General features: G+C 44.1%; 53 protein-coding genes, 1 tRNA gene and 2 pseudogenes (2 of these 56 running past the window's edge). 31 read left to right on the top strand and 25 right to left on the bottom strand.

The window, feature by feature from the left end:
• The 3 genes and pseudogenes from A2048_02515 to A2048_02505 all read left to right on the top strand — a co-directional run.
• Positions 1-977: pseudogene (locus A2048_02515) on the top strand (pyruvate, phosphate dikinase); it begins 1720 nt to the left of the window's first position.
• A gap of 92 nt (positions 978-1069) precedes the next feature.
• On the top strand, positions 1070-2218 hold the full coding sequence (locus A2048_02510) for a hypothetical protein (GenBank protein OGP08927.1): 1149 nt from the start codon (positions 1070-1072) through the stop codon (positions 2216-2218).
• A gap of 111 nt (positions 2219-2329) precedes the next feature.
• Positions 2330-3487 (top strand): hypothetical protein, encoded by a 1158-nt coding sequence (locus A2048_02505; GenBank protein OGP08926.1) that lies wholly within the window; start codon positions 2330-2332, stop codon positions 3485-3487.
• Between the two features lie 105 nt (positions 3488-3592).
• On the opposite strand, the gene A2048_02500 is transcribed toward A2048_02505, so the two are convergent.
• Complete coding sequence (locus tag A2048_02500) at positions 3593-4843, bottom strand: hypothetical protein (GenBank protein OGP08925.1); 1251 nt, start codon at positions 4841-4843, stop codon at positions 3593-3595.
• A gap of 143 nt (positions 4844-4986) precedes the next feature.
• Between A2048_02500 and A2048_02495 the strand changes: the two genes are divergently transcribed.
• Positions 4987-5775 carry a hypothetical protein gene (locus A2048_02495; GenBank protein OGP08924.1) on the top strand — a complete coding sequence of 263 codons (789 nt, stop codon included), beginning with the start codon at positions 4987-4989 and terminating at the stop codon, positions 5773-5775.
• Here A2048_02495 and A2048_02490 read toward each other — a convergent pair.
• Positions 5762-6475, bottom strand: a complete 714-nt coding sequence (locus A2048_02490) for a hypothetical protein (protein OGP08923.1) — start codon at positions 6473-6475, stop codon at positions 5762-5764. The genes A2048_02495 and A2048_02490 overlap by 14 nt on opposite strands.
• A gap of 146 nt (positions 6476-6621) precedes the next feature.
• Here A2048_02490 and A2048_02485 point away from each other — a divergent pair, with 146 nt between their 5' ends.
• Together A2048_02485 and A2048_02480 are read left to right on the top strand one after the other, a co-directional pair.
• The gene (locus A2048_02485; protein ID OGP08922.1) at positions 6622-7728 is read left to right on the top strand and encodes a hypothetical protein; all 1107 of its coding nucleotides are present in this window, start codon (positions 6622-6624) and stop codon (positions 7726-7728) included.
• A gap of 125 nt (positions 7729-7853) precedes the next feature.
• Positions 7854-8540, top strand: coding sequence for a hypothetical protein (locus A2048_02480; GenBank protein OGP08921.1), 687 nt, complete (start codon positions 7854-7856; stop codon positions 8538-8540).
• 42 nt (positions 8541-8582) lie between these two features.
• Here the strand turns inward: A2048_02480 and aspA are convergent, their stop codons facing one another.
• Positions 8583-9971, bottom strand: coding sequence for an aspartate ammonia-lyase (gene aspA / locus A2048_02475; GenBank protein OGP08920.1), 1389 nt, complete (start codon positions 9969-9971; stop codon positions 8583-8585).
• A 56-nt stretch (positions 9972-10027) separates the two neighbouring features.
• On the opposite strand from aspA, the gene A2048_02470 reads away from it, so the two are divergent.
• The 13 genes from A2048_02470 to A2048_02410 all read left to right on the top strand — a co-directional run bounded on the left by A2048_02470 (position 10028) and on the right by A2048_02410 (position 21947).
• On the top strand, positions 10028-10687 hold the full coding sequence (locus tag A2048_02470; protein OGP08919.1) for an endonuclease III: 660 nt from the start codon (positions 10028-10030) through the stop codon (positions 10685-10687).
• Between the two features lie 295 nt (positions 10688-10982).
• Positions 10983-13328 carry a hypothetical protein gene (locus A2048_02465; GenBank protein OGP08918.1) on the top strand — a complete coding sequence of 782 codons (2346 nt, stop codon included), beginning with the start codon at positions 10983-10985 and terminating at the stop codon, positions 13326-13328.
• Positions 13329-13421: 93 nt separating this feature from the next.
• On the top strand, positions 13422-13613 hold the full coding sequence (locus A2048_02460) for a hypothetical protein (protein ID OGP08917.1): 192 nt from the start codon (positions 13422-13424) through the stop codon (positions 13611-13613).
• Positions 13614-13711: 98 nt separating this feature from the next.
• Positions 13712-14005 (top strand): hypothetical protein, encoded by a 294-nt coding sequence (locus A2048_02455; protein OGP08916.1) that lies wholly within the window; start codon positions 13712-13714, stop codon positions 14003-14005.
• A complete protein-coding gene (locus A2048_02450; protein ID OGP08915.1) occupies positions 13989-14249 on the top strand; it encodes a hypothetical protein in 261 nt (86 codons plus the stop codon). Before A2048_02455 ends, A2048_02450 begins: the two co-directional genes overlap by 17 nt.
• Before the next feature lie 65 nt (positions 14250-14314).
• Positions 14315-15472, top strand: a complete 1158-nt coding sequence (locus A2048_02445) for a hypothetical protein (protein OGP08914.1) — start codon at positions 14315-14317, stop codon at positions 15470-15472.
• A 146-nt stretch (positions 15473-15618) separates the two neighbouring features.
• A complete protein-coding gene (locus A2048_02440; protein OGP08913.1) occupies positions 15619-16134 on the top strand; it encodes a hypothetical protein in 516 nt (171 codons plus the stop codon).
• Positions 16135-16212: 78 nt separating this feature from the next.
• On the top strand, positions 16213-18039 hold the full coding sequence (locus tag A2048_02435; GenBank protein OGP08954.1) for an ATP-dependent DNA helicase RecQ: 1827 nt from the start codon (positions 16213-16215) through the stop codon (positions 18037-18039).
• A 281-nt stretch (positions 18040-18320) separates the two neighbouring features.
• Positions 18321-18785 (top strand): hypothetical protein, encoded by a 465-nt coding sequence (locus tag A2048_02430; protein ID OGP08912.1) that lies wholly within the window; start codon positions 18321-18323, stop codon positions 18783-18785.
• Positions 18786-19040: 255 nt separating this feature from the next.
• Positions 19041-19226: a hypothetical protein gene (locus A2048_02425; GenBank protein OGP08911.1), complete on the top strand. Its 186-nt coding sequence runs from the start codon at positions 19041-19043 to the stop codon at positions 19224-19226.
• Between the two features lie 7 nt (positions 19227-19233).
• Complete coding sequence (locus A2048_02420; GenBank protein ID OGP08910.1) at positions 19234-19929, top strand: dethiobiotin synthase; 696 nt, start codon at positions 19234-19236, stop codon at positions 19927-19929.
• Positions 19930-20012: 83 nt separating this feature from the next.
• Entirely contained in the window at positions 20013-21668 is a 1656-nt protein-coding gene (locus A2048_02415; protein ID OGP08909.1) for a hypothetical protein, read from the top strand.
• A gap of 66 nt (positions 21669-21734) precedes the next feature.
• Positions 21735-21947 carry a cold-shock protein gene (locus A2048_02410; protein ID OGP08908.1) on the top strand — a complete coding sequence of 71 codons (213 nt, stop codon included), beginning with the start codon at positions 21735-21737 and terminating at the stop codon, positions 21945-21947.
• A gap of 41 nt (positions 21948-21988) precedes the next feature.
• Here A2048_02410 and A2048_02405 read toward each other — a convergent pair whose 3' ends face one another.
• The 3 genes from A2048_02405 to A2048_02395 all read right to left on the bottom strand — a co-directional run bounded on the left by A2048_02405 (position 21989) and on the right by A2048_02395 (position 26540).
• Complete coding sequence (locus A2048_02405; GenBank protein OGP08953.1) at positions 21989-23314, bottom strand: hypothetical protein; 1326 nt, start codon at positions 23312-23314, stop codon at positions 21989-21991.
• Positions 23315-23613: 299 nt separating this feature from the next.
• Positions 23614-24078 (bottom strand): hypothetical protein, encoded by a 465-nt coding sequence (locus A2048_02400; GenBank protein OGP08907.1) that lies wholly within the window; start codon positions 24076-24078, stop codon positions 23614-23616.
• Positions 24075-26540, bottom strand: a complete 2466-nt coding sequence (locus A2048_02395) for a DNA gyrase subunit A (protein OGP08906.1) — start codon at positions 26538-26540, stop codon at positions 24075-24077. The genes A2048_02400 and A2048_02395 overlap by 4 nt, the downstream gene beginning before the upstream one ends.
• A gap of 371 nt (positions 26541-26911) precedes the next feature.
• Here A2048_02395 and A2048_02390 point away from each other — a divergent pair, with 371 nt between their 5' ends.
• From A2048_02390 to A2048_02375, 4 genes are all read left to right on the top strand, one after another.
• Positions 26912-27184, top strand: coding sequence for a DNA-binding protein HU (locus A2048_02390; protein ID OGP08905.1), 273 nt, complete (start codon positions 26912-26914; stop codon positions 27182-27184).
• 80 nt (positions 27185-27264) lie between these two features.
• Positions 27265-27591, top strand: coding sequence for a hypothetical protein (locus A2048_02385; protein ID OGP08904.1), 327 nt, complete (start codon positions 27265-27267; stop codon positions 27589-27591).
• Positions 27592-27603: 12 nt separating this feature from the next.
• Positions 27604-28458: a hypothetical protein gene (locus A2048_02380; GenBank protein OGP08903.1), complete on the top strand. Its 855-nt coding sequence runs from the start codon at positions 27604-27606 to the stop codon at positions 28456-28458.
• A complete protein-coding gene (locus tag A2048_02375; protein OGP08902.1) occupies positions 28455-29315 on the top strand; it encodes a hypothetical protein in 861 nt (286 codons plus the stop codon). The genes A2048_02380 and A2048_02375 overlap by 4 nt, the downstream gene beginning before the upstream one ends.
• A gap of 40 nt (positions 29316-29355) precedes the next feature.
• On the opposite strand, the gene A2048_02370 is transcribed toward A2048_02375, so the two are convergent.
• Positions 29356-30417, bottom strand: a complete 1062-nt coding sequence (locus A2048_02370; protein OGP08901.1) for a hypothetical protein — start codon at positions 30415-30417, stop codon at positions 29356-29358.
• A gap of 447 nt (positions 30418-30864) precedes the next feature.
• On the opposite strand from A2048_02370, the gene A2048_02365 reads away from it, so the two are divergent.
• Positions 30865-31701 carry an ABC transporter substrate-binding protein gene (locus A2048_02365; protein ID OGP08900.1) on the top strand — a complete coding sequence of 279 codons (837 nt, stop codon included), beginning with the start codon at positions 30865-30867 and terminating at the stop codon, positions 31699-31701.
• Between the two features lie 76 nt (positions 31702-31777).
• Complete coding sequence (locus tag A2048_02360; GenBank protein ID OGP08899.1) at positions 31778-33220, top strand: hypothetical protein; 1443 nt, start codon at positions 31778-31780, stop codon at positions 33218-33220.
• A 109-nt stretch (positions 33221-33329) separates the two neighbouring features.
• Here the strand turns inward: A2048_02360 and A2048_02355 are convergent, their stop codons facing one another.
• On the bottom strand, positions 33330-33587 hold the full coding sequence (locus tag A2048_02355) for a hypothetical protein (GenBank protein ID OGP08898.1): 258 nt from the start codon (positions 33585-33587) through the stop codon (positions 33330-33332).
• Between the two features lie 329 nt (positions 33588-33916).
• On the opposite strand from A2048_02355, the gene A2048_02350 reads away from it, so the two are divergent.
• Positions 33917-34543, top strand: a complete 627-nt coding sequence (locus A2048_02350) for a hypothetical protein (protein OGP08897.1) — start codon at positions 33917-33919, stop codon at positions 34541-34543.
• A gap of 7 nt (positions 34544-34550) precedes the next feature.
• On the opposite strand, the gene A2048_02345 is transcribed toward A2048_02350, so the two are convergent.
• Entirely contained in the window at positions 34551-35147 is a 597-nt protein-coding gene (locus A2048_02345) for a hypothetical protein (GenBank protein OGP08896.1), read from the bottom strand.
• A 185-nt stretch (positions 35148-35332) separates the two neighbouring features.
• Here A2048_02345 and A2048_02340 point away from each other — a divergent pair, with 185 nt between their 5' ends.
• Both A2048_02340 and A2048_02335 read left to right on the top strand, forming a co-directional pair.
• Positions 35333-35596, top strand: coding sequence for a hypothetical protein (locus A2048_02340; GenBank protein OGP08895.1), 264 nt, complete (start codon positions 35333-35335; stop codon positions 35594-35596).
• Positions 35597-35661: 65 nt separating this feature from the next.
• Positions 35662-35988: a hypothetical protein gene (locus A2048_02335; protein OGP08894.1), complete on the top strand. Its 327-nt coding sequence runs from the start codon at positions 35662-35664 to the stop codon at positions 35986-35988.
• Here the strand turns inward: A2048_02335 and A2048_02330 are convergent.
• A complete protein-coding gene (locus tag A2048_02330; protein ID OGP08893.1) occupies positions 35985-36737 on the bottom strand; it encodes a hypothetical protein in 753 nt (250 codons plus the stop codon). The two genes, A2048_02335 and A2048_02330, sit on opposite strands and share 4 nt — an antisense overlap.
• A gap of 232 nt (positions 36738-36969) precedes the next feature.
• Here A2048_02330 and A2048_02325 point away from each other — a divergent pair, with 232 nt between their 5' ends.
• Both A2048_02325 and A2048_02320 read left to right on the top strand, forming a co-directional pair.
• Positions 36970-37293: a hypothetical protein gene (locus A2048_02325; GenBank protein ID OGP08892.1), complete on the top strand. Its 324-nt coding sequence runs from the start codon at positions 36970-36972 to the stop codon at positions 37291-37293.
• Positions 37294-37549: 256 nt separating this feature from the next.
• Positions 37550-37635, top strand: a tRNA-Leu gene (locus tag A2048_02320).
• Between the two features lie 31 nt (positions 37636-37666).
• On the opposite strand, the gene A2048_02315 is transcribed toward A2048_02320, so the two are convergent.
• From A2048_02315 to A2048_02255, 13 genes are all read right to left on the bottom strand, one after another.
• The gene (locus A2048_02315) at positions 37667-38812 is read right to left on the bottom strand and encodes a hypothetical protein (GenBank protein OGP08891.1); all 1146 of its coding nucleotides are present in this window, start codon (positions 38810-38812) and stop codon (positions 37667-37669) included.
• The gene (locus tag A2048_02310) at positions 38809-40023 is read right to left on the bottom strand and encodes a hypothetical protein (protein OGP08890.1); all 1215 of its coding nucleotides are present in this window, start codon (positions 40021-40023) and stop codon (positions 38809-38811) included. The genes A2048_02315 and A2048_02310 overlap by 4 nt, the downstream gene beginning before the upstream one ends.
• An 8-nt stretch (positions 40024-40031) precedes the next feature.
• Positions 40032-41711: a hypothetical protein gene (locus tag A2048_02305; GenBank protein ID OGP08889.1), complete on the bottom strand. Its 1680-nt coding sequence runs from the start codon at positions 41709-41711 to the stop codon at positions 40032-40034.
• Complete coding sequence (locus A2048_02300; protein ID OGP08888.1) at positions 41708-42052, bottom strand: hypothetical protein; 345 nt, start codon at positions 42050-42052, stop codon at positions 41708-41710. The genes A2048_02305 and A2048_02300 overlap by 4 nt, the downstream gene beginning before the upstream one ends.
• 3 nt (positions 42053-42055) lie before the next feature.
• Positions 42056-43459, bottom strand: coding sequence for a hypothetical protein (locus A2048_02295; GenBank protein ID OGP08887.1), 1404 nt, complete (start codon positions 43457-43459; stop codon positions 42056-42058).
• Between the two features lie 84 nt (positions 43460-43543).
• Positions 43544-44938 carry a hypothetical protein gene (locus tag A2048_02290; protein OGP08886.1) on the bottom strand — a complete coding sequence of 465 codons (1395 nt, stop codon included), beginning with the start codon at positions 44936-44938 and terminating at the stop codon, positions 43544-43546.
• A 17-nt stretch (positions 44939-44955) separates the two neighbouring features.
• Complete coding sequence (locus A2048_02285) at positions 44956-46347, bottom strand: Fis family transcriptional regulator (GenBank protein OGP08885.1); 1392 nt, start codon at positions 46345-46347, stop codon at positions 44956-44958.
• Between the two features lie 21 nt (positions 46348-46368).
• A complete protein-coding gene (locus A2048_02280) occupies positions 46369-47547 on the bottom strand; it encodes a hypothetical protein (GenBank protein OGP08884.1) in 1179 nt (392 codons plus the stop codon).
• A 322-nt stretch (positions 47548-47869) separates the two neighbouring features.
• Positions 47870-48337 (bottom strand): CarD family transcriptional regulator, encoded by a 468-nt coding sequence (locus A2048_02275; protein OGP08952.1) that lies wholly within the window; start codon positions 48335-48337, stop codon positions 47870-47872.
• An 810-nt stretch (positions 48338-49147) separates the two neighbouring features.
• A complete protein-coding gene (locus A2048_02270; GenBank protein ID OGP08883.1) occupies positions 49148-49414 on the bottom strand; it encodes a permease in 267 nt (88 codons plus the stop codon).
• Between the two features lie 50 nt (positions 49415-49464).
• On the bottom strand, positions 49465-53034 hold the full coding sequence (locus A2048_02265) for a ribonucleoside-diphosphate reductase, adenosylcobalamin-dependent (GenBank protein ID OGP08882.1): 3570 nt from the start codon (positions 53032-53034) through the stop codon (positions 49465-49467).
• 389 nt (positions 53035-53423) lie between these two features.
• Positions 53424-53657 (bottom strand): ferredoxin, encoded by a 234-nt coding sequence (locus tag A2048_02260; protein ID OGP08881.1) that lies wholly within the window; start codon positions 53655-53657, stop codon positions 53424-53426.
• Between the two features lie 123 nt (positions 53658-53780).
• Positions 53781-54560, bottom strand: coding sequence for a hypothetical protein (locus A2048_02255; protein ID OGP08880.1), 780 nt, complete (start codon positions 54558-54560; stop codon positions 53781-53783).
• A gap of 277 nt (positions 54561-54837) precedes the next feature.
• Here A2048_02255 and A2048_02250 point away from each other — a divergent pair, with 277 nt between their 5' ends.
• Positions 54838-55608 (top strand): hypothetical protein, encoded by a 771-nt coding sequence (locus A2048_02250; protein OGP08879.1) that lies wholly within the window; start codon positions 54838-54840, stop codon positions 55606-55608.
• Positions 55609-55610: 2 nt separating this feature from the next.
• Here the strand turns inward: A2048_02250 and A2048_02245 are convergent, their stop codons facing one another.
• Both A2048_02245 and A2048_02240 read right to left on the bottom strand, forming a co-directional pair.
• A complete protein-coding gene (locus A2048_02245) occupies positions 55611-56951 on the bottom strand; it encodes a hypothetical protein (GenBank protein OGP08878.1) in 1341 nt (446 codons plus the stop codon).
• Between the two features lie 13 nt (positions 56952-56964).
• A pseudogene (locus A2048_02240) lies at positions 56965-57570 on the bottom strand (hypothetical protein); it runs 1350 nt beyond the window's last position.

The raw sequence follows: 57570 nt of genomic DNA, 5'->3' as shown, positions 1-57570 counted from the left end.
CCCGTGATTTTGGAGCCGAAGGCATTGGGCTTTGCCGCACCGAGCACATGTTTTTTGAAGCCGAACGTATTGAAGCCGTGCGTGAAATGATCTTGGCGGAAACGCGGGAGGCACGCGAAAAACCGCTGGCCAGAATTCTCCCCATGCAAAAGGGTGATTTTAAGGGCATCTTCCGTGAAATGAAGGGCTTGCCGGTTACCATCCGCCTTTTAGACCCCCCTCTTCATGAATTCCTGCCCCATACCGACGAAGAAATTTCGGCCCTGGCCCAAAGAATGGGACTTTCTGCCGAAATCTTGAAACGTAAAAATGATTCACTCAAAGAATTCAACCCCATGCTGGGCCACCGTGGTTGTCGTTTGGGAATCACCTTCCCTGAAATTTATGACATGCAGGTACGCGCCATCATGGAAGCCGCCTGCGAGCTGGTGAAGGAAGAAAAATTCAAAATCATCCCCGAAATCATGATTCCTTTGGTCGGGCACGTCAATGAATTGAAGTTGATGAGAAAAAATGCCGAAACCGTCTGCCAACAGGTCATGAAGGAAAAAGGCGTAAAGATAAAATACCTCATCGGCACCATGATCGAGCTCCCTCGTGCGGCCATCACAGCCCATGAAATTGCTGAATATGCCGACTTCTTCAGCTATGGCACAAATGACCTGACTCAAACAACGTATGGTTTATCCCGTGATGATGCCAGCAAGTTCTTGCCTTTTTATGTAGACCACCACATTCTCGACATCGATCCATTTGTTTCGCTTGATCAAAATGGAGTCGGGGAACTTGTCCGCATGGGGCTTGAAAAAGGCCGCAAGGTTAAAAAAGATTTGAAACTGGGCCTTTGTGGCGAGCATGGTGGCGACCCCGAATCGGTCAAATTTTGCCATCGCATCGGGCTTGATTATGTCAGCTGTTCCCCTTACCGTGTTCCCATTGCACGCCTGGCAGCAGCCCACGCGGCGTTGGAAAAATAATTATATGGTTCGACGTAGCTTACCATATCCATGTAAGGGCAATTCATGAATTGCCCTTACATATACAAGCTTGTCGAAGGGTGATTGATTCAATGACTCTTAAAAAAACAATTTTTCTTTTTTTATTGTGCACCTCCTGCGCTTCCAATCAGAATATTTTCCCCGATTTGCCCACAGCGCTTGACAGTGCCCACATTGCCCTTCCAAATCCTATTAGTGTTGTTGCCGATACCGCCAATGAACAGATTATTCTTGTCAACTCCAACGTTGATTTCTTTTACGAAAACGGTTCCATCATCACCATTTCGGTGGATGCCACCGACCCGAATGCCCCTGTTCTTACGGCAACCGATCTTGTCACAACGCCCCGCTATGCAGGCACTGCCGCCTTTGACGGTGCAGCTTCCTTGTATGTCCCTTTTCGTGAAAACGATCAATTAATCAAATACACCGTCGGGACCGGGACCATTGACCAGACAGCCACGGGAACCGTTGGGAAAAACCCTTTTGGAACCGCTGTTCATAACGGGGAAGTTCTTGTGGTCAGCGACAAAGAGCTTAACATTTTGGACACCGACCTAAACAGCCTGACCGATATCGATTTAACAAGCGCTTCTGATTCTGGTGTTCGCAAAGCCAGCACAAAATATGTCGAAAACATTGCGGTCGATACCACCAATGACAGAGCTTTCATTTCAAACCGTAAAGGAAAAATTATTATCGTCGATTTGGACACCAACACGCTCACCCATGTTGTCAGTGATTCAACCCCCAATCCCGGTGGCACTCAGGAACCTTTAAACACCCGCGGGATTCTTTTTGACGACCATTTCATTTATTCAACCGATGGCAGTCCCCCTTCTGTTTTTGTTTTTGATGCCGATTTGGTCGATGACGCCGACCCCCTGGAAATTGATGATGCCGATATTCTGGTAAAATTGATCGACGTTGAATTAAACCCCAATGGGATTGTCATTAACACGAATACGAACCGGGCCTTTGTGGCTAATTCGTCCGACAAATCCATTTCGGTCATTGACTTGACTTTGCTTGAAGAAATCCAGCGCATTTCTTTAAAAGAAGCGGATACGGGTTTTGAAACAGGCTCCCAGCCGTTTGCCCTGGCCACGGGTGCTTTTAATGGGGGAGCGACCGAGCTCGTTTTAGTAGCCAATATTGATTCCAATAACATTACTGTAATCAATGCCGGCACATTGCAGGTCGTGGCGTCGTTCCCATGATTTCAAATCTCCCCTCCCTTGAGGGGAGGGGACTAAGGGGAGGGTGCCAATTGAAACCACCCTCTCCCTAACCCTCTCCCCTCAAGGGAGAGGGAATAGGATAAAAATTTTATGTTTCGAATTCTCATTATTTTTTCAATTTTATTTTCTTCCCTTTCCTGCAGCTCGTCCCAAGTGAGCAACAGATACAACCAGCCCGTATTGGTGGCCGTTGATTCAACCAATAACCGCCTTTTCATTCTGGAAAAAGAAGGCCGCCTGTTTGCCCTAAGCGCCTCTTCACGTTCAACCCTTGTCAATTCTCCTTTAGTCAACAAGCACCGCAATGAAACCATTTATGACTTGTTGCCATCGGTTCCCACCCATGTGGCCGTTGTCACCGTGGGAGGCACCTCCCGGCTCTTTATTTCCGGATTGTTGGCCAATGATGATGGGGACCTTGTTTCCAACCGCATTCTTGTTCTTGATTTTGATGGCACCACCATCACGGAAGCCTCGTTTTCGCCCATTATAGTGGGCGCCGGAGAGACCAATGTTTTAGGCGGGCTGGAAGCTGACAACACCAATTTGCGCGTGTATGTCACCGACACCACGGGGGAGGATCTTTATTTCTTTAATGCCGAAGATGGCACAGAGGACAATACTTCCATTGCCATTTTAGGGGCCCCTAATGAAATGAGCCTGAATGGAAACCGTTTATATGTGGCCAATAGTTCTACAGATGCCGCCGAACAACTCATCACCGTTGTCAATGTGGTCAGCTTTGCCACATCAACGATTGATTTGGATGTGCCCACGGACGATATCAGCGTTATTACCAACAGTAATCTTGATGAGGACAATAATAAAGTAATGCTGGTTAAACAATCAAACCTTCAAAGAGTTTTGGTACATAAGGTAGCCGCCACCTTCGATTCATCGACTGCAATTCCTGTACCTGAAAGCAATAACACAGCCGATGACGGTGAAATCAACAGCACCAACAGCATTTCTTCAGCCATTGGGTCCGTGCTTGTCACAAAAACCTCGGACGGAACCCTTTATGGTTATGTCCCGCAATCGGATGGTTATGTTTCTCTTTTGACCATTCAAGCAGACCTCACCACCTTTGTTGCCGACGAGCTTTTTACTTCGGCTGAGGCTTTTCAAAATATCGATGTCTATACCGATGGTAGTGGCAATGGAGATACCATCTATACTCCTGCATCAGCCACCGGTGATTTGGGTTATTCGAAGGTGGGAAACGACAGCATCAGTATTCAATTTTAGTATTGGTCGATCCCTGAGCGGAGTGGTCCCCGAGCGGAGTCGAGGGGTCGAAGGGAGCGGCATTTCGACTCCGCTCAATGACCGCTTAAAGATCGGTGACCAGCTTTAAAACACCGCCCACTCTGGCCCAAGGTCGGCTGCATGAGTGGAAATGACATACACAAGGGCTTTCACGTCATCGACAAAGGTGAGTTCTTCGGTCCCATCTTCAAAGAAAACCTGATGCACATCGTCTTTGACTGCTTCCCAATCAATGCCCGAATCGCTGGAATAGGTGTAGGAGAGAAGATCGATGATGAAATCCACCTCGTCTTCGGTGTAGGTGGCACTGTCGGTGAGTTCCCCTTCTTCGTATTCACGGCAATAATCCAAAACCGAGGGGACATAATCCTGGGTTTCTTCACGCATTTCATTTAGAAAATCATTGCCAGCATCACCAATGGCCTGGCGCGCCCGCGTAATACCTCCATTATAGGCCGCCGCCTGCCAAGAACTTTTTCCATCTTTGGTCTGGAAAAGATCCCTTAATTCATCGCGTAAACTTGAATAATTTTCATAAACAAAATACGGCTGCCAATGGAAATAAAGGCCCGCGGCAATAATGCCAAAATTAAAATTGGCCACACTTGAAATGGAAACACCCTCGATTTCATGCGCGGAAGGGTCCAATGTCAACCGGTACTGCTCGCTTGCGGGTTCGCTTCCAAAATAAGTGAGCTCATCAATGAACACATCATCGGGGTAATAGGTGCCTGACCGGTCGGTCCAAAACCAGCTTGCCACACGGTCGGAATAACTTTCATCTAACTGAGCCTGGCCAAAGGTATTGGTAATCTGAAAACAACCTTCCCCATGGCTTGCAGACACAGCGGAACAATTGCCCGCCGACTCTTGCGACAAAATACCCATCAAAAAATAAGGATTGATCTGGTGGCGCACCGATTCCCACGCCAGAAAAAACAAATCCTCTTTTGAAAACAGAAGACGCAGTCCATTGATCGAACCATCCACGCGGTTTAAAACAAAAGTCGAGGTAAGATTGGGGTCATAATCGTAATTACAGCCTGTAGCATCCAAAAGATCCTGCCCCGAGGTATATAAATAATTTCCCGAAAGCGGAGCATAGGAAGGCTCGCAGATATCGTTATCCACGCAAAGGGCTTTTAGATCGGCAGAGGCATACACATTCCGAGAGCCCGCGGAAGGATTACCTCCGATATTACGCACAGTTTCATGACCGTTATCATCATCCCCATTTCCACCAAAACCAGGCACTTTAAATAAAGATGACAAAGAAGGTGTCGATTGACAGGAAACTAAAAAAATGGAAACGAGAAGAAATAATATTCGAAACATTTGATAACGTGTAGGGGCAAACCCATACCTCTTGTTCCCACGCTCCAGCGTGGGGACACAAGTTTTCGACGCTAGAGCGTCGCCTTTTACGTTCCCACGCTGGAGCGTGGGAACAAGATTTATGCATTCTAGGTTATTTCTTCATGAATGATCAACCTCTCAAAATTTATTTTCAAACAGATCTTGTGCCCCTTGTTTTTAAAGGTGAAAAAGCCTGTTCGCTTTTAAATGGACAACTCACCAACGACATCAAAAATTTGAAAACGGGTGAGACAAATTACAATCTCCTCCTCACCATCAAAGGAAAAGTCGTGGCAGATATGCATGTCCTTCGGAACGAAGATGACTTTGAAGTATGGGTACCCCGAATTTTCGTGGAAAAAGTCCTGGATCACTTTAAGAGATTAGCTCCCCTGTCGAAAGTTGAAATTATCCGTCCTCCAGGGGACGGGAAAAATCCCCCTCGGTCCCCCTTTTCTAAAGGGGGATGCCTCGAATCCGAACGCATCGAAAACGGCATTCCCAAAGTGGGCGTGGATGTCACCGAGGAAAATCTCCCCCAAGAAGGAAAATTAGACCATGCTTTAAGCTTCACTAAAGGCTGCTATCTAGGCCAAGAAATCATCGCGAGGCTTCATTACAAGGGGCATGTGAATAAGATTTTGGAATTGTTAGTCATCGAAGGGAAAGAAGTGCCGGAACCCGGAACTCTCATCATGAAGGATGAACAAATTGTGGGCAAAGTGACCTCGTCGACTTTTTCAACAAAATATCAAAAACCAATTTGTCTGGGGTATGTGCCGTATAAGATGAAGGAAGCGGGAACGGTGTTTGAAATTGGTGGAAAGATGGCGAGAATTCTTGAACGTCACCCCGGCCCTTCGACTACGCTCAGGGACCTCTCTTTAAATAATCCCGTTACCGGTTCCTGAGCGGAGTCGAAGGACCGGTCCCAGCATCATTCGCCATTTTTTTCCACCTCAAAATCGGCCATTTTTTCTCTAACGCTATTTTTTCCAATTTTCGCTTCGGATTCACCACGCGTGGGTGCCCAATCTGGTATAAAAGCGCAACATCCCGCCAATGGTCGGTATAAAAATAACAATCTTTAAGGTCCACTTGGTGTTTTTTAGCGGCTTTGATTGCATAATGGACCTTGTTGGTCCCATAACATAAGGGTAAACACAGGCGATTGGATAAAATCCCGTTTTCTATTTCCGGCCCCATGCAATAGACATCGTCCACTTTTAATTCATCCATCAGAATTTTCATTGTCATGTAGGGCGCACTGGTGAGTAAAATAATTTTATGCCCTTCATTCCGATGATGTTCAATTTGATTGATGGCCTCGGAATAGATAAGGTGTTTGAGATCGCGATCATAGGTTTCACGCCCCACTTTAAAAAGTTCTTCAAGGGACAACCCCACCAAATCAGCAATGGCATTTTTGTAAACTTTTTGGACATCGGGGTCGTGAAAAATTGAGATAAGCGAATAACCAACGGCCTGAATCAGGCGGCGCTTTTTCATATACCCACGGCGCACCAAACGCAAAGTGGTGTAATACCCCGAATTGCACGGCATCAGGGTGTGATCGACGTCAAAAAAAGCAATGGAGTGTGATGAAACCATATTCCGTAGGGACAATCCTAGGATTGTCCCTATTTTTCTCATATCATGGGGAATAAGTGAGTCAAAGATCCGTATTAAAAATATTTTTTATTTTGATGAAATTTTAAGCAACTTTCTGGCAAGGAAATCGATATGTACGTAAAAATATGCCAATACCATTTTTAGCCCCTAGAGCCCTGCCTCACAGAGCAACCCCCACCCAAATTGTTGGGCAATACAGAAGTGTGCTTCGTCGCGCCATGCCCCGGGTGGATGTGGATCAATTCCATATCCATTCCAACCCTCTCCCCATCGAACGCCAAGCGCATGGGGCTTTGAAGAGTTTGCGGCCTGATTCCCCTTGGACGGGCTCAACCAATGTCATTACCATCAGCCCGCCCACCCCACGCCGAGTCATTGCCATTGAGGACGGAAACAACGGAAGCTTTGCAACAGCCGCGGTGGGTCTTTTGCCTCCCATTCTCTTGAATACGGCAGGGGACCAAATCGGCGATACGGCCGTCATCTATCACGAAAATCTAGGCCACGCCCCCCATGTGGACCCCATTACCTCTGTGGAAGACATGTTTGATGCCTTCGTTACCTTTTATTACCGAGGATTTCGGGAAGCTTTTGAAGCCCTCCCCTTCCTCAGCGGCCTTCCCATCCACGAACTTGGGTTTAGTCGAGGAGCGGGATTTATGGTTTATGCCCACGACCTTATGATGACAGAATCCGGTCCCCATGCGATCTGGACATCCGAAGAAAATCACACCGAGATTGCCACCTCCACCCTCATCAGCCCTGCCATTCGGATGAATCGTTTTATGGAATGGGCCTCCCTCTTCAGCTTTTTCTTTTATTTGATCCCCCCCAAATGGATCTTCCCTCCCGGCATTGACAAAGAAAGCACCGAGGGCCGGTTGATTCAAGAATTCACGCGAGAAGGGATACGTTCCACCCATATGGGACGGATATTTGCCAGGGACTTTTGCGGTTTTGTGAAGGGAATGGCACAAAAAATCCGAGGCTTGAACATGACGGACGCCGATGAACATGCGCTGCCTTATCCACCCACTCTCTTGGCCGTGTCCCCCGAAGGAGATGGATGGATCGACATGGATGAAGCCATGAGGCACTGGAATGAATCTCTCAACGAAAACCCACAGCATGTGCTTTACAGATTTCAGGGACACCATAATCCCTTTGGAAACGATGAGGGAAGGATACTCATGAGGCGTGTAAGGCAATTTTGGGAACGTCACGAAGGTTGATCGAGAAATGTTCTCGTGGACTCATCGCTCGTAATACGGGGTTCACGAGTAAATGGCGTAATTAAAAAAATGGACATGGTGAGCTCCGTTCCGCAAACGGAATCCCGCTACGCGGTGATCGAACCATGATTTGGCATCACGCCATTGATGGTTCGACTGCAGTTCACCAAAATTATCGAAAGGACTTTTTTATGGGAACTATGACCAATCTTTTACAAAGACTTGATAAATTGGATGGAGCAATCGACGGAAAATATTCAAATATTCCTCTTGGAGGGACGCGTGGGCATGTTTGTCAGGCTGAGGAAGATGTAAAAAAAGTATTGGCCGATAATAAAGCGGATCTCACTCAAGCCAAAACCGTTTCAGCAATGTATGGAAATCAACAACTCACTCCTTTTACTTGTGATGATTTCTCCAAAAAACTCAAATTTCTCGTGGATTTTTCAGAAAAAAACCCCGTAACAAAAATGTTTCAGAAAAAAATGGGGGGGCCAAAAACAAAAGTGACTGAAGCGGATGTTTATGCTTATTTTGCCGTGGATTACCTGATAGCCCTTTATTTAACCGATAATAGTAATGGTTTTACAGGCAATGAACCTTTAGCTCAGGCTTTAGCTACGTTGGGAGATGTTAACTTTTCCACTTATCATCAATTTATTGAAGAATTTAAATCAAACGGAATGGTCGAAGCAGCAAAAACCCCCGTTGTATTCAACAATAGTGCAAATGCCATTGCTGTTTTAAAAATGTTGAGCCAGCAATATAGTGTGGATGCAAGTGTGTTGGACGAAAAACCGGCAAAAAAATAACCCTATCCCGTAGGGACAATCCTAGGATTGTCCCTACTTACCCTACCTCGGCGACAACATTGTCTTTGGATCCAGATATTTTTCAATATCGGCATCTGAAAGAGTCTTTTCGGCCTTTAATAATTCCCGAATGGTTTTGTTTTCTTTAAAGGCTTTTTTGGAAAGGGCCGCTGCTTTGTCATAACCAATGACAGGATTCAGATTGGTGACAAGCGCCAGGCTTTTTTCCATGAGCTCGGTGCACCGTTCTTTGTTGGCAGCAATGCCCCTGATGCATTTATCAGCCAACATCACGCTGCCATTGGTCAAAAGCTCGATCGACTCAAATAAATTCCCTGCAATCACGGGCATCATGACGTTTAACTCGAAATTGCCGTGCTGCGCGCCAATTTGCACTGCCAAATCATTTCCCTGCACCTGTGCTGAAATTTGCATGACCGATTCAGGAATGACCGGGTTTACCTTGCCGGGCATAATGGAAGAACCGGGTTGAAGTTCGGGCAGATAAATTTCGGTAATGGCACAGCGAGGGCCGGAAGAAAGCCAACGGATATCATTGGCAATCTTCATCAATGAAACAGCAATGGTCTTTAAAGCCCCACTGGCAAAGACACAGGCGTCTTTGGCAGCTTGGGCTTCAAAATGATTTTCGGCCTCGGTGAATTTTAAGCCTGTTTGTTTGGTCAGATTTTCACACACTTTTTTGGAAAACTCAGGGTGCGTATTAATTCCCGTACCCACAGCGGTTCCCCCAATGGGAAGCTCCAAAAGCCCTTCAAGGGCATGGGCCAGGCGTTTAAAGCTGTGCTCAATTTGTGAAGCATAACCTGAAAATTCCTGCCCCAAAGTCACAGGGGTTGCATCCTGTAAATGGGTCCGCCCGATTTTGACCACATCCTTAAATTCTTTAGCTTTATCACCAAGCGCTTTATGCAGTTCTTTGAGCGCGGGAATAAGCCCCTTTGCCATGCCCAGAGCCGCTCCCACATGGATGGTCGTGGGAATAACATCATTGGATGACTGCCCCATGTTGACATGGTCATTGGGATGCACCGGTTTTTTGGAGCCCACCATCCCGCCCAAAGAGGGATTTGCCAGGTTCGAAATAACCTCATTGGCATTCATGTTGGTGGAAGTGCCGGAACCGGTTTGATAAATGTCCAATATGAAGTGGGTATCGTGTTTTCCTTCGGCGACTTCGAGGGATTTTTCGGCAATGGCTTTGGAAAGCTTGGCGTCTAAGCGCCCCAAGGAACAATTGGCCTCGGCCGCCGCCCATTTGACAAGGCCCAGCGCTTTGATAAACCCCCGGTCAAACCGGCGTTTTGAAACATGGAAATTATCCACCGCGCGCTGTGTTGAGGCGCCATATAAAAATTGTTCAGGAATTTGAACTTCCCCCATGGAATCGGATTCGGTGCGTGTTTTCATAATATCCTTTCCTTTTAAAATGGTTCAAATAAAGACGGCCCTACGGATACAAAACAATGGATATTTCCACAATAGAAAAAACCCTGATTATTCTCAGGAAAAAAATCAAGCAATGGAAGGTCCCCGTCGTGGGCGTGATTGCCGAGAATGCCGTTGATCGGCCGTTTGAAACTTTGATCAGCACCATCTTGTCGCTGCGCACAAAGGATGCCGTGACCATGGCCGCTTCCCTCCGGTTATTTGAAAAAGCCAAAACGCCGCAAGAAATTCTGAAATTAAAACCGCAAGAAATTGAGAAACTCATCTACCCCGCCGGCTTCTACAAAACCAAGGCAAAGAGCATTTTGAAAACCTGTGCGATCTTGATGGAAAAATATGATGGAAAGGTCCCGCGTTCGATGGAGGAGCTGCTAGCCCTTCCCGGTGTCGGGCGGAAAACAGCCAATCTCGTTTTGACGGTGGGATTTAATGATTACGGCATCTGTGTGGATACTCACGTTCACCGCATTTCAAACCGCTGGGAATTCATCAAAACAAAAACACCGGACGAATCCGAAATGGCCCTTCGCCAAAAACTCCCCAAAAAACACTGGAAAACCTATAACGACATTCTGGTCACCTTCGGCCAAAACCTGTGTGTCCCTATTTCACCGTGGTGTTCTAAATGCCCGGTGAGAAAACATTGCCAAAGGATGGAAGTAAATAAATCGCGGTAGGGACAATCCTAGGATTGTCCCTACACCCAATCCCTTAAAATTTCCCGCAACTCTTCTTCCCATTTGCCGATGATAGTCAAACTACTATAGCAGTTTAACTTTTGATTCAGACCTTATCTTTCCCCCTTTAAAAAAGGGGGATTAAGGGGGATTTGTTTTCGTGCCCGCTTTGTTTATATCTCCCCCGATGCAGAAAAGAATACGGGTAAAATCTCCCTGTGTCCCCCTTTTTTAAAGGGGGATGCAGTGTAAATGTACACTACTAAAAAGTTAAAACCCCACTAGAAAAAAATTTATGGCAGGACCTACGTTTAACTTATTACGCCCGGGAGGGCTTGGGTTGACTCATGCGGGATACCATCCTGCCGGCAGTTTGCTCGCTTTTCCCCGAAGAAGCACACCCCAAAGACAAACCCACACTTCCACTTTTTTAACTGTAAACCCTGGCCACACTTTGGCTGGCTTGGCTGCACGCAACTCAACACCCGGCATAGCCACTTTAGAAGTCGAAAATCCCGCTCTTCCCGAAATCCCTGCCATAGACCCCTTCCATCATGGTGCCGCTCACATGGCCCGGCAAGCGGTGTATGATGGGAACGGAAATTTGGCGGGGTATGACGATGCCTCGGGTTATCGGATGGCGGGAAATGATGAGCTGGTTACGGGTGCCGGGGAAACAGTCACCTCCGGAACATCAACAAGAAAAAAAGTCACCATCGCCAAGGCTCTAGCTTGGACAGGGTTGGATGTGGCTTTTGAATCAGAATTAAAAGCTGAAAAAGCCAATCGTGTCCTTGCTATCAAGCAAAAGGAATTCATCGACAAAAGTCATGAGAATATTCTTGCCGGATTGCAATTCGTAACCCCGCGCCATGGTCAATTAAAAGATCCAGATCCCAATCAAAGGCCAAAAATACTTGTTTTAGGTGCAGGTCGCTGCAAAGAAATTCCGTTAAAAAAACTGATTGAGGCCGGTTACACTGTGATCTTATCCGATATAAACGATACTGCTCTCAAACAAGCCGTCAACGATCTTGACTTTAACTTAAGAAAATATGCCATTCGGGACGAAAGAGATTTTACTGGCGATCTGCTTTTAGAAATTATCCCTGAAATTGACGACATCATGGCTACAAGTTCTACCATCGAAGAAGCTGTGCAAAACTTGAGAACCCTTTTGGACAACTTTAGCCAAGAACGATTTGATGCCATGGATTTGATGGGCCCATGGAAAGATGCCGAATACGTTGTTTCGTCGATGGTCCTTACCCAATTCACCGAATCACTTGTTCACGCCATTGCCAACCGTTTAGCCAACCATTACGAAGTAACCGGAGGGCATCAGCAAGTTTCAACAACATACATGCAAGCAATCCTGCCCTCTATGTTTAATTTGAAAGTGCAGGGAATTAAAGCACATGTAAGAGCTCTGGCTAAATTTAATGGGCCGACATACTTGTCCTCAGATGTTTTTGTATCTTTTCCCCCTAGCATAAAGCTGTATGCCATCCTTTTAAAAACTTCAAATACGGCAGCACAAGCTTTAGCTGAAATTATTCCCGATGATCTCACCCTTCAACCCGTTCTTACCTTTGCCCCATGGACTTGGAGCCATCCAGAACGGATATCCAATATTCAAGGCATGGTCCTAGCCCCAAAGTCATCAACATCGCTTCAAGCCACAGCCCGCAAACGCGCCAGCTTTGATGAGATTAGAGATTGGATATACTTGGGAAAGTCTATTGATTACAAAAGAGCGGCGCAATTTTCACCCCAAGAAGGCCCCTTCATTCAAAAAAGTAAGGAAAATATTCTAGAAGCACTCGGCCAAGTAACCGCCTATCATGGGTTTCCAAGCCATGCTGACCCGGAGCGCCGCCCCAAAGTTCTGGTACTCGGTGCTGGTCATTGTCGCGAAATACCCATTGAGGAAATGGTTGCCGCTGGCTACACCGTCATTCTTAACGATGTTCAGTTAGAACCCATGCAATTAGCTCATCACAGACTTCCTGCTGAAATAAAACCATTTGTTCAATTAGATCATCGCGATTTCACGGGGGGACTTTTTCAGGAAGTTGTAGCTGAACTCATGAATATTTTTGATACAAGCACAACGGCAGAACAAACTGTACAAAGAATTTTGCAATATATATCTGAATTTAACTTATCCCGTTTGGCATCGCTGGGGCCTGTTTATGCAAAAGATAAAGTAGCTTTCGTTGTCTCATCGATGGTTCTCACCCAATTTGCTGCCATGTGTTTTCAACCAGTCATTGGACATCTTCAACGACGTTATCCCGAAACTCGTAATCCTTGGTTTGAGGTGGAATACTCAGTGGCATCGATCCCTCTCTTGAATGTTTTCAGATATCATGTCCAATTAGCCCATCTTCAACAAGTGGCACAAACCGGAGCTCTGAGTTATCTTTCATCTGAAGTGGTAACGGTAACTCCATCAACTACAGATCCTCAAGTTTTTAACCCACGAGGTGGGCCTGTTGAATATCTTTATGAAATAGTACCGGAAGATTCATCCAATCATTCTTCTTTAAAAATTATAAAAGCTTTTGATTCTATTGAATGGGAAAATTTAGGATATCACCGAGAAATTGATGGTCTTATTTTAGAACCACATCGTTAATTCAGAAATCTCTGGTTGGCTAGAATTATAAAGAAGGGGATGATGCCAAACCCTATCAGGAAAAAACACTTAAACTGGCATTAAAAGAAATTTATGGCGAAAAAGAAGAAAAAAAATAACCAATATCTCAAAATCGTCGAGTGGTCCGATGAAGACGGTTGTTATGTGGGCCGGGCACCGGGACTAATCTTGGGCGGGATCCAAACCCCTAACAACCGTCCACAAATCGGACTCCACCGTCTTTTTTTTGGACGCTTTTTACACTTCCACTGCGCCTCCTGCTGATATTTCAGCCACTTAATCCTGGCATCCAAATTGCTTTAGTCATTTTCGATGGGCAGGAACCACAGATTTTTAAATAGTTCTTGTCTATACATACTTATATGCATAAAATCATACATCACGATAGGGGCTATACTTTTGAGTGGCATATAAAAAAGGAGCTGGAAAGTATTAAAAAGCATGGCATCCCCTTTGGAAAAGCCATAGAGGTTTTTTCAGATCCGAAAATAATCCATGTCGAAGATGACAAACATTCTTCTGAAGAAAACAGACTTTATGCCATCGGTAAAACTCTAGAGGGGAAAATAATCACCGTGCGATACACTTTACGCGGCAGTACGATCAGGGTTTTCGGTGCAGCCTATTGGAGAAAATATTATGAAAAAAATACCTGACCCCAGTAAGATGAAAAGGATCAAGGGCCCTGTCCTCTCCAAAGAAGAACTGGCCCGGGCAAAAATCAGGATTACTACTAACCTGGACAAAGATGTCTTGGAAGCACTACGCGACATGGCGCTTCAAAGCGGAAATAAGTACCAAACAATCCTCAACCAGGCTTTAAGGGCATATCTTCTTCAAGAAAAAAACGGAATCTTGGAACGCATTACCCGTTTGGAGAAAGCCGTGTTTAAGTCTTAACTCCCATCAATTTAATGGAAACCTTTTCCCATAAGATACCGATAATAGTCGGGAGGATTTAAAATATGGGTGCCCCCGTTTTACACCATGATTTTGTGACAAGAAGCTTCAGCGTCTTTGGCTATACTTTTAAAGTTCGGGGAGAGGCGAAGTTCATGACCAATGATAATTTTCGCCTGCTCGAAGAATCCTTCGCCGAAGCTAGTGAATATTTGAAACTTTTGAGCCAAGGTATCTCCAAGGAACAACCTCTCTCCATTGTCTTGAGCGAACCATCCAGAATCGAACAGGAATGCCCTTTTTCCCAGGCCTATTATGAACCAGATGATAATACCGTGCATCTTTCGGGCGAGGACTTAACTCGTGAAATCGTCCTACACGAACTAAATCATGCCATCGATGATTTTACATATGTCGATCCTAACAACCCCAAGGATTTCGATGAGTATTACGCGTCGGAACGGCAACCGAATCACCCCATTTTATTGGATAAGAACCAGAACCTATGTCGGATCCCAGAGCTTCAGGAATTTCGTGATAAATTTGGGGCTGCATGCCGTATTTTGCGGGACGAAAAGCGCCTTCGTTATTTGAGGTCTCGTTTTCGTGATCATGGCCTACGGGACAGCTCTTATTGTATTAATCCGCAGGAATCCGTCGCTGTCGCAAATTACTATACCCATAACCAAACGATTACGAGAATCCGTGAAAAATTCTTAGCCGGCAATTGGGAAAAATTTGGAGACGCTTATATTGATGCAACTGATCTTTATGACCCAAAAATTTTCAATGAGGTTTTTGAAACGAGCGAGGAGTTCGCAGGGGCATTTGAAAAATTTAAAAATCTCCTTGAGTCCGAAATCCCTTCCGTCCGTGCTTTGGCAGCCAAAATGTTAGGGAATCTGGGGGTTCCTTCGGTCATTCCAAATTTAATCCGTCATTTGGATGATCCCGATGAATCAACTATGAAAGCTGCTATCGAGGCTCTAAGCTGTTTTACTGACCAAGCTTTTCAAATTGTGCCCTTATTCGTTCAAATAATAAAAAAAGGATATGATCCCTCTCACCCTTCTCGCCGGTCTTATATCACGCATGCCATTCGACATATGGCTTGGGTTGGCCTTCCTGATCCTATACTTTCTGAAATTTTAAACGATCCTGATCCTAAAATACATAGCCTGGCCCTCTTAATCATGAAGGATGGACGCATCAAAAAGTTTTAGATGGGTGTCGCGTCCCACCATCCACAAATCGAACTCCCACCGTCTCTTTTTTAGACGCTTTTACCTTCTATTTTCAATAAACCCTTGGAATTTCAGCTCCTGATAGATGGCATAACAATTGCTATTTACCGTTTAAGAGGGGTTTCATGGTAGCTATTGAAATAATTCCAGTGGGGCAGATTGAACAGACGATTCTTTGGATTCGTGGGCAAAAAGTAATGATTGATGCGGATTTGGCTCGAGTTTATGGCGTTTCCGCAAAAAGGCTTAGGGAGCAGTTAAGGCGTAATTTAGCCAGATTTCCGGAAGATTTCATGTTCCAATTGACTAAAGAGGAAACCAGTGAAGTCTCCGCAAATTGCGGACACCTCTCCTATTTTAAGTTTTCTCCCACCCAACCTTATGCGTTTACGGAACACGGGGCTATTATGTTAGCCGCTATTTTGAATAGTGACATTGCCGTCCAAGCAAGTGTACAAGTTGTTCGTGCTTTTGTGAGTCTGCGAGAGATCTTGGCAACCCACAAAGCTCTCGCTCGAAAGCTCATGGAACTTGAGAAAAAATACGACACCCAATTTAAAAGTGTTTTTGATACGATCCGAAAATTGATTGAAACACCTACTCCAAAAAGCAGGAAAATCGGATTTTTAAATCATCCGTGATGTCCAAAGAAAAAACTTAGATAGCTAAAAATGAATAAATCCCTTGTCTCCCATTTTGGTTCTGTTACATCCCCGTTCATGGTTGAGTCTTCTTTCCTTCTCTCCGCTTTAAAAAAACATTTTGGATTCTCCCATTTCAGGCCGTTGCAGGAAGAAATCATCAATGAAGTTTTAGATAATCGCGATGTCTTTGCGCTTCTTCCCACGGGCGGAGGCAAATCACTTTGCTTTCAACTTCCCGCGTTGATCAAACCGGGGCTTACTTTGGTCATTTCTCCCCTCATTGCCTTGATGAAGGACCAAGTGGATGCCCTTGTTGCCAGTGGCATTGCAGCCACCTTTCTGAACTCGTCGCTGGATGCGGAAGAATTCAGCAGACGATTGCGTGATGTGGAATCGGGGCACTACCGTCTTCTCTACATCGCACCAGAGCGGCTCATGCTCCCGCATTTTTTAGAAAGGGTAAAGAACTGGGACATTTCTTTGATCGCCATTGACGAAGCCCATTGCATCAGTGAATGGGGACACGATTTTAGGCCGGAATACCGGAAACTCTCAGAGCTTAAGAAATATTTCCCCAATATTCCCATCCTGGCCTTGACCGCCACCGCCACGGGGCGCGTGCATCAGGATATTTTAAGCCACCTTAAGCTTCAGAATCCTCGTACCTTCATCGCCAGCTTTAACCGGCCCAATTTAAATTATCGCGTCACTCCCAAAGACAAAGCGGCGGGCCAGGTGATTCAATTTGTGCGGGCCCGGCCCGGGCAAAGTGGCATTATTTACTGCCACAGCCGAAAAGGGACCGAAACCCTCTCGGAAAAATTAAGTGCCGTCGGCATTCGCGCCAAACCTTACCATGCAGGCCTCTCCCCCGAACTCCGAAGCCGGCATCAGGAACTTTTTTCACGGGATGAAATCCAGGTTGTTTGCGCCACGATTGCTTTTGGCATGGGCATCAACAAATCCAATGTCCGTTTTGTCATTCATGCCGATCTGCCAAAAAATGTGGAAGGTTACTACCAGGAAACAGGACGCGCCGGGCGCGATGGGCTTCCCTCGGAATGCCTCCTTCTTTTCAGTGCAGGGGATGTGGTCAAACAAAAGCGTTTCATTGATGAAAAAGAAGACCCCCAAGAACGGAAAATCGCCTGGGCTCAACTTCAGCAGATGGTCGACTATGCCGAAGGAGCAATCTGCCGCAGAAAAATCCTTCTCAATTATTTCGGAGAAAAGTTCGAAAAAGAAAATTGCGGTGGATGCGACAACTGCCTCTCCCCCAAGGCACAGGTAGATGGTACAATGGCTGCGCAAAAATTCCTCTCGTGCATCTACCGTATCCGCGAGAAAAACACCTTTGGGATGGGCTTGAACCACACAGTTGATATTTTAGTCGGCGCACAAAACGAAAAGATCTTCAAATTCACCCACCAAAACCTCTCCACCTACGGCATCGGGAAAGACATAAGCCGGAACTTATGGCTCTCCATCGGCCGTGAACTCATCCGCTTGGGGCTTGTCATTTGCAGGGACGATCAATTTGGAGCTTTGGAATTAAGCGAAAAAGGTCGGCTCATTTTAAGAGAACGCAAAACCGTGATGCTCTCGCAAACCCCAAAAACAAAAGTAGACCCCATCAAGCGAAACGAAGATAGCAGTTATGACGAAGAACTCTTCGAACGCTTGCGTGTTTTGAGAAAAGAATTAGCCGATGCGCAAGACGTCCCCGCCTATATCATTTTTTCAGACGCCACTCTACGCCAAATGGCCAGGGACCGCCCTACAGACCACGAGGCTTTCCTTCAGATTACCGGCGTCGGCACAAAAAAACTCGAAAGCTTCGGAAAAATTTTCCAAACGGCTATTCAAGAGCATCTGCAATCAGGATCACAATCGCTTAAATAATTTCCCGTATCATCCCCCTTTTCCGCCGAAGGACGGATCAGTCCTTTGGCTGAAAAAAAGGGGGGCAGGGGGATTTGATTCCGCACCCTCCCCGCATACTGAGGAACAAATGCGAAAGCGGATCCAAAAACAGGAACGGAAACAAATCCCCCTTAATCCCCCTTTTTTAAAGGGGGACATCATACACGGGAAAAAAACAGATAAAATCTTTTTGACAAGACGCAACAAATTCTGTTTAGGTTCGATAATATAAACAGAGGTGAGGGTTAGAGGATAAATTTATGAAAAAACTAAATAATTTCATTATATTAGGAATTTCCGCTTTTCTGATTTCCTGCAGCGGTTCGGCTGATAAAGTGGATACAAAACCGGGTGCTGGCGAAGAAAGGGATTTTAGTACCATTGCCGTCAATGGATCCATAAGCGAGGATGAATCTGGCAGATATGCACCCGATGAAGGCGTCGAAGGCTGTTTTGGAGATGAACCTGTTGATATCACCATGATTGTCACAGGAGACAAAATCACTAGGTTTAATATTACGGAAGAATTTGATGAATTACTGCTTAAGTTCAAAAAACGGAAACTCACATTCACTTTCCGTGAACACGAAAAAATTGTCTGCACACTCACTTTTGGGGGAGGCAAAGCCCAGGGTGAATGCACCGCCCCCGAAGATAAGACATGCCCTTTGGCCTACACAAAAACCCAGGGCGTATTGGGTAACATTCTTCCGGATGGCGTTTAAAAAATTTATTTCTACCTTCCAAAATTAAATACAAGTCAAAAAAATAACCATTTTTATTGATGTCATAAAATCCACTCTTGAATTTTTTTCAAAATTATTAGAAATCCACGCAACTTTTTTCTGTGTGTTACCGATAACGCAGACAGTCATATTATTTCATGCATCGGCGTGATGTGAGATTTCATCCATTGTTTGTGGATGAAAGGGGATGGAGGCTTTTATCATCAGGGAGAGTAGTTTTACGGGGTATAAGGTATGGTCAACAACGAAATTCTCGTTTTGCTAAAAAATATTTCTTCTCAATTGGAGCAAATCACCAAGAACCAGGGTGTCATTCTTTCCGAAATTGCCTTGCTTCGCAAGGCTCTCAAGGAATTTGACCTGCCCACATTGGTTGAATTGGAAAACAACATCTCCAAATGGGAACCTTTGCTCAATTAATTTTAGTTTGAAGCAAAACACTTTTTTCATCTGTGGTACGGACACAGGCGTTGGCAAAACACTTGTCACAGGCGCCCTGTGCCTTTATTTTTGCCACAAAAAAAAACCCATCGGGGCTTTCAAACCTTTGGAATCAGGATGCGCTAGCCGTTTGACTCCAAATCATATTCACCGAAACGATTCTTCTTTTCTGCAAAAATGTGCCGGCATGAAGGAACCCTTAGATGAAATCAATCTTTATTGGTTTAAAGAAGCTCTTACTCCCGCTTTGGCCGCAAAAAGAGCGGGAATTCAGATTTCATTTCCAAAAATAAAACAGGGCTTAAAAAATCTTCAAAAAAAGTACAAAACTGTTTTTGTTGAAGGGGCGGGCGGTTTGCTAGCGCCAATCAAGGGGCTTCAAACAAACCTTGATTTAATCAAATCCCTAAAACTCCCCGTGATTGTCGTCGCACGTCTTGGACTTGGCACCTTAAACCACACCTTGTTGACACTGGACGTCCTTAAAAGAAATAAAATCAAGGTGGCTGGAGTCATTTTAAACCAGACAAAATCTTCCTTAAGTTTAGCCGACAAAACAAACCCGGGCATTTTGAAACAATACAACGTTCCCCTCCTCGGCGTTTTCCCCTACATTCAAAAGAAAAATCCAAAATCCCTTTTAAAGGGAACAAAAAAATTAAAACTAGAAATTTTTAGATAGCGACAATCAAAGAATATCGCGCTTTGCATAATAAAACTTGCACTTGAATTGCCCTTCTTTAAGATATATGCATCCCATCCTTTATGAACCCAGCTTTTTTGCTACACGCTGTTTGTGTTTTGGTTCTTTCTTTGGGCTTTTCTGCCTTGAAAGTGACCCCTGCCCAGGCAAATGCCGTTTCCATCAATGACATCATTGCCACATCCATCAAAGGAGCTTTAAGTATTGCACCAAAAAAGCAGGGGGAATGGAAAGCTTATTCTGCCTTAAAACCCTTATACGCAAACAATGGCTATAAACCCCTGTGGTCCAATGAAGGTAAGGTAAAATCACAGGCTCGACAACTCATTGTGGCCCTAGAATCAGCCAGTGAGGAAGGTCTTATCCCTGAAAATTATCCCACAGGCCCTCTTTCACAAAAAATAGCCGAGGTCCGTGGTAAAAAACTAACCACCCAAAATTTAATTTCTCTGGCGCGCTTTGACCTTCTTTTTTCAAATGCCTTTTTGATTTATGCCTCCCATTTGGCCTATGGTTTTGTAAACCAGGAAAGCTTCAAACCCGTATGGTTTAATAGCGAAGGGCAGGGACCACTCATTCAGACTCTTTACAAGGCTGTTAACAATAAAAACCTGAAAAATGTCCTGTATTCCTTGCTACCGCGCGAAACCGGCTATTCCCAACTAAAGGAAGCCGTAAAAAAATATAAAGAAATTGTGGCCAATGGGGGATGGAAATCGATTCCTTTGGGGCCCAAAATAGAACCTTTAGGACATTCTCCCCGCATTCCCCTGGTAAGGGAACGGCTTTCCATTGAGGATTATTTTCCAAAAAGTCAAAAAGACAAACACTTCTATGACGAAAAACTGGTTGAAGCCGTAAAAACCTATCAACACAATAATGGCCTTTTTGAAGATGGAGTCATCGGGGATCAAACCATTTCCAGCTTTAATGTATCCGCCCAAACCAGACTTAACCAGATTGTGTCCAATTTGGACCGCATGCGGGCTTTCCCCAATGATCCGGGACCGAGTTATATTTATGTCAACATTCCGGCTTTCTATTTAAATCTTGTCGAAAAAGGCAATGTTGTTCTCACCATGAAAACCATAACCGGCCGCAAAGAACGTCCCTCCCCTCTTTTAAGCCACAAAATCACCTATATGGTGATCAGCCCCAAGTGGCATGTCCCCACGTCCATTGCAGTGAAAGACAAACTCCCCCTCCTTCAAAAAGATCCCAATTTTCTGGCCAACAACGACATGAAACTTTACAGCTCCGAAGGAAAATCCCTCAAGGAAATTGATCCTTCGACTGTCAACTGGGCTGAAATAACCCCAGAGAATTTTTCTTACAGCATCATTCAGCAACCAGGCGAAGGCAATGCCCTTGGTTCGATCAAGTTCATGTTTCCCAACAAACACAATGTTTACCTACACGACACTTCCCAACCCGAACTTTTTGCCAGACAGTTCCGCAATTTTAGTTCTGGATGCATACGCATTGAAAAACCCATGGAACTCGCCGACTATGTCCTTCGTGGGAACAAGGAATGGACAAGTGAAAAAATAAACGCGGCTATTACCAACAAAGAAGAACAGTACGTCCCCCTCAAAAACCCCCTTGCCATCCATCTTGTTTATCGAACAGCCTGGATTGATGAGCAGGAAGTGCTTCAATTAAGAAATGATGTGTATGAAGCCGACAAAGAAATGATGGCCTTTTTGCACATTCCCTAAATTATCTTGCAGCTGATCTTTTTTTTATGATAAATGCCTTAAAAAATTGCTGTAAGGAGGGGTTTTATGTCACGTCTTAAAGGTAAAGTTAAATGGTTTAACGACTCCAAGGGCTTTGGATTCATCGAATCCGATTCCGCCAGTGGAAAAGATGTATTTGTTCATTTCTCTGCTATTCAAGCAGATGGTTATAAATCACTCAAAGACGGGCAAGAAGTTGAATTTGAACTTCAAGATGGCCCCAAAGGGCCTGTCGCTCAAAATGTTATCAAGGTCTGATTGAAGATTCTTCTGTTGAAATGAAATTTCAGAAATCCCTGTCAAATATTATAATCTTTTAATTTTTTAAAAAGGGTCGATTTGGCAATGCCCAAAAGTTCAGCCGCTCTGGCTTTATTGCCTTCCGTTTTTAAAAGGGCTTGGTCAATCTTGTTTTTTTCCACTTCATCCAGATTGATGCTCTCTGCTTCTTCTTCTTTTAAAACAAGATCCACCTCACTTGCTTCAATAATTTCCTTCTCAGAAAAAATAAGACTTCTTAACACACTGTTTTTTAGTTCCCTGATATTTCCTGGCCACTCATAATCTGAAAATTTGGCCAAAGCTTTCTCCGAAAAAGTCTTGGATACCCCCGCTTCTTTTAAAAAATGGGAAATCAAAAGCGGAATATCTTCCTTCCTTTCTTTTAAAGAAGGAATTTCCAATGGCACCACAAAAAGCCGGTAATATAAATCTTCTCTAAAACGCCCCTGTTTCACCAAATTCAACAAATCACGATGGGTCGCTGCAATCACCCTTACATCCACGGAAATTTCAGCATTGCCCCCCACCCTTCGGATGGTCCGGTTTTCAAGAGCCCGCAGCAAGGCCGGCTGCAATTCAAGGGGCAATTCTCCAATTTCATCCAAAAAAAGACTGCCGCCCTGGACTTGCTCAAAAGCCCCCATCCGTTTGACCACAGCTCCTGTAAAGGATCCCTTTTCGTGCCCAAAAAGTTCGCTTTCAATGAGGCTTCGCGAAATGGCCCCACAATTTAAAACAAGATAGGGTTTGCCTCGACGCAAAGACAAGAGATGTAAAGCTCTTGCGACCAGCTCCTTACCACTTCCTGTTTCTCCCTGAACCAGCACGGTATGCGTGGTAGGGGCCACCTTGGCAATTTTTGCAAATAATTTTTGCATGGACAGCGCTTTGCCAACCATCCCACAAAACTCCGGCTCTGGAATGGGGTTCAAGGTTTCTTCCTGTTGTTGCACACAAAAAGTAAGGGCGGTCTGACCCACAGTAAAGGACTGGGTTGCTTTAAGCAGACAAGACACAATCTTGTTCCCCGCAACATGGGTCCCATTGGTTGAATGAAGATCTGTAACAACAATTCCTTCGTCCTGAAGGCTCATTTCACAGTGCCTTCCGGAAACATAATCATCTTTGACCACAACATCACAAGAAGACGACGAGCCCAAAAGCATTTTTCTTTTTGAAAAAGGCACTCTGAGTTCATCTCCAGAGGGGTTTTTGATAACAAGAATCGTCTTTTCAAGAAGACAGGTGTCTGTTTCAGGATTTAAACTTAAAAGACGTGTCGTATCTCCTGATACATAGGTAAGGGCTGTTTTGTAGGAACCCTGACTTTCTTCGTCCGGGATTTTGGATTGTTTAAACTTGAGCTGCCAAGAACCAATATCAATTTTTTGCCCCTCTAGAAGAACCGAAGGGGAACTGATTTCAGACCCATTTAAAAGAGTATGGGTTGAACTGATGTTGTTAAGAACATAATAATTGTTTTCAAAAAAAATTTCGGCGTGTTTGCGTGATATTTCAGCGTCAGGAAGACACAGGTCACATTCAGAGGACCGGCCTATAAGAAATCTCGCCCGTGGAAGCTCCACCTTGAAACAAAAATGTCCTCTTTGGAAAACTTGAAGGATTGGCATGGGAAGCCCCCTTATGGCAAAGAAAATTCAATAATGTCCCCCACCTTCAGGCCTGTTTTGAGAGCAAACCCCGCCTTTACTTCCAAGGCATAGCGAAAGGGCTTTAAGGGGGTGATAAGATCTTCCGAAAGAGGTTTGTTATCCGGAGCAATATAGGTCACCACTTTTTTATCGTTAAGAAAGATAATGTCCAAAGCCGTAGGTGTATCCTTCATCCAAAAAGAACTTAAGACATTTTCATCCCAAATAAAAAGCATTGCCTTGTCATCACCAAGATCGGTGCGGTGCATCAAGCCCTGTTCCCGTTTTTCGGGGGTATTGGCAATTTCCAATTGCAAGACAAAATTTCCCTGCTTGGTGGCAAGACTTGCTGTGGGTTGAGAAGGAGGGGGTGGCAAAGAAGGCTGTTTTTTTTCATGAGAACCCTGGCAGGCAAAGATAAATAAAAAGCTGATGACAACAAAAAAGTGTTTCATGCCTGAACATCCCCTTCTTTGGGGCCTTCAGAATTTTCCTGTTCAGCCAAAATGGCCACACTCACCACTTTTTCGCCAGGCTCCATTTGGATAAGCCGTACCCCTTGCGTATTGCGGCCAATCATTGAAATTTGATTTACATGAAGACGGATAATTTTACCCATGGTGGTCATCAGCATGACATCGTCAGTGTCTTTTACCTGCAATGTTCCAATGACCAAACCTGTTTTTTCGGTCGTCTTCATGGTTACAACGCCACTACCCCCACGCCCCTGCACACGGTATTCATCGGTACTGGTGCGCTTGCCATAACCGTTTTCAGAAACGGTCAAAACCGTGGATCCCGCATCTACAAGGCCCATCCCCACCACAGCATCATTATCCGCCAGGCTAATGCCCCGAACCCCGGTGGCTTGGCGGCCCATGGAACGCACTTCATCTTCGGTAAAGCGGATTGTTTGCCCTTCCTTGGTGCCAATGAGCACATCTCGTTTCCCGTCACTTAATTTTACCTCGACAAGTTCATCCCCCTGGTCAATACCCAGGGCGATAATGCCCCCCATACGGATATTGGCATAGGCATCCAGGCTGGTTTTTTTAACTGTGCCCTTAAGCGTGACAAAAACAATGAATTGACCGGGCGAAAATTCTCGCACAGGCAAAATGGCGGCCACTTTTTCATCGCCTTTAAGGGCAATCAGATTGGTAATGGCCCTTCCCCGTGCCGTGCGGCCTGCCTCGGGGATTTCATGCACTTTCAACCAATAAACCCGCCCCAAATTGGTGAACACCAGAAGATAACTGTGGGTGCTTGCAATAAAAATTTCCTTTACAAAATCGTCATCACGCACGTCCATACCCATTTTCCCACGTCCACCACGGTTTTGCGCACGGTAGGTGTCAATGGGGTTGCGTTTGACGTAACCCAGGTGGCTGATGGTCACCACCACATCTTCTTCCTGAATCAAATCTTCATCAGAGAAATGATCTACAGTATTGGCGATAATTTCTGTTTTCCGGACATCACCATATTTTTCTTTTATTTCATTTAATTCCTGGACAATGATTTCAAACACCAGCTTTTCGCTACCCAGAATGGATTTTAACTTTTCGATAAGAACCAAAACTTCCTTGTATTCCTGTAAAATCTTGTCCCGTTCCAGACCTGTGAGCCGACCCAACCTCATTTCCAAAATGGCCTGGGCTTGGATCTCGGTTAACCCGAACTTTTCCATTAACCCTGTTTTGGCTATGGGAGGATTGGGGGATTTTTTGATGAGTTCAATGACCGCATCAATATTTTCAACCGCGATTTTCAGACCTTCTAAAATGTGGGCGCGTTTTTGGGCTTCTTCCAATTCAAAAATGGTACGACGGACCACCACTTCTTTTCGATGTTCCAAAAAGAGTTTTAAAACATCGCGCAGTGCCAAAATGCGGGGTTGCCCACCCACAATGGTAAGCATGATGATCCCAAAGGAAGACTGCATGGCCGTATGCTTGTAAAGTTGATTGAGAACCACGGCCGACTCAACATTCTTTTTTAACTCGATGACAATACGCATGCCTTCCCGATCTGATTCATCACGGATTTCCGAAATCCCGTCGATTTTGTCCTCATTAACCAACCCGGCAATTGACTCAATAAGACGGGCTTTATTCACCTGAAACGGTATTTGGGAAATAATAATGGCTTCCCGTTCCCCCTTGGCCATTTTTTCGATTTCGGCACGGGCTCTTAAATGAATAATTCCCCGCCCTGTTTCGTAGGCTTGGCGAATACCCTGGCGGCCATAAATAAAAGCTGCCGTGGGAAAATCAGGCCCCGGGACAATTTTCATGATGTCATCCAAACTGGTCTCGGGCTGGTTGATGAGCAAGATAAGGGCATCAATAATTTCAGACAAATTATGCGGAGGGATTTTGGTGGCCATCCCTACGGCAATCCCTTCCGAACCATTAATCAAGAGATTGGGAATCTTTGTGGGTAAAACAATGGGCTCCAGGGTTGATTCATCAAAATTAGGGGTGAAATCGACCGTATTCTTGTCGATGTCGGCCATCATTTCTTCAGCCAAGGCCATCAAACGACATTCGGTATAACGGTAGGCTGCAGGGGAATCGCCATCAACAGAGCCAAAATTACCCTGCCCGTCAATGAGCAGATAACGCATGTTCCATTCCTGGGCCATGCGCACCAGGGTTTCATAAACAGCCGAATCCCCATGGGGATGATATTTTTTGAGCACTTCCCCCACCACCCCGGCGCACTTGGAATAGCGCTTGGATGAAAGAATCCCTTCGCGGAACATGGCGTAAAGGATGCGGCGATGAACGGGCTTTAGCCCGTCACGCACATCAGGGAGGGCACGACCAACGATGACGCTCATGGCGTAATCAAGGTAGGAATGCCGCATTTCATCTTCAATACTGACGGGAATAACTTCTTTTGATTCGACCATAATTGAGTAGAAAAACCGGGGAATTTACCCAGAAAAAACTAGGTTGAAAATTAGGGTATCCCCCCCCAAATGTCAACGCGAAAAGAGTTCAAAAGCCGAAAGTAAAAACTGAACATTCAGGGACAACTTGTCAAAAATTGAAAACTGGAAAAAGTTTAAAAAAATGCTTCGCCCGCTTTTTTAACCTTGACTTTGGTTTGCTGTCTTCTATCATAGCTTTCACTTATTTTATCGGCGTTTGCCGGTGATCACTTTTTTAAGTGTCATCAGACACTGATAGAGTTCTCCAAAAAATTTGGTCTTTAAAGTTTTTGAAAAATATTTTTCGCAAACAATAAAGACCTACTCTAACGCCTTCAAGGAGGTAGAAAATGACAAAAGCTGAACTTATCAATCAAATTGCCAAAGACTGTGGTTGCGCCAAGGCTTTGGCTGAAAATGCGTTGAACTCTGCAACCAATGCCGTTGCAAAATGCCTGAAGAAAGGTGACAAAATCACCCTTACAGGTTTTGGCACTTTCTCCATTGCCAAGAGAAAAGCCCGCATTGGACGCAATCCTCAAACGGGTGCCGAAATTAAAATCAAGGCATCCCGTGTTCCAAAATTCAAAGCCGGCCAAGCTCTCAAAAATCTGGTCGCTTAACGAATGGCTTATGCTATAGTCAAAGGCAGCAAACCTTTCAAAAAGTTTGCTGCCTTTTTTATTGATGTAGGGTGACTCCAATGGCCGCGAAAAAGAAAAAATTCAATTGGGAAAAAGGTGACAAGCTTGACCCGGACGATTACGAGCCAATGGGAGGGGTACGCGATATCGGGTTTATTAAACTTGCTGATGGCGTTTATGCCGATCCCGCCTTAAGAAAAGAAGCCCGCAAGGTCAAGCTGACCAGCCGCGCCCGTAAAAAACCGGATGAATTTTTTACCGAAGAGTCTTCCACAGGGTTACACAGCGAATTGAGTAATTCTGAAGCCTCAAGACTCATCCACAAAGACAAAGAAAAAATCAAGGGCATCATTCGTTTTCAAAAAGCATCCCAAAAACAAAAATAAGAGCTCTCTATTATGACTTTGGGCATCAGCTGGTTTCAAAATTTGAAAATTAGAAAAAAATCCTCTCAACCTTTTTTTGCCCATAATAATTCCATCCTCCCAGAATTTTTGAAAAAACAGTTGTCTCCCCAAATCTTTTCAACCCTTGAAATATTTTATTCATTCCATATCCAACTCGAAAATATCACCTGGCAAAAAAATATCAACGTCATGTCGATCCTGACCCAGTGGGAAAGTCTTGCCGTCAATCCGCAAGAAGATCCTTTCTTCAAAGAAATTGTTTTATCAGCCAATCAACATCAAATTTCTCCATCGTTGCCGGTTTTGATGATTCGGGGTCGTAAAAAAGATTGGATCAAAAAGAAATGGGACCGTTTTTCCGATTTGGTTCATACATCCTCTGCAACAGTCGGCCCATTCACAGAAATCGCCATGCATCTTATGGGTTACCCGGCCCCAAAACTTATTGAACAAGCCAGGATTTTAGCCACAGCTTTGGAATTAACCATCCGTTTAAAGAAGATTCCCCTGTATCACCAATCAGAAAAAATGATCTTTGCCCAGGAAGACATGGGGCTTTTCCGTTATGATGAAAAAAACTATCAAGGGAAAAAAGTTAATGAAAATTTGAGAAGACTTGTCATGCACCACACGGACAAAATCAGAAATTTGTATGAAGAATCCTCTTCTTTGTTAAATAAAATCCCAACAAATACGGGGGGAGCCTTAACGGTCTTATATCACCAAGGGAATACCTGGTTAGAAAACATAAAAAATAATTGGGAAAATATCTTTGACAATAATCCCCCGTTGGAGAAAAGAGACCTTTGGCCATTAATGTTGCAACAGGCCCCGTATCACTTATGATTCAATCCCAAACTTCACCCGTCATTCTTACCCAAAGCAGCGCCCGGGCCATCACTTCCAAAAGCAAATCAAATTTTTCCAGTTCATTCTTCTTTTTATCCCGTGAGAAAAGACTGGCCATCCAGTCAGTATATGCTTTTTTTAGGGTGGTTGATGATGTCGTTGATGAAGAAAACAACCCCGCACGCCAGCAAGAATTGATCAATTATTGGAAAGAGGAAATCCACAAACTTTATACAGAAACAGCAACCCTTCCCCTTTTATGCGAGCTTCAAAAAACCGTTCAACACTTCAAGATTCCGCAGGATTATTTTTTAAAACTGGTTGAAGGTTGTGAAATGGATATCGGCAAAAAAACCTACCGGACCTTTGACGAACTTTATCAATATTGTTACCGCGTCGCGGGCATTGTGGGGCTTACCTGCATGAAGATTTTTGAGTACGAAAGCCCCACTGCAGACCAAATGGCCATTAACCTGGGGCTGGCCCTTCAGCTCACCAATATTATTCGTGATGTGGGTGTCGATCTCGAAAAAGGCCGTGTTTACCTGCCAGAAGAAGATTTAAAAAAATTTGGTCTTACCACCCAAGATATTTTTGATCGCCGGCATGATGAAACTTTCATCAAGCTCATGGATTTTGAATTTGACCGGGCGCTTTCCTACTATCAGCTTAGTTTTGAAGAATTCAAAAAAGATAAAAAAGGGAAACTTTTGGCCGCCCGTATCATGGGATATGTTTACCAGAAAATTTTATTTAAAATCAAAAAACACCGTTACCCGGTTTATGATAAAAAAATAAAACTTAATTTTTGTGAGAAATTTTTTGTTTTATTGAAAGCGTTTGTCTCACGTTAGGATAATCTGTGTAGGGACAATCCTAGGATTGTCCCTACATTTATTCAAATTCATCTTCAATCTCGCCCACAATCTGTTCAATAACATCTTCCAAGGTCACAAGCCCCTGCACGTTCCCATGAACGTCTTCAACAATGGCAATATGGATTTTGGCGTTTTGAAAACGCCGGAGGGCGGCATCCAGTCCCATGTCCACATCCAAACTCAAGATGGGCCGGCGCAAATCAAAAAGATTGATCACCTTCTCATGTTCCAGATTCCAAATAATATCCTTCATGTGGATAAAACCCAATATCTTCTTTTTATCAGTATCAATCAGGGGAAACCGCGTATGACCCGATTCCATGGCCTTGTCGATATTGATACGAACAGGGTCGTCGACATAAAAACAAACCATTTTATCGGCAGGGATCATGATGTTGTGAACTTTTTTGTGCGAAAAATCGATGGCTTTATCAAGGAGCAATCGTTTGCGCGGACCAATGGCCCCTTCTTCAAACGAGTCTTCAACAATGAGTTTTATTTCTTCTTCTGAATGAGCCCTGGCAGGCCCTCCCGCAGGTGGAATGCGGATTATTTTAAGAATGGTATTCGAAATACCATTTAAGATCCACATGAACGGAAAGAAAATAATGTAAAAAAACCGCATGGGAAGGGCCACCAAAAGAATTATCTTATCAGCAACGCGGATGGCGATTGATTTAGGCACCAACTCCCCAACAACAATGTGCAAGCCTGACAATAAAATAAAAGCCACAGCAAAAGATATGGAATGCAAGGTAACATCAGAAATATGAATATTCCCTTTCACCAAAATTCCATGAAATAAATCCGCCAAGGCAGGCTCTCCGATCCACCCTAACCCAAGGCTAGCAAGTGTAATCCCCAACTGCGTGACCGAAAGATAAGCATCCAGGTGCTTCACCATTCCAAAGGCTAGTTTGGCTAGGGTATTTCCTTTTTTGACAAGAACTTCCAGGAAAGTAGCACGCACTTTTACCAAGGCAAACTCAGCCGCGACAAAAAAACCATTCAACACCACAAAAACAATGGTAAGAACGAGAGAAAAAGTATGATCATGAATAATTCCAAATTCAGGCATAAACCGAGGCGATCTTAAATGGATTGGACTAAAATCCCAAGCCTTTTTCGGGCATCGAAGTTTGGACTTCGAAGATCGTAAAAAACTCTTCAATGTTTGATGTTCTATTTTTGGTGTTTAATGGGAATTTGGGGGTAAGCCGCCTACGATTCTTTTGTTTCAAACCGTAGACGGCTCGGAGGGTATAAGGAGGTTTAATCAACCACCCTTATACTAAAGCAAGCCCTGTGCCAGCTCTTAAATTTTATTAAATATATGAAATTATTAAGTTTTTTAACATATTGGCTCTTTTCCGTTTTTGAAATGGGGAACTCAAAACCCCATGCTTGGGTCTAACAAAGGGTCTCTAAAGGACAAACAAAAAAAACCCCCTTCCCCCAAAAGTAGGGGAAGAATTTGCCAAAAAAGTTGCTAAATCAAGAGGTCTTTGTTAGCAACAAACCCCTTATGCTCATTCATATTGCCCATAGCCCTGATTCAGACGATGCTTTCATGTTTTATGGTCTGGCCGAACACAAAGTGCCCAATGAGGGCTTCACCTTTGAACATGTCCTTAAAGACATCGAAACCTTAAACCGCGAAGCCATGAAGGGAACCTATGAAATTTCGGCCGTCTCCATTCATGCCTATGCTTACTTGGCCGATAAATACGCCCTTTTAGGCAGCGGGGCCTCCATGGGTGAAAACTATGGCCCCATGGTCGTGGCCAAAGAATCTTTCCCCATTTCCGATATAAAACAAAAACTTGTGGCCGTGCCTGGCACCATGACCAGTGCTTTTTTAGCGTTAAAAATTTTAGAACCCCAGTTTGAACACATTGTTGTCCCTTTTGATCAGATTTTGGATGTTGTCAAAGAAGGCAAGGCTGACTGCGGGCTTATCATCCACGAAGGACAACTGCAATACCAAGACATGGGTTTTAAACTCATTGTCGATTTGGGAAAATGGTGGGCAGGCCTTACAGGTGGGCTGCCTCTTCCGTTGGGTGGAAACGCGGTGCGAAGGAATCTTGGGCCTGAAATGATGAAAAAATTGGCCCGCATCCAAAAAGCAAGCATTGCCTATGGCCTGGAACACCGAAAAGATGGCTTGGCTCACGCCATGAAGTATGCCCGTGGATTAAGCCCCGAAACCGCCGACACATTTGTAGGAATGTATGTAAACCAGCGTACACTGGATTATGAAGCCGATGGCAAAAAAGCCGTGCAGTTGTTTTTGGACATGGCCCATGATAAAAAACTTATTCCTCACAAAGTGAATGTACAATTTGTAGATTCCAATTAAGCGCCACAGGCGCGTTGAGGGGGAGGCTCCATCCCGCGGCGCGGGATGGAGGGGGCGACGCGAGTCCCTATAACTAATGAGTGAAAAAATAAAAGCAGTTGGGAAACTGGCCTTTATAAGCCTGATCTCTTGGCTCATTCCTTTTTTTGTCCATGCCCAAACATTACCCCTCGACGAAACCACCGTAAAAAACTTAAGCCTTCTCCAAAACCTTGAAATCCAAAAAGCCCTCGAAGAACAGAAAAAAACAAAAACCATTGTCGGAGAAGCCAAATCCATTTACGACACGGTTTTTTCTTCAGAAATAAACTATACACGCGACAAATTTCAGCAGCCTTCCGTTGTTTTTGGCAATAACAACCATAATTTCAATTATAATGCCTCTGTAAGCCAGAACACACCTTTGGGGACTGAAATCACCGCCAGTTTTTTAAATCAGCGGAATCGTACCAATTCTTCTTTTACAACCATCAATCCGTCTTACAATACCATTGGCCAGATAGACCTTCGTCAACCCATGGCCAAAAACTTTTTTGGATTTGCCACGCGAAAAAATATTGCTCTGGCCAAAAAACAGGCTGAAAGCCTACAGGCGTCTACCCAGGCCCAAATCCAGGTGGCCCTGTATAAAAATCTGGTCGACTACTGGAATTACTATTGGGCTTTCCACAATGCTTCCTTTGAGAAAAAGGGATCCCAAAAAGCCCTCGAACTTCAAAAAAGCAATTTTAAAAAAAATGAATTGGGTTTGGCAAATAAAGCCGATGTGTATCTTTTTGAAGCCAATTATTACACACGGGATACGCTCTCTTTAAACGCACAAAACCTACTCATTACCAGCCAACAAATCTTGCAACAAAATTTGGCCTTGGACAAAAATAGGACCCTTGAACTTTCACAAACTTCCATCCCTCAAAAAAAATTTTCATCTTTGGATGAAGCATTGAACACCGCCTTTGAAAAAAGGCCCGACTATCAACAACTCAAAAAAGAAATTGAGGTTCACAAATTAAAAGTATCCACAAACAAAAACGCCCTCTGGCCCGAAATGGATTTGGTGGGGACTTATGCCTTAAACGGTTTGGATAACACCTACGGTAACGCCTTGAACAACATCGAAAATGAACATCGCCAGTGGAAAGTGGGCATGGAATTTTCATTTCCCCTTCAAAACAGAAAGGCCCGCAATGCTTTATCCCAATCAAAAATTGACCAAACCAAAGCTCTATATGCCCTTAAAGAAAAAGAATTGGAAATCGTACGCCAAGTTCGTGAAACTTACCTTCAACTTAAAAACCTGATTCTTGAACAAAACCAAGCACACAAAGCAAGACTGGCCCAAACTTTAAGACTTAAAGAAGAAGAATTGCGCTTTGAACAAGGACGTACGTCAAGCGATTTACTCATACGGGCCCAAAGTGATTTGATTGAAGCCCAAAAATTAGAGCTCAAGTCCCAGGTTGACCGCCATATGGCAGAACTGACCCTTCAATTGGCCCAAGGAACCATTCTTGAATGACGAAAACAAAACCCCACATCGTTTTTTTAGATTCTTCCACCGTGGATCTGGGGGACTTGGCTTCAAGTCATCGATTGCGCGATACGCCCACACACGGGAAAAACGTCATTCACTCTCCTACGTCTTGGCTCATAGCGATTTTGTGAGCCTGCATTGTGCCCTGGTCAAACATACCATCCTCTCGTAGGGGCGCCGCTTGCTGCGCCCTTCTATGATAAAAAAAGTGAAAAATGACGCTTTGCGTATTGCTTTGGGATGCTTCTTTCGATAGAAGATCAAATGTTTTTTCCTCGTTCAGGATACATGCGTGTTCATCATAGGCCTGACAGCTATAATAAGTTTGGGCCCTCCTTTGCTGCGATACCACTTAAAAAATATCAACCTCATCCTCACCCCAGAATAACCGTCAGAAGGCTTCCACCTTTAAATCGAGGGAAGCAACAGCAAGATCATATTAATTTTTCGTCCCCCCCGATTTCTCTCGTTCAACCCAGGGTATCTCTTTCTGGTGATATGTATTTTTTTTCTGGTTCAAATTTGGATCCCCTCGCGTTAAGACACGTACCTCCTACACCTCCTGTAGTAGGGTTATCTCCGGTTCCTCCAGTATCTGTAGAGCAATTATTTTCAACTTATGATGCATTGGACACAAAAGTTACAGCCTTAAGGTTCGATCTGGCCCTCGCAGGCCAAGCAATGCAAAAGGTGGAAATTCTTAATGATGTAAATCAACTCATCCAAAAATTAGTAGAAATCACCGTAAAAGCACTGCTTCAAATAGATTCACTTGAAGAAACCCCAATAGTTCAAAGTATCGTTGAACGTTTTGATTCCATGATTGAAAATATTGAGAGTCTTTTACGCCAATGCGAAAAGGCCCCAGGGCTTTACGGTGATGATTTGGCCATTGTTAAAGCCCTCGTTAATTCTTGTGAAACTTTCCTCAGGGATTCAAGCTTGATTACTTCATTTTTTTCCAAACCGGAGGATTGGATTACCGATTCTTATTTAAGGCAAAGAGTGAGCGCCCTTCCCCAGACTGTCTTTGTCGAAAAGGAAAAACGTGGTTATTGGGTCGAACGCGGGTACAAAGAGTTGGCCGAAAACGTTCTTCGTTTCTATGAACATCTTTTTCAACCGGAAACCCTTATACGTAGCTGGAATGGCCGTCTTTATGTGTTAAAAGGGTCTCGTTTAACACCAAGAAACATTCAGGCACCAAAATCTATTTCTCTATTTGAACATCTCTTGGGTTGGACGATTTATATTCTTAACGATTACATCGTTATTAACATAGGCCCTTCCCACGCACCTATTATTTAGGACACTTCTAAAAAAGTTTATATTGGGCAGAAGCCAGATTTACGATTTTTGGTTTTTTGTATTGTTTCCAATCAACCGCCATTTCCTTTTTTTGCTGTCCTATTTTTGAAAAATAAAAAATTTTTCCGTTTTCAATGCCATATTCAAAAATGTCGCGCGTGACTTTGACATCATTCAGGCAATACGATTTCAATTCCTCCATGCGCCCTTCCCTGTAAAAACGGATGGCATCCAATCCATGTCCCGTTTTCCCCACATTAAGCGTGGCTTTGGCCAGCGAATCAAGGCCAATGCGATGGCCCGCTTTTTTTTCAAAATCAGCCAAAATATCAAAAGCGGGAAGTGTTTCGACATCGATTGAAAAATAGGCTTGCAGCACGGCAAAATCAAAATTGATATGATTAAAACCAATGATCAGGGAGGCATCGATCAAAAAATTTTGTAACTGCCCCAATTCTTTTTCTTCGTAGGTGCGATATTTGCTGCATTCATAATCATAAATACCCACCACACTAATACCTAATTGATCAATGTGCTCCCTGCCACCGACTTCATCAAAGGTTTTCTTTGTTTCTAAATCGAGAACAACGCGTCGATCTCCCATAAAATTCCCTTGAATTAATTGGGGGTTTGGGCCCCCTAAAAATTTAAAATCTCCCCAAAAAACCTTAACTAATAAGCTCTTCAATAAAAAGAACTATAAATAAGTTAATTATACCAATAACTTATAAAGACACACTCTCATTTCTTATGGCACCCTTTTTGCTCTACTAAATAGTGAGGTTCTTTATGGCTTATAAATTTGTTTGTTTAGAAAAAGACAAAAATAATAAATTTCGCATCGGAAGTAATTCTAACACTTTCCAGGATACAGCCTTCAAAAAAAGCTCGCGCTCCATGTTGCGTCGCTTTTTTACACGTAAAGAAGATATCATGGAACACGGTACATCTTCGGAAGTGTCATCTTATAAACAAATTGTAAAATCTTTGGGCCCGGATTCAAGCGACCTTTATCTTCAAACCCTTGATAAAGTCTATTCTTCCTTTAAATAAAGATTTTTCAAGAAGCAACAATTTCATTTTGTAAAAACAGGTCCGTGTGTCATTCTTTCCTTTAGGTGAATTCAAAAACACTTATCGCATTTGCTCTTAACCTATTTGTTTTTCCTGGAATGGGGCATTTTTATCTTCGTCGAAAAATAGCGGGAACCCTCATTAGTGTTGTCGTAGCCGGTATTCTTTTGGCCATGATTGTTGTTTTTGAAATGGATGCTTATCGTCAGGTGCAACAAATAACCAATTTGAAACATTATATATCCCATGCCCCTGAAATGGCGTCCCATCTTTGGGTCCAACGTCAAACCTTTTACAAAATCGGGTTTTCCCTTCTTGGTCTTGTATGGATTGGTTCGGCCGTGGATGTGTTCAGGATAAAAAAAATCTAACTCACCCTTCTTAACTGATTTAATACATTCATCAAATCATGGGGGAATTCCGTCACCCATGCCATTTTTTCCCCTGTCATCGGGTGGGGTAATTGTATGCGCCTTAAATGAAGAAAATGCCGCGGCATTCCCAAAAGATCCTGTTTCTTCTTCAATGAGTTTTGATAAAGCCCATCTCCCGCCAAGGGATGCCCCTGGCCCGCCAAATGCGCTCTAATCTGATGCCGTACCCCTGTTTTGATTTCAACAGAAACAAGGCTGTAATTATACCCTCTTTTGTCTTGATAAAGCCCAAGGCGCTCCACTTTTGTATACGCCTGCCTTCCTTTCAGTTCGAGGGTCTTTTGTTCTGTTTGGCACACCACCATCTTGTTATGACGTGATGGATGATGCGCAATGGAAAGATTTATCAAAAGGGGGGAAGTGATGGCTCCCAACACGAGAGCCCCATATTCTTTTGTTACTTGCAGCGTATTCCATATCTTGCGCAAAAAATCATAGGCCAATTGAGTTTTGCCCACCACCAAGATTCCGGAAGTATCATTATCCAGCCGATGAACAATCCCCGCTTCTTCAAAGGGAACAATTCTTTTCTGTTCTGGATAATGAGCACAAAGCCAATGCCGCACCGTTTTTTGATCATCCTCGCCCTTTCTTTGAGGAAAAACAGGCATTCCAGCTGCTTTATCAAGAAGTATCAGTTCTGTGTCTTCATAAATGACCGCTATGAGTTGGGCTGCTTGCGTCATAAGATTTGAATATTCTTACAATCTTTAAGGCTTTAAGACATCAGTTTTGTCATCAGTTTTGTCAACAAATTGACTTGAAAAGGGAAGAAAGTTTCCCTTCTTTTGGAAAGATGTTTCTACCCTCCACTCATAAAAATCATAAGTAACTGGAATTATTATATAAAAAGACGCCATTTTCCGCGCATAAAATGGCATGTGAATTGCTTCTCTTTATGGGTGTAAGGAGATGGATATGAGTCGATGGAGAGAAACATTATGCGGTTCAGTTCTGCTGCCAGCTTATGAAAAAGCCCAGTCGGTCTACCATCGTTTGGGGGAATCTTCTGAAATTCTCTCCTGTGGGGGACAATATCTCCCTCATTACAAAACCTATACTCCCACGCACAAAATCAACACAGCCTACGTTCATCTCCCCAAACAGGAATATGAGGTTGTCGTTTCTCGTACTGATGAAAACCTACGCCGTTACGGGGGAGAAATAGACCCCATGGTTCGTGAAATGGAAATGATGGACGAACTTGAAACCAAGTCCCAACCTAAAGTAAGTAATAAGTAAATTCTGTCTTTTTAATCTTTCCTGAAAACATTTTTTTGTGGATGAAACAATTTGCCTCATAAGAATCTTTTTCAAGCCCAAGAAACATTCCAACCGAACTTTTTATTGAAACCGGATTTCAAATTGTTTCATCCACAAAAAAATGTTTTCAGGAAAGCCCCCGTCAAAATGCCTCAAAAAATGCCTCAAAAAATCATTTGAACTGTCCTGAAAATAGAAGTAGGAAACTCCCCCTTCTCTTTGTTTTGGTTGCTTTGCCGGAGTGGTGGAATGGCAGACACGTCGGACTCAAAATCCGATGCACGCAAGTGTGTGTGGGTTCAACTCCCACCTCCGGCACAAAAATTTCCAAAGGAAATTTTTCCTCCATTTTCTATTTTCTATTTTCTATTTTTTCCCCCATTTCCAACAATTCTTTTTTGGCTTGTTCCCAGGCTTTTGTATTAAGCTCTTTTTTATTTTCTACTTTTCTAAATTCAACAATGGCCTCACTTTTCTTTCCCAAAGCTTTAAACACGATGCCCTTGTTGTAATAAAGTTTTACCAGCATATCAGGGTGAGATGTAAAAGAGATGCCTTCAGCAAGGGCGATTTCCTTGGCCGCTTCATTCCATTTTGATTCAACAATATAACCTGAGGCCAAGTAATAATGGGCTTCAAACAAGAGCTCACCAGAACAGGGATTTTTGAGGCGGGCCAAACACATTCCCAAGAATTTTGAAAAATCAGCGCGCGCCAGGGCATATTGTTTGGCTTTGGTTTCATATTCTGCCTTAAAATGCCTGAAAAAAACATTTTTAGGATAACGGGTCACCAAATCATTCATGATGGCCAGGCTTGAAGGGTAATCTTTTTTGGTTTTTCCAAACGCATAGGCCAAAATAAATTTGGCATCCACCCAATGAAGGTTTTTGTTTTCCGAAGCCATTTTTAACTGTTTTAATCCAACTGCTTCATTCCCCGTCATTCCCAATAAACCGGCCAGAAATTTAAATCCGGGGGGAATATTAGCCATATAAAAATTAAAAAGTCCCAAAGCCAGGTAAGCATCATATCGCTTAGGATCTAACGAAATAGCTTCTTCCAAATGCTTGCGACATTTTTTTAAAATGAGCCCCGCGCGTCCCTGTTTTTTAAGATCAACCCATTTTTTTGAAAGGTATAAATAACTGTTTCCAAGGGTGATCATTTTATCAATGTTTTTTGGATCCCTTTCCCACTGGATAAAAGCCATAAGATTGGCATTTTTGAGCATTTCTAAAATTTGACCATCTAATTTCTTTTCAAAACCTGCCGTTATTTTTTGTTTCCAGTCCATGGCCATGGCTTTTACAACCAAACCCCGGGGATCGGATGGATGGGAAGCTATATAGGAATCAGCCAGACTTATGGCTTCATCAAAACGGTCGCTATAGGTAAGTTCGGTCACTTCAAGCAAAGTGGGTTCAAGCATTTCTGCCTGGACCGAATGGGAAAATAAAAAAAGAACCAGCAAAATAATTTTTGAAAGAGACTTCATGAATACTCCTTAAGCATTTGTCGAATTTCAGAAACCAGATAAATGGACCCTGTCACCAAAACAGAGTCATCAAGTTTTAACCGACTTTTAAAATTTTCCCACGATGGCCTATTCAAATCCATGAAAAAAACAGGGATATCCAGTGCCATCGCCTCGATCTTTTGACGCAAATCGTCGGAGGACCATGCCCGATTTTCTTTCAAAAAGGGAATGTGCACCTCGGTAATAGAGGGAAGGAGTGCCTTTAACATGCTTTTAAAAGGTCTATCCGAAAGGGTTGTAAAAATGAGTTTATATTTTCGGGATTGGGTTTTTAAAAAATCAGCTAAAACCTGCACCCCCGCCGGGTTATGGGCACAATCCAGCAAAATGTAAGGCTTCTCGGAGATAATCTCCAGTCTTCCGGGCCACACAGTGGCCTTCATTCCAGTTTTTATATTTTCATCGGAAATGACCCAGCCCCTTTGACGTAATGACTGGCAAACCCCCATGGCCAAGGCGGCATTCTGTATTTGATGCCGTCCTTGTAGGGGCAATTCATGAATTGCCCTTACCCCAAGATCGGCCTGATGAAAAAAGGCCCTCACCTGCTCGCAATGAGTTTTGAGTTGAGCCAGTAAATGAGATTCCTTTATCCCCGTCCACACATCCATTCCCTTTTTGACAATCTGCATCTTCTCACCCAAAATTTTTTCCAGCGTATCTCCCAAAATGGCTTCATGGTCATAACTGACATTGGTGATAACCCCCACCAAGGGCTGGCACACATTGGTCGTATCCCAACGACCCCCCATCCCTGTTTCCAAAACAGCCACATCCACTTTTTGCTCTTTAAAGTGAAGAAAAGCCATGATCGTCACCCATTCAAAATAAGTCAAAAAACCCAACCCCAGTTTTTGTTTTATGAGTTTGTGATATCGAACAACATCAGGTTTTGGGATGAACTCATTATTAATTTGAATGCGTTCACGAAAGTCAACGAGATGGGGTGAAAGAGTCCATCCCACTTTAAAACCGCTGTTTTGAAGGATTGAAGAAATCATGGCGCAGGTTGATCCCTTGCCATTGGTTCCAGCCACATGGATGGCAGGATAACCAAGATGGGGGTTGCCCAATTTTTCAAGCGCCGTACAAACATGATCCAGGTTTTGGCGAATCCCCAAATTTTTAAGGTTACAAATTTCAGATAAAATACTTTGATAAGACTGCATAGCTTGACTTATTGCAACCGGACAAAAGCGGCAGTGACATCATCGTGGGGAGCCATGGGCCCTCTAAAGGAAGTCAGATCTTCTTGGAGCGCGGCTATCATGGATGCCAACGATTTGGATGCATGATTTTCCAGTAATTGGGTCCATCCCATCCGACCCAATCGACTCCCTTTCTGTCCCATCATTTCAAGAATCCCATCCGTAAAAAAAACAAGAGTGTCCCCGGAAGAAAGCTTAAACGGAAGCATTTTGTATTTTTCATTCTGGATTGTCCCCAAGACGGATTGTGAAGCCAGATTGGGGAAAACAGAGACAGACTTCCCCTCCCTTAATAAAAAGGGATACGGATGTCCTGCATTGGCAATAAAGACTTCATCCCGATTTTGTGAAAATTTTGCGAGAACGATTGAAATAAATTGATCATGCCGCACAAGATCGTCAAATAGGCTTTTATTCAAAAGCTCTAGCACAACACCCGGGTCTGCATTGTTTGTGAGATGGGCCTTCAGATTGCTGCGCAAGTTGGCCATGGTAAGGGCTGCCGCCACATCGTGCCCGGAAACGTCGGCCACCACGACATAGAGCGAACCATCCTCTGCCGGTAAAAAATCATAATAATCCCCTCCCACCGATTGGGCCATATCGCACCATCCGGCCAGCTCAAACCCGGAAACCTGGGGAGGTTTGGAGGGAAGATAGCTTTGTTGAATTTTTCGGGCAATTTCAAGTTCACGGTTAAGTACTTCCGCCTTTTTGGCCTTGGAATGAAACTGGCAAATATGAAGATAGGCCGTGGCCTGATTAGCAATGGTCGTCAGTAGGCGTAAATCCTTTTTGGTAAAGGGTTTGCCGTTGATACGATCGGTCATGTTGATAACACCCAGGGTTTCCTGCCTGATCATGGGAAAGCACACAAGGGGTGCCGAAATAAAAGAACGGCTCTTGTATTTTTTCTTTTTTCGCCATCCCGACTGGTTTTTTTCCATGTCTTCAATCAAACAGGGCTTGGCATGTTGAAACACATACCCCGAAATACCTTCCCCGGGGCGAATAAGGGTCAGTTCCTTGACATTCTTCTTTAAACCACGGCTGGCAACAACTTTTAATTTTTTAAGTTCAGGATCGTATCGAAGAATGGAGGCTTTTTCCACACCGAAAACCCCCACCATTTTTTCCAGGATAATATCGTAGGCATGTTCCGGATTGGGACTCTGCAAAATGGCATCGCTTATTTCATAAAGCAAATCAACATCCCCCGAACCGGCATTTACAAAAGATCGTTTCAGGATAAGTTTATTTTTTTTAGAGCCCCGCTGATAAGAAACAGTATCCATGAGCTGGCGCATCATGAACACCCCTCGCCCACTTTCAGCATAAGTCCTAAATTTTGGAAGGGGAACACGGGTCAGGTTAAAGCCGGGGCCATGGTCTTCAATGGTCATCTCAACCCCCTGGGCATCAACACACAAGGTGCATTCTATCTTGCCGTGTTTTTCAAGCTCATGGGCATGCCGAATGGCATTGGCGACCCCTTCTGTAAAAGCAGTCAGCAAATCCTGAATGAATTGTTTGGAAAAATAACGCTTGTTTTGTTTGGTAATGACTTTTTTAAGGATTTTTTCAAACGAGGATAGAATGGCCCCTTCGTTTGAAAAAGAAAAAGACCATCTTAGGTTTGAATTTTTCATGAAGATTGGTATGAGGAAATACCTTGCTCATTGGCAGCAAAAATCTGGAAGACCTTGTCTAACCGGGTCATCTGAAAAATAGCCATCACTTCATCGTTAAGACCCGCAAGCCTGATATCTCCACCATCCTTACGCACCTGCCTGGCCAGCCCAATAAACACACCCAAACAAGCGCTATCCACAAAGGAGACTTTGCGTAAATCGACAAGAATTTGCATGTTGGAAGAAAGAGCTATTTGCTTTTGAAGTTCATCCTTAAGCTTGGATTGCTTGGATATTTCCAGATTTCCTTCCAAAACCAAAACCAAAACCCCATCTTTTTCCGCGGCGGCTGTAATCATACATTAAATTTCCTTGGCCAGTTTTCCCAATTGAATAAGCCCGTACTTTTTTACTTTTCGATAAAGAGTGGCCTGCCCTATCTGAAGCTTTTTGGCCGCAACCCCGATATTGCCCTGAAATTTGATAAGCGCCCCTTCAATGGCTTTGCGTTCCAGATCATCTAAAGGAATAATTTTTGAATCATCCAAACTCATGCCCGACCTGGCAACCTCCTTAAAACTGATGGCACGACTCACGCGCTGGATTTGTTTGGATAAAAATTTAAGTTTAACCTGGCTGTCGTTATGCAACACAACCACACGTTCGATTGTGTTTTCTAATTCGCGCACATTGCCCGGCCAGTCATAATTGATAAGGGCTTCCATGCAGTCATCCGCAAAATCAAGAAAAATACGGTTATTTTTAGCCGAATAAAGTTCCAAAAAGTGATGGGCTAAAAGGGGAATATCTGCACGCCGGTCGCGAAGCGAAGGAATGTTAATATTCACCACATTCAAACGATAGAAAAGATCTTCACGAAAGAGACCTTTTTCGATGGATTCGTGCAGATTGCGGTTGGTGGCCGCCACAATGCGTACATCCACATCAATTTTTTCAGTGCCCCCAATACGCATGAAGCTGCGTTCCTGGAGTACGCGCAATAATTTCACCTGAAGCAGGGGATCCATTTCGCTAATTTCATCCAAAAAAAGCGTTCCCCGATGCGCCGCCTCAAAACTACCCTGATATCTTTTATGGGCCCCCGTAAAAGCTCCCCGCTCATGGCCAAACAATTCATTTTCCAGAAGGTCACGCGGAATGGCTCCGCAATTGAGGTCAATAAAACGAAAAGAGGCGCGGTCAGAGCGCCGGTGAATGGCCTTGGCCACAAGTTCTTTGCCTGTACCGGACTCTCCTGTGATGAGAACCGTGGCATTCGACTTGGCCACGGCCTGGATCATCCTGAAATTTTCAATCATTCTTTCACTGCGACCGATCATTCCTTCAAAAGAAGTGGCAATCCCTAATCTATCTTCCAACAAAAAAACTTTTTTGGTGAGGTTGTAATAACGAAGAGCATGCTGGACCAGATTTTTAAACGATTTATCAAGCGGGTAAGAAATATATTCAGCCACCCCTTTTTTAATAAGACTGACAGCAGGGCCGGCCTGGTCGTTGTCAGAAACAACAAAAATGGGAAGGCTGTCATTTTCCTGCTTGATGGCTTCCACCAAGGGAAAAACCGCATCGAGTTCATTTTTGGGAAAGCTTAATACAACCAGATCCCCTTGAGCCTGGGAAATTTGAGGAACCAATTCATGGGGCAAAACATTCTGGGTTTTTAAACCTTCTTTGGCCAGAACAGAGGGAATATCCTCAAGGGCTTTTGTATAAGTACCGCAGAGAAGGACAAGTTCTTTAGTCATAGGCATGAAAACTCTTATGGACCATATCCAAAAAAAAGAGTCAAACTAGAAATAATTGAAAAAAATTTTAAACAAGTTTACCGGTTAAGATTTTGTTTTGATATATTTTTTGAATATTTTTTTGAAATTACTGCGATCCATGCCGGCTTTCAGGGCAGCTTGAGTCATGTTCCCCTGACAGCGGTCGACTAGGTCTGTAATGTAACCACTGTTGAATTGGTCAACAGCCCTTTTTTTGGCTTCTTTATAGGCCAGAAAACTCAAATTTTCATTGGGGACAGGAGGCGTATAAAAAGACCGGGACAGAATGGATGGAGTTAAATTTTTAGCACGAATGGTATCTTCTTCACTTAAAACAACAGCCCGCTCGATGGTATTTTCAAGTTCTCGAATATTGCCAGGCCATGGATAGACCTTTAAAGCTTCCAAAGCATCCACAGAAAGTTTATGAACCGGCTTGTTTAGCTTGGAGGCTATTTTGTGAAGAAAATGATTCGCCAGTAAAATAATATCTTCCCCACGTTCACGCAAGGGTGGCAATGTTACCGCAATAACATTAAGCCGATAAAAAAGATCTTCCCTAAAAAGACCTTTGGCCACCATGTCTGTTAAATCGGAGTTTGTGGCTGCCACAATGCGCACATCCACTTTTTTTGAAACAGTATCCCCGACACGTCTTACTTCCCCTTCCTGCAAAACACGCAACAATTTGACTTGGGTCGTCAGGGTCATTTCCCCAATTTCATCCAAAAAAACAATTCCACCATTAGCCACTTCAAATAAACCTTCTTTGTCATCACCTGCGTCTGTAAAAGAACCGCGCACATATCCAAAAAGTTCACTTTCAAGAAGCGTTTCTGGCATGGCCGCACAATGAATAGCAACAAAAGGCTTATCTTTACGGTGGCTCAACTGATGAAGAGCCTTGGCCACCAGCTCTTTGCCTGTGCCTGACTCTCCCAAAATTAAAACGGTGGTATCACTTTGGACTACATTGGTTACCATATCGAGCACGGCTTTTAGTTTTTGGCTTTGCCCAACAATGCCTGAAAATAAAAACTCCGTGCCCTGCGTATTCCCAGAAGTCATCTTATTCACCAGATGATATTTATCGAGAGCCTGTCGCATGCAAAAAACAACAGCCTCATTTTCTGAAAATGGTTTCATCAAATAGTCAAAAGCATGCATCTTCATGGCTTTGATAGCCGTTTCCACACTGGCCTGCGCGGTCATTAAAATGACTTCAGGCTTCATCGCCTGTGTTTGAAGCCATTCAAGAATTTGAAGGGATGAAAAATCGGGAAGATTCAGTTCGGCAACAACAACTTTAATTTGTTCTTTTTCAAGGATATCCAAAGCAGCTTGGGCCCTGGTGCATGTCTTAAAAGACCATCCTTGCTGGGAAGCCTTTTGAGTAAGGGAGAAAAGAACATCACCGTCTGGATCGACAAACAAAAAATCACAACCTGACTGGCTCATGAAAAACTACTTTCATTCTAACTTGTGTATCTTTCAAGTTGTTTCTTCTTTATTTTTTCAACCAGAGTTGTTCGATTCAGCTTAAGAAGCGTGGCCGCCCTGTTTTTATTCCATCCGGTTTTTTCCAGGGCTTTTAAAATGAGGGTGTTTTCAAAATCATTCACCGCATTTTTAAGATTGATGCCTGCCTCAGGGATATGAAGGGCCGAATTTTTGAACAATGAATCGGATACATTCAAAAATTTATCCGGCAAATCTGAAACCTGTATTTCCTGCCCGGGACGCAATACCACCAGGCGTTCCATGGTGTTTTCAAGTTCGCGTACATTGCCTGGCCATTTGTAGTTCATTAAAAGACTCATGAGCTCCTGGGAAATTTTGGGTTCCTTCACCCCGTTACTCTGTGAGTAGCTTTTTAGAAAATGTTCTACCAAAATGGGAATATCACACACGCGTTGACGCAAGGGCGGTATGTTGATGGGAATCACATTCAGTCGGTAATAGAGATCTTCCCTAAACTCCCCCTTGTTCACAAGATCTTCAAGATTACGGTTTGTTGCCGCAATTACACGCACATCCGTTTCAACTGTTTTGGTGGACCCAACAGGCTCAAATTTTCTTTCTTGAAGAACACGCAAGAGCTTGACCTGAAGCTTTAAACTCATGTCTCCGATTTCGTCCAAGAAAATAGTTCCCCCATTGGCCATTTCAAACCGTCCCATTTTAGTGTGAGTGGCCCCTGTAAATGAACCTTTCACATGTCCAAATAATTCTGATTCAAGAAGGTTTTCAGGAATGGCTCCGCAGTTAACAGTAACCAAGGGTTTGCCCGACCGGGCACTATTATAATGAATGGCGCGGGCAATGAGTTCTTTCCCGGTTCCTGATTCACCCAGAATAAGAACTGTCGAATCCGTTTCAGCCACTTTTTCCACCAGTTTAAAGACTTCTTCCAGTTCTTCACTGGCTCCAATGATATTGTCCATGCCGTAACGGGTTTTAACCTGCTTGCGCAATAATCTGTTTTCGTAACTGAGACTAGAATTTTCAAGCGCCTTTAAAATGGTGTGTTTCACATCCTCTAACTCAAAGGGTTTCGTAATGTAATGAAAGGCACCCACCTTCATGGCTTGCACAGCATTGTTAATGGAACCATGCCCCGTCATCACAATAAAACTAAGGTCCGGGCTTATCTTTTTGGCTTCTTTGATAAGCTCAATACCATCCATCGATGGCATTTTCAGATCAGTTAATATGAGATCGAAGTGCTTGTCCTTGCACATTTCAATGGCCTGGGGGCCATCTGGAGCGCTTTCAACATCAAATCCTTCCTGGGTTAAATACTTAACCAATGCTTTGACAATCACTTCTTCGTCATCAACAACAAGAATACGGCCTTTCATAGTCATAAATTTCCCCTTTTCATTTTTTTAACCATTCCCCGACACTGGAAAAGAAAAAGTAAACGTTGTTCCCACCCCTAATTTGCTAAAAACATCGATATGTCCTTTGTGTTCTTGAATAATGCCATAGGTGATGGACAAGCCCAGGCCCGTCCCTTCCCCTTGTTTTTTGGTGGTAAAGTAAGGATCAAAAATTTTATCTGAAATGGCGGAAGGAATTCCCTCCCCTGTATCATTCACATCGCACAAAACTTTTGTCTTGGATGCATTCATGTAGGTTTTAATGGTGAGTACGCCCCCTTTTTTCATGGCGTAATAAGCATTGGTGATCAAATTGAGGAAAACCTGTTGTAATTTGTGTGAGCTTCCTTCCACGGGTAAAAGATGGGGATCAAATTTGAGGTTGATTTCGACACCGATATTTTTGGCCTGAATTTTAATTAAGGGGACCATCTTTTCAATGATGTCATTTAAAATAATGGGGCCAAATTTTTCATCGCGATGTTGACGGGAAAAATCAAGCAAATCTTGGACGATGCGTTTGCAGCGAAGTGCCGCTTCTTCTATTTCTTTCAGATCGTTTTGAGATGGATGATCTTTGGCTATTTCCCGCATCACCAATTGCACGAAAGCCAGAATTCCACCCAAAGGATTATTGATCTCATGAGCCACCCCCCCAGCCAAAGTGCCAATGGCGGCCATTTTTTCAATTTGTAAAAGCTCGCGATGCAACTTTTTTTCCTGGGTTACATCCCGATAGTAAAGCACCACCTGATCCGGCGCCAACTCAGAACGAATATGATAGGAGTGCACCTGATAATGCCTCCCCCCATTTAAAAAAGGGTCAAGAGAAAAAGTTTGATTGCTTTTTGATTTAATCGTTTCTTTTAAAGGACAACCCCGGCAAGGTTTCTTAAAACCAGCCAATGTTTCGTAGCAGGTTGTTCCAATCATTTTACGAACATCAATGTTTCCTGCATTGGCAGCGGCTTTATTGGCACGTAGAATTTTATATTCTGGAGAAACAATCATCACCGGATCTGCAATGGCATCAAAGGTCGACTCCCACATGTACTTCCCACGACCAATGGTTTCTACCAGTTGCTCCAAATCACGAATTTTTTTCTCTTGTTCTTTAAGCTCACGAACAAAGAAATCCATTCCTTCAGCTTTTTGACTCTTTTCAGAAGGCGTAAAAGCTTCCATAGGCATTGCGCTTACCACCATATGGGTAATTCTCCTTAAAACTTAAGTATCTTGATCTCCAACAAAACGGCAGGTAGGGAGTAAGTGTAAAGGGGTTTCAAAAAATTGTCACTCTTTTTTTTTGGCACTAACACCTTATGTTATTGGAATAACTTATCTTTTTTTGAAATCATTTTTTTGACACCCCCTTAGTTCAAGCGATCCAAATCAAAAAAAGTGACAAAGTTTAAACACTTACGTGTCAAATTAACACACACTGGGCAATAAAAAACCCCTCTCAAGGGAGGGGGTTTTTTAATCTGATTTTTTACAATTGGTTTAATTATTCATCAGCAAAAATGTCTTCCAGCTTTTCTTCAATTTCATCCTCATCGCAATCTTCGGCAAAAGCGAGTTCTTTGACCAAAAGATTCTTTGCTGTGTCCAACATTTTGCGTTCACCAAAAGACAATTCCTTTTCGCTCTTAAGCAGGGACAAATCACGATACACCTCGGCAATTTCATAGACCGAACCGGTTTTGATTTTGTCCATGTATTCACGGTAGCGACGGTTCCAGGTTTGATTATCAATGGCAACATCGCGTTCTTTTAAAATAGCGTATACAGCCTTTACTTCTGATTCAGAAATAATTTCTCGCAAACCCACAGCATTCACATTGGTGGTAGGCACCATGATTTTCATGCCGCTATCGAGAATTTGAAGAACATAAAATATTTGTTTGGAACCGGAAATTTCACGAGATTCAATACCGGTCACCTCACCCACGCCATGAGCGGGATAGACGGCCATATCACCCACCTTAAAAGGCAGGCTCGGAACTTTTGAAGATTTGTTGGAAGAAGCACTTACGTAACGTTGAGTGGTCATGGGATTAAAACCTCCATTTTGGTTGTTTCACCTGACAAAGAAGGCGTTCTTGTATCACATTTAACACGTATCGGTCAACGCGAAACTAACGCTTCGTGTCATTAAATTGAACACTTATACTTAAAATGTCAGGACTGAACCCTTTTTTATATTATATAGACTGAAATACCCCCGGAAAGACTCCCTTTTTAAACCTTACGTTTTGATTATCGGCAAAGTCTAAAAAGAGTTGCGAGATTTTTAACTTTTTAACTCTGACCTTTGGACACATCTATCAAAGTCATCCCCGCCAAGCCTGCCCTCGAATGGTTTTATCGAGGGCCAATCCTCGGTATTCCGAGGATTTCTGAGGGCGGGGGCCCAATAACGGATTCCCACTAACAGAACTCCGCGTTGCGGAGTCACGTGGCGGGAATGACGATTTTATTTTTTTATTTTAATTAAAACAACGGGAAACCATTGAAAATAAAGACCAAGCCAATTGTGTCCAAAGGTCAGTTTTAACTTTCTTGCTTCAAAAAATAAACAATGATACAAATGCCAACACTTTTTAACTTTTTTGGAGGAATTTATGGGAAAAGGCGACAAAAGATCAAAACGCGGAAAGATTTTTAAAGGCTCTCACGGCAAAAAAAGGCCTAAAAGCAAAAAGAAAAGTTCTTCTACGACTGCTACTACAAAGAAGTAAAAAACCCACATCGCTTTCTTTATTGTTCAAGTAAAAAAAGAACCCTAGTTTTTTATTCTGAAGACTTTACGAAACCACCAGCCGATCCCGGCAATCAAATAAGCAGGATGTGAAAAAAATGCGGGGGGTTTGCCTTCAAAGGCATGGCCTACAAATTGAAAAATCCATCCGACACTAAACAAGCCTAACGCCCATCGCCAATCCCAAAAGAAAAGGGGCAAAGAAAGAAGCACTGCGGGAATCCCCACCATGTGCAGAGCGCGATTCACCGGATTTTGGTGGATTTGATTATAATCCTCGACGAAGTTCATATCAAAGACGTAACTCCCCCCAACCCCCTCTTAACCTAAGAGGGGGCGAATCAGGAACATCCCGTTGTGGCTCCGCAGCTGTTGCATTTAAGGCAACTGCCGTTCCTCACCAGCGTCAGCTGTCCGCATTCGGGGCAGGGGTCGCCTTCGTAACCTTTGAGGCGGGCTTCCTGGAGTTTTGTCGCAGTGACATCGAAGTCTTTGAGCGCGGCGCGCATGGTGAGGGGTACTCCCTGCATCCCTCCGTTACCCCCATTGCCCGCATGTATGGGCGCAGCAAGCGGCGCCCCTACCTCCATCTGCCCGCCATCGGCGGTGGCCGCCGGGATCTTTCGGACGGAGACAACTTCCTCGCTGTCAAAATCCTTTTCCTGCCTCTTTACCGCATCGTTACGCAAGTCTTCGGGATTGACGTGCACCAAATCATAGCGGCCCAAATAGCTCATGGCCAGCTCACGGAAAATGTAATCAATGACAGAGGTCGACATCTTGATATTGTCGTGGCCCTTCACGATGCCGTTGGGCTCAAAACGGGTGAAAGTGAAAGCTTCCACAAATTCTTCCAAGGGAACCCCGTATTGAAGACCAATGGAAATGGCGATGGCAAAACAGTTCATCAAGCTTCGGAAAGCAGCCCCTTCTTTATGCATATCAAGGAAAATTTCACCAAGCGAACCATCGGCAAATTCGCCCGTGCGAAGATAAACCTTATGCCCTCCCACTTCCGCTTTTTGGGTAAATCCATTACGACGCCCAGGGAGTGTGCGCCGTTTGGACAGATAGCGGTAAACCACCTTTTCGACAATCTGAAGAGGGGTGGGACGTTCCCCAATTTTTTCTTCCGTGATCTGGATATCGTCCAACAAATCCTTGGCTACAGAATTCAAAGGTTGTGATAGTTTGGAACCGTCACGATACAATGCATTGGCCTTCAGCATCATGCGCCACGACTTGGTGTAAGCTTCCTGGACGTCTTGGATGGTGGCCTCATTGGGCATGTTGATGGTTTTGGAAATGGCCCCCGAAATAAAGGGCTGGGCCGCCGCCATCATCTCAATGTGTCCATTGGTATGAATGTAGCGCTTCCCATATTTGCCGCACTTGCTGGCGCAGTCAAACACGGCCAGATGTTCTTCCTTCAGGAAGGGAGCCCCTTCCAAAGTCATCGTGCCACAGCAATAATCATTGGCCTTGGCAATTTCTTCATCGGTGAAACCAATTTCCTTCAAAAGATTAAAGGAGAACGCATTTGATTTTTCATCGGCGATGCCAAGCACATCATGAATAAAGTCTTCTCCCAAAGTCCATTTATTAAACACAAAGGTAATGTCAAAAGCCTGCAAGAGCTGGCCTTCGATTTTTTCCAAAACATCTTCGGTAAACCCCTTGGACTTGAGGCTTTCGTGATTAATGACAGGAGCTCCTTTAAGAGTGCCTGTCCCACGGCAATAACGGATAATCTCCAAAATCTGGTCTTCATTGTATCCCAATCTTTTAAGAGCCGGCGGAACACTTTGATTGATAATTTTAAAATACCCTCCCCCTGCCAATTTTTTGAATTTGACCAGGGCAAAATCAGGTTCGATGCCGGTGGTATCGCAATCCATCACCAACCCGATCGTCCCTGTAGGAGCAATAACGGTGGACTGCGCATTGCGGTACCCATGACGTTCCCCCAAATTGAGGGCACGATCCCAAGCTTCACGGGCCGAACGCAACAAATCAGCCGGGCATTCACGATGGTCAATCCCCATGGGGCTGATGGTCAGGTCTTCATATTCACTTTCGCTGACATTGTAAGCCGCACGCCGGTGGTTGCGTATCACACGCAGCATGGCATTTTTATTTTCTTCAAAACGAGGGAAAGCCCCCAACTCTTTGGCCATCTCAGCCGAAGTCGCATAGGATTCCCCGCACAAAATAGCCGTCAGGGCTCCTGAAATGGCCCGGCCTTTTTTACTGTCATAGGGGATCCCTTGAACCATTAAAAGCGCTCCCAGGTTGGCATAGCCCAAACCAAGAGTGCGGTACTCGTGTGTTTTGATGGCAATTTCCTTGCTTGGAAACTGGGCCATGAGCACCGATATTTCCAAAATGACCGTCCACAAACGAGTCGCATGACGGTAGGCTTCGATATTGAATTGTTCCTTTTCCAAATCGTAAAACTTGATCAGGTTTAAGGAAGCCAAATTGCAAGCCGTATCATCTAAGAACATGTATTCCGAACACGGGTTGCTGGCGTTGATGCGCCCGCCCTGGGGGCAGGTATGCCATTGGTTTACCGTGGTGTCATATTGAACCCCGGGGTCAGCACAAGCCCAAGCCGCATAAGAAATTTGATCCCACAAATCCCGGGCCTTCATGGTTTTGGAAATTTTTTTATCGGAACGGTTGACCAAGTTCCATTCCTCGTCTTCAATGACGGCTTTCATGAAATCGTTGGAAAGCCTGACCGAATTGTTGGAATTTTGTCCGGAAACGGTTTGATAAGCCTCGGAAGTCCATTCGGTATTGTATTCACGGAATTCAATATGGTTGTAACCCTGCCGTGCATACTGAATAACTCGATAAACATAATTGAGCGGAATTTCATTGGTACGCGCCTGGAAAATGGCCTTGTTCAACTCGGGATTCTTTTTGGGTTCAAACCGGTCCTCGCCCAATTCCTTGTTTTGGCAAGCGGTCATGATGGCCGACAAACACCGGTGGGAAATACGCGATCCCGCCACCAAGGCCGCCACTTTTTGTTCTTCAATAACCTTCCAATTAACAAACTCTTCAATATCCGGATGATCCACATCAAGCACGACCATCTTGGCCGCACGGCGTGTGGTTCCCCCTGACTTGATGGCCCCGGCAGCGCGATCTCCAATTTGCAAAAAGCTCATCAAACCGGACGAACGCCCGCCCCCGGAAAGTCTTTCTCCCTTGCCGCGAATGGCACTAAAGTTTGACCCCGTACCCGAACCATATTTAAAAAGGCGGGCCTCCTTGGTCCATAAATCCATGATACCCCCTTCGTTGACCAAATCATCACGGACTGACTGGATAAAACACGCATGCACTTGCCCGCGTTCATACGCACTGGTTGATTTTTCCAAAGCCCCTGTCTTTGGATTAACAAAATAATGCCCCTGGCTGCCACCATCCAACCCATAGGCATAATGGAGCCCCGTATTAAACCACTGAGGGCTGTTGGGTGCGGCCATTTGATTGGCAAGCATGTAGGAAACTTCATCGTAAAAGACATCTGCGTCTTCGGGCGTATCAAAGTAACCGTATTTTTCAGCCCAAAAAGTCCAACAACCCGCCATGCGATGAAAAACCTGGCGAGCATCATGTTCCGAGCCCAATTTAGCTTCTTTGGATGGCTTTGCAGCCGGCTGACGGTGATAGCTAATAGAAGCCCCTTCTTGATCCAAGGGCACTCCTGTTTTACGAAAATATTTTTGCGCCAAAACATCAGTGGCCACCTGCGACCAGCTTTCGGGGATGATGACATTATCCATATGAAAGGCAATGGATCCATCAGGGTTTCTAATTTCAGAATGACGAGGAACAAAACGAATATCTTGATAAGGTGACTGACCTTTTTTGGTGAGAACGCGTTTGATTTTCATGAAAACCCCCTAAACTTAAATTGTTGACCCTTCGACAATGCTTCGACTGGCTCAGCACGTCGGCTCAGGGTGTCCTTCATAATATGGACATGGTGAGCCCCGTCGAACCATAAAAAAGCCAAAAACTACCCCTTAAGCGTAAAAAAATCGCTCTTTTTAAAAAAACCTAAGGTGCTGTGGATTCCCCCCTCAATTTGAGGAAACTACTACATCTTGTGGTGAGGTTGGATTCAACCACAAGGCTTAGTGGGTATCAAGGAGGTTTTTAGAAGAAATGATAAATAACTGATTTTGATATAAAAAAAAATTTGAAAAAAAAAGAACAACCCCTTTCAAAAAAGGGGTGTTTAAAAATTTTAAACTTAAATCAAGTGGTTAAACGAGATTTTTTATTCGGCATCGCTCCCGATGGCTTCTACAGGGCATTCTTCCAAGGCCTGTTGGCACAATTTACGTTCCTCATCGTTTTCCGGCTGCTTATAAACATAGGAATAACCTTCATCGGGGTTCTGTTTAAAATTGGCAGGAGCCGTTGTACGACATAAATCGCAGTCGATACATTGCGCATCGACATACCAGCTTCCCGGGGCATTATCTTTTACTTTGTCTTCTTTGGTGGCCATGAATTCCTCCAAGTGTGGGTGCTCTTTTCGCGGATTTAACCCTTCATTGTCAAGGGATTTGTCCCGCGAACCTTGTGTTCGCCCGTGATTTGTTCCTATTGACGGGCGCAGCAAGCGGCGCCCCTACAAGTCCCCCTCTTTTTCTTGTGCTTTGATTCTTTCCACAATGCCCTGACAAAGCTCAATCATTGCCTCCAGTCTTGAATCCGTCATTGAGTCAAAAAAATTAGCTAGAGAGTCCCCTAAAAAGGGGACATCAACAGGCCTATCTTCAGAACGGGCTGCTTGGACTCTCCTTAAAAATTCCACCATGGCTCGGGCCACTTCCAGTGTGAGTCCCTTAGGGAGACGATCCGATTGTAACACTGCATCGGAAATCAGAAAGCAATCTAGAACGGTCAAAGGTTCCTCATCCACTTGAGCCCATTCCGCAACCATATCAGCTGGAGTCGCCACATCGACTTGTCGAGCCGCCAGCATGTCAGATGCCACAGGAACATCGGCAGAAGCGGCTTTTTCATCGAGCGGGACCGCTGCTGTAAGGCGTTTCATGATTTGCTCAAAGAGGGATCTCGTTTTTCCATCTCCTGGGCGAAGAATAGGGATTCCCTCCGGCGTAACCCGCTTCCAGCCTGCCTCTGTTGCTGCCATCTCAGCAAGTTCGTCTGATGAAAACACTTCTTCCATTGGCCGCGCTACAACATGAGCGGTGTAAGTCCGCAACATGGCCTCCACATCTTCCGTAGTGTATTCTGGCTTACTTGCATGAACCCTTGGGCTTTGAATAACATCCTCCAAAATAAGATCGGCAGAACCCATGAAGAGATCGTCTCCGTTCCCTAAAAGTGGATTTTCAACTGGGTTATAATGACTGGCATCGTAGGTTATCTGAACTGGATCCATTGTCTTCTTGGGGCCATGAATAGAGTGCGGCAGGCCTAAGGGTCGGTGATCATGGGATACAGGTGGGCTCGCAACAGGGCGGTTAAAAAGGGAATGACCTCCAAGGAGATTAATTCCTCTATTCGTCCCAAGACGCACCAAAGATGATGGTGAAAATGCCATAAAAATCCTCTCTTAAAAAGTGTGGGAGGGTTATCGATTTCTTAAAAATAAAGTTGCTCACATTTTCATCACATTTTCATTGGCTTTGCCCCTTTTACTGCTTTAGGGTGCCCCTATGCAACCCACCGTCATCATCACCGGCGCTTCAACGGGACTCGGGCGCGAAATGGCTTTTGTGTATGCTCAAAAAGGGTATTCGCTGGGACTGACGGCGCGACGGTTGGAGTTGCTTGAAAGTTTAAAGAAGGAAATCGAAATCCAATTCCCGGGGACAAAAATTTTTATTGCTGCTTGTGACGTTCAAAACCTTCCTCAAGTCGCTCCAGTGATTCAAGGCCTATTCCACGAATTGGAACAAGTCGACATCTTCATCGCCAACGCAGGCATTGGGGCTTCGACTCCGGCGTGGGAGGATCACACGGAAAAAACGCTCAGCATCTTGGCCACCAATGTCATGGGATGCGTGGCGAGCTTGGAGGCGGCCAAGAACATCATGCTCAAACAGGGTTGCGGGCATTTGGTGGGAGTGTCGAGTGTGGCTTCGTTTCGCGGGCTGCCGGCCTCCAGCGCTTACTCTTCGAGCAAAGCAGCGCTCACGACTTATTTGGAATCCATTCGCTGCGATTTAAAACACCATGGCATCCATGTCACCAGCATTCATCCGGGTTATGTGCACACGCCCATGACAGCCAAGAACAAACACATGCCTTTAGTGATTGGCGCCCGCGATGCGGCAGAGCGGATGGTGCGCGCAATTGAAAAGAAAAAGGCCAGGTTTGTGTTTCCCTGGCCTTTACAGATTTTAACGAAGGTGATTCAGATCTTGCCGGACTGGCTCTACGATTTTCTCATCTCGCTTAAGTACCGAAACGGCGTTTTCCGGTAAAATTAAGGAGCCGGAGGCGGCGCAGCCCCATCTTCATCATCCAAATTAAACAAAATCATCAAATAGGCAATCGCTTTGTCCGAGATTTCAACCTGGAGTTTTGTTTCACGGTTTTCACCATCCCAGAAAGCCCCGCTTAATTCGGCAAATTTGTATCCCAGTACATTCTCGGGTCTCACCGTATCGTCTTTACGAAAACCACGCAGAGCCAACTCAATAGCCACATCCTGGGCATCCGCTGTAAAATATTTTTTTACACTTACGTCGCCCTTGGCATATTTGGTAATTAATTCGTCCAGTTTGGCCACATCCACATCTTCTGCTTTTTTAAGCCAATTGGTTTTGGCCATGACATGGATGGTGGACCCACAGTCGCGAATAATGGATTGAGCCCGGGATAAAGTATTAACCGAATTAGCCCTTCCCAGACGGACATTTTCAATATTTTCTACATTTTCTGGAGAGAGGGTAACCACAATAAAATGGCTCGCTACATAAACAGTCTGGACAATTTCCTCATCCTGCACGATTAGCTTTTGGTACTGCCCTCCTTCCAAAACGTCCGCGTTTAATACAAGCAAAGGATCGTCTTCTTGCCCTTCAACTACCAAATTTTGACCAGCGGCAAATACAACAGACTCATCCCTGATTTGAGGGAAATAAAAAATCATGGCATCCAACTGTTTCATCCAATTATCACCCTCATCTTCATTTTCTGGCGCTTCTTTGGTTGAATAAACAGCCATGTGCATGCCTTGTTTCTCCATGAAGCCAAAGGCCGCCATACCTTTTCCTAAACCATCAATAAAACTGTTGATCTTTTCTTTAAATTCCCCGGTTGGAGCTACATCCCAAAGAACATCCTGACTATCGTATCTGGCAAATCCATAAACTTTAGCTGTATCAGGAATCCACGAGGCCATTTCGGTACGGGCGGTAATAATTTCTTCTGAACATTCATTGGCAGGAGGTGAATTGTTATCACCACCACCCTCTGGATTGCATGTGTTTCCTCCTATATTTTGAGTAATGGTATCTGTACGCACACATTGCTTGGATTCACGTTCCCAAAACTCACCGTCTTTACAATCAATCCTTAAACTGCCACCGCTACAAGCTGGCAGAAAAGACGCGATAAGAAGGCCCAATTGAACCATTAAAAATTTTGTAAAAAGTTTTTTCATCATAAAAGCTCCTTTTCGTACATTCTTAATATAAGCAAGAAAGGTGCCTGACAGAGAATAATTAAAGATTAATAATTTCAATGGGTTGTATTTATACCCTTTGTGGAATAAGAAAAATTCCCCAATTTCCCCTTCGAGATGGGGGGGTAAAATCCCCAATTATTTTAAGAATTTAAAGAGAGGAAGGGGCTTGATTTTCTACCCAACGATTGTGGGTTTTGATAAGTCCGATCAAATGATCGACGGCATCTTCTTCGGGGATATTGCGTTCCACACATTCCTTGCCGACATACAAACTTATTTTTTTGGGGCCAGTGCCCACATAACCAAAATCAGCATCGGCCATTTCACCCGGGCCATTGACAATGCAACCCATGACGGCGATTTTCACACCTTTGAGGTGGCCCGTCACTTCACGAATTTTTTGCGTGGTGGTCTGAAGATCAAAGAGTGTGCGCCCACACGAGGGACAGGAAATGTATTCCGTTTTGAAAATACGCAGACGACAACCTTGCAAAATATTGTAGGCCAGTTTGAGATTATCCAAAAAGGGAACACCTTGGATCTGCAAACTATCGCCTAAGCCCTCCACAAGCAAAGTTCCCAGATGAACCGAAGTGGATAAGAGAAGATCCTCAGTCCCTGCAGGTTGATATCGAAGGTGAAGTGGAAAATTTTTATTGTGCGTTTTAAGATATTCGGCCAGTTTGCGGTTTATATAAACGGTATCCGCAGGATTTTTAGCAGTAAGCGAGAAAAAAACTTTTTCCACTTTTGC

The sequence above is a fragment of the Deltaproteobacteria bacterium GWA2_45_12 genome (assembly GCA_001797365.1).
Lineage (GTDB): Bacteria > UBA10199 > UBA10199 > UBA10199 > UBA10199 > UBA10199.
The sequence above is the reverse complement of the archived record's forward strand: the minus strand, read 5'-3'. Positions and strand labels throughout refer to the sequence as shown.

Bases quoted from the DNA above. Each gene is read 5' to 3' on its own strand.
- A2048_02510 (OGP08927.1), top strand. From the start codon at position 1,070: ATGACTCTTAAAAAAACAATTTTTCTTTTTTTATTGTGCACCTCCTGC.
- A2048_02505 (OGP08926.1), top strand. From the start codon at position 2,330: ATGTTTCGAATTCTCATTATTTTTTCAATTTTATTTTCTTCCCTTTCC.
- A2048_02500 (OGP08925.1), bottom strand. From the start codon at position 4,843: ATGTTTCGAATATTATTTCTTCTCGTTTCCATTTTTTTAGTTTCCTGT.
- A2048_02495 (OGP08924.1), top strand. From the start codon at position 4,987: ATGAATGATCAACCTCTCAAAATTTATTTTCAAACAGATCTTGTGCCC.
- A2048_02490 (OGP08923.1), bottom strand. From the start codon at position 6,475: ATGGTTTCATCACACTCCATTGCTTTTTTTGACGTCGATCACACCCTG.
- A2048_02485 (OGP08922.1), top strand. From the start codon at position 6,622: ATGCCAATACCATTTTTAGCCCCTAGAGCCCTGCCTCACAGAGCAACC.
- A2048_02480 (OGP08921.1), top strand. From the start codon at position 7,854: ATGATTTGGCATCACGCCATTGATGGTTCGACTGCAGTTCACCAAAAT.
- aspA (OGP08920.1), bottom strand. From the start codon at position 9,971: ATGAAAACACGCACCGAATCCGATTCCATGGGGGAAGTTCAAATTCCT.
- A2048_02470 (OGP08919.1), top strand. From the start codon at position 10,028: ATGGATATTTCCACAATAGAAAAAACCCTGATTATTCTCAGGAAAAAA.
- A2048_02465 (OGP08918.1), top strand. From the start codon at position 10,983: ATGGCAGGACCTACGTTTAACTTATTACGCCCGGGAGGGCTTGGGTTG.
- A2048_02460 (OGP08917.1), top strand. From the start codon at position 13,422: ATGGCGAAAAAGAAGAAAAAAAATAACCAATATCTCAAAATCGTCGAG.
- A2048_02455 (OGP08916.1), top strand. From the start codon at position 13,712: ATGCATAAAATCATACATCACGATAGGGGCTATACTTTTGAGTGGCAT.
- A2048_02450 (OGP08915.1), top strand. From the start codon at position 13,989: ATGAAAAAAATACCTGACCCCAGTAAGATGAAAAGGATCAAGGGCCCT.
- A2048_02445 (OGP08914.1), top strand. From the start codon at position 14,315: ATGGGTGCCCCCGTTTTACACCATGATTTTGTGACAAGAAGCTTCAGC.
- A2048_02440 (OGP08913.1), top strand. From the start codon at position 15,619: ATGGTAGCTATTGAAATAATTCCAGTGGGGCAGATTGAACAGACGATT.
- A2048_02435 (OGP08954.1), top strand. From the start codon at position 16,213: ATGGTTGAGTCTTCTTTCCTTCTCTCCGCTTTAAAAAAACATTTTGGA.
- A2048_02430 (OGP08912.1), top strand. From the start codon at position 18,321: ATGAAAAAACTAAATAATTTCATTATATTAGGAATTTCCGCTTTTCTG.
- A2048_02425 (OGP08911.1), top strand. From the start codon at position 19,041: ATGGTCAACAACGAAATTCTCGTTTTGCTAAAAAATATTTCTTCTCAA.
- A2048_02415 (OGP08909.1), top strand. From the start codon at position 20,013: ATGAACCCAGCTTTTTTGCTACACGCTGTTTGTGTTTTGGTTCTTTCT.
- A2048_02410 (OGP08908.1), top strand. From the start codon at position 21,735: ATGTCACGTCTTAAAGGTAAAGTTAAATGGTTTAACGACTCCAAGGGC.
- A2048_02400 (OGP08907.1), bottom strand. From the start codon at position 24,078: ATGAAACACTTTTTTGTTGTCATCAGCTTTTTATTTATCTTTGCCTGC.
- A2048_02395 (OGP08906.1), bottom strand. From the start codon at position 26,540: ATGGTCGAATCAAAAGAAGTTATTCCCGTCAGTATTGAAGATGAAATG.
- A2048_02390 (OGP08905.1), top strand. From the start codon at position 26,912: ATGACAAAAGCTGAACTTATCAATCAAATTGCCAAAGACTGTGGTTGC.
- A2048_02385 (OGP08904.1), top strand. From the start codon at position 27,265: ATGGCCGCGAAAAAGAAAAAATTCAATTGGGAAAAAGGTGACAAGCTT.
- A2048_02380 (OGP08903.1), top strand. From the start codon at position 27,604: ATGACTTTGGGCATCAGCTGGTTTCAAAATTTGAAAATTAGAAAAAAA.
- A2048_02375 (OGP08902.1), top strand. From the start codon at position 28,455: ATGATTCAATCCCAAACTTCACCCGTCATTCTTACCCAAAGCAGCGCC.
- A2048_02370 (OGP08901.1), bottom strand. From the start codon at position 30,417: ATGCCTGAATTTGGAATTATTCATGATCATACTTTTTCTCTCGTTCTT.
- A2048_02365 (OGP08900.1), top strand. From the start codon at position 30,865: ATGCTCATTCATATTGCCCATAGCCCTGATTCAGACGATGCTTTCATG.
- A2048_02360 (OGP08899.1), top strand. From the start codon at position 31,778: ATGAGTGAAAAAATAAAAGCAGTTGGGAAACTGGCCTTTATAAGCCTG.
- A2048_02350 (OGP08897.1), top strand. From the start codon at position 33,917: ATGCAAAAGGTGGAAATTCTTAATGATGTAAATCAACTCATCCAAAAA.
- A2048_02345 (OGP08896.1), bottom strand. From the start codon at position 35,147: ATGGGAGATCGACGCGTTGTTCTCGATTTAGAAACAAAGAAAACCTTT.
- A2048_02340 (OGP08895.1), top strand. From the start codon at position 35,333: ATGGCTTATAAATTTGTTTGTTTAGAAAAAGACAAAAATAATAAATTT.
- A2048_02330 (OGP08893.1), bottom strand. From the start codon at position 36,737: ATGACGCAAGCAGCCCAACTCATAGCGGTCATTTATGAAGACACAGAA.
- A2048_02325 (OGP08892.1), top strand. From the start codon at position 36,970: ATGAGTCGATGGAGAGAAACATTATGCGGTTCAGTTCTGCTGCCAGCT.
- A2048_02315 (OGP08891.1), bottom strand. From the start codon at position 38,812: ATGAAGTCTCTTTCAAAAATTATTTTGCTGGTTCTTTTTTTATTTTCC.
- A2048_02310 (OGP08890.1), bottom strand. From the start codon at position 40,023: ATGCAGTCTTATCAAAGTATTTTATCTGAAATTTGTAACCTTAAAAAT.
- A2048_02305 (OGP08889.1), bottom strand. From the start codon at position 41,711: ATGAAAAATTCAAACCTAAGATGGTCTTTTTCTTTTTCAAACGAAGGG.
- A2048_02300 (OGP08888.1), bottom strand. From the start codon at position 42,052: ATGATTACAGCCGCCGCGGAAAAAGATGGGGTTTTGGTTTTGGTTTTG.
- A2048_02295 (OGP08887.1), bottom strand. From the start codon at position 43,459: ATGACTAAAGAACTTGTCCTTCTCTGCGGTACTTATACAAAAGCCCTT.
- A2048_02290 (OGP08886.1), bottom strand. From the start codon at position 44,938: ATGAGCCAGTCAGGTTGTGATTTTTTGTTTGTCGATCCAGACGGTGAT.
- A2048_02285 (OGP08885.1), bottom strand. From the start codon at position 46,347: ATGACTATGAAAGGCCGTATTCTTGTTGTTGATGACGAAGAAGTGATT.
- A2048_02280 (OGP08884.1), bottom strand. From the start codon at position 47,547: ATGGAAGCTTTTACGCCTTCTGAAAAGAGTCAAAAAGCTGAAGGAATG.
- A2048_02275 (OGP08952.1), bottom strand. From the start codon at position 48,337: ATGGCCGTCTATCCCGCTCATGGCGTGGGTGAGGTGACCGGTATTGAA.
- A2048_02270 (OGP08883.1), bottom strand. From the start codon at position 49,414: ATGAACTTCGTCGAGGATTATAATCAAATCCACCAAAATCCGGTGAAT.
- A2048_02265 (OGP08882.1), bottom strand. From the start codon at position 53,034: ATGAAAATCAAACGCGTTCTCACCAAAAAAGGTCAGTCACCTTATCAA.
- A2048_02260 (OGP08881.1), bottom strand. From the start codon at position 53,657: ATGGCCACCAAAGAAGACAAAGTAAAAGATAATGCCCCGGGAAGCTGG.
- A2048_02255 (OGP08880.1), bottom strand. From the start codon at position 54,560: ATGGATCCAGTTCAGATAACCTACGATGCCAGTCATTATAACCCAGTT.
- A2048_02250 (OGP08879.1), top strand. From the start codon at position 54,838: ATGCAACCCACCGTCATCATCACCGGCGCTTCAACGGGACTCGGGCGC.